Below are 56,458 nucleotides of genomic sequence, written 5' to 3'. Positions count from 1 at the left end.
ATCGTCACCACCTCGAATCCGGACGCGGCGCTCAACTTCGGCCGCGACGATCACATGGAGCACGCCGAACGCTACAAGCGCGCCCGCGAGTTCTACGACGTCGTCACCGGGCTCTGGGACTCCTTCGCCGACGATGCGTTCGTGCGCGACGTCGAGAGCGGCCTGTTCTTCGATCCCGCCAAGATGCACACGCTCGACCACCACGGCAAATATCTGAAAGTGCGCGGTCCCCTCAATATCGCCCGCCCCGTGCAGGGCTGGCCGGTGATCGTGCAGGCTGGCGCCTCCGAAGACGGCAGGCAGCTCGCGGCAGAGACGGCCGAGGCTGTGTTCACCGGCGGCGGCAGCCTCGCCGACGGGCAAAAGCTCTATGCCGACATCAAGAGCCGCATGGCGAAGGTCGGCCGCGATCCCGAGCACCTGAAGATCCTTCCCGGCGCCTTCGTCGTGGTCGGCGACAGCGTCGATGAGGCGAAGGAGAAGCGCGCTTTGCTCGACAGCCGCGTGCACTACGACAGCGCCATCGCCTCGCTCTCGGTCATCCTCGGCACCGACGCCTCCGGCTTCGATCCGGACGGCCCCCTCCCCGATATTCCCGAGACCAACGCCAGCAAGAGCGGTCGCCAGCGCATGGTCGATCTTGCCGCGCGCGAAAAGCTCACCGTGCGCCAGCTCGCCCAGCGCGTCGGCGGCTATGGCGGCCTGTCGTTCGTCGGCACCGCCAAGACCATCGCCGACCAGATGGAGGAATGGCTGGTCGGGCGCGGCTCCGACGGCTTCAACATCATGTTCCCGTTCCTGCCCGCCGGCCTCGACGATTTCGTCGACAAGGTGGTGCCGGAGCTGCAGCGCCGCGGGATTTTCCGCAAAGAGTATGAAGGGGTCACTTTGAGGGAGAATCTGGGCCTGCCGCGGCCGAAAAACCGTTTCTTCGAGGCCTGATCGGGCCGATTTGGGTGGTTTCTGCCCCCTAAAACCTTGACATCAGGCGGTTTCTGGCTAGGTTGCCGGCCAACGCGGGCCGTTTGGCCGGCTCCAGATTTCCTTCATTCTGAGGTTTGAATATGGCCAAAGCGGTCACCATCAAGGTCAAGCTCGTGTCCTCGGCCGACACGGGCTTCTACTACGTCGCCAAAAAGAATTCGCGCACCATGACCGACAAGCTGGTCAAGAAGAAGTATGACCCGGTCGCGCGCAAGCACGTCGAATTCCGCGAAGCCAAGATCAAGTAAGTCGCCGCAGCGTTGCAAAGCTTTGCGGGGCCCCTTCAGGGCCCCGTTTTTATTTTGGCTCTCGCTCTCGGCGCGCTGCAGCGCCTGAGCAAGCCACACAGCGATCCAGGGCCATGGCCCGGCTCTGCAGCACACCGTCGAGGTGCGCTGCGCTGCCTCCGGGGCTGAGCTAATCTGGGCGTGCGGACTTGCAAAACGCCAACACCGCCAGCTCCGGCGGTTTGCCGACCAGCCGCGAGAGCTGCCTCGCAGTTCAGGCCAGCCTTGCTTCAAATCTCCTCCTCAGTCCATTCGAACATTCTGCTGAAGTCACCAGTGTCACATCCCCTTACCCGCACGGAACTCCGAGGAACATAGGCCGTTTTCCCACCTGTTTCGAACCGGGAGACGTGAGCGTGAACCGCCGGCAAGTTCTTCGCGCATCGGCTGCGTTCTCAGTTGCCAATATGCTACTGCGTGCGGGGAAGGCTGAGACGGGCCCCGCCCAGCCGTTCAGCCCGTCCTACGTGCGCGAACTTGCCCGCGCGCTTGCCGCGAAATCATTCACGCCTGCCGACGAGAAGCTGCCGGATGCGCTGAAGAATCTCAACTATGACCAATACCGATCAATTCGCTTCGCGCCTGAGAAGGCGTTGTGGCGTGATGAGAAGCTACCGTTCGAAGTGCAATTTTTTCACCGCGGCTTTTTCTACAAGAACCGGGTCGACATTTTCCAGGTGGTGAACAGGAGCGTCATACCGATCCCGTATCGGCGTGACGACTTCTCGTTCGGAGAGGGTCTCGGACAATGGCCGGATGTCAACATCGGGTTTAGTGGATTCCGCATTCACGCTCCGATCAACAGGCCGGATTACTACGATGAAGTTTGTGTGTTCCTGGGCGCCAGTTACTTCCGAGCAGTCGCTAAAGGACTGACGTATGGCCTGTCCGCGCGCGGACTAGCGATCGATACCGGCGAGAGCAAGGGCGAAGAATTCCCGGTGTTCAAGGCTTTCTGGCTGGAGAAGCCGGTGCCAAATGCCTCGTCCATCGTGGTGCACGCGCTGCTGGACAGCAAGAGCGCGGCCGCAAGCTACCGATTCACGATCCGGCCCGGCCAAAGCACGGTTTTCGACGTCGAGATGGTTCTCTATCCCCGGGTGGACATCGAGCATGCCGGGCTCGCGCCTATGACCAGCATGTACTTCTTCGGGCCGAACGATCGCAAAGATTTTGACGATTTCCGCCCCGCGGTTCACGACTCGGATGGACTTGCGATCTTCAACGGCAGAGGTGAGCAACTCTGGCGTCCCCTCAACAATCCGCACGATCTGCAGGTCAGCAGCTTTGCCGATGTCAATCCGGGGGGCTTCGGGCTGATGCAGCGGGAGAGGAACTTCTTCGCCTATCAGGATCTCGAATCCAACTTCGAAAAGCGCCCAAGCCTATGGTTCGAACCGATCGGAGATTGGGGCGAAGGAGCGGTGAAATTATTCGAGATACCCACCAAGGAGGAGATTCACGACAACATCGCAGCGCTCTGGCAACCCAAGCAGCCGCTGACCGCCAAAAGCGAACACATCTTCACCTATCGGCTGCACTGGGGTCCGGACGCTCCCAAACCGGAGGCCCTCGCACGGTTCACGCGAACGGCGATCGGAAGCCGGGGAGATGATAGCAAACTGTTCGTGCTGGAACTGATGGGGGACCGACTCAAAGGCATCGATGCCAAGACTATCAAAGGTGTGGTGACCGCTGCACAAGCCGAAATCAGCAACATCGTCACGCAACCTAATCCCATGACAGGCGGATGGCGTCTGAGCTTCCAATGCTTGGTCAAGAAGCAAGCCGCCATCGAATTACGAGCTTTCTTGGCGCAAAACGAAGCGCCAGTCTCCGAAGTGTGGACCTATCGATGGACGCCCTGAGGCCGTCGCCGAAGCCCTCGCCGGACGCACCTGGCAGCACATTCCTGCCGCCAGAAAGCCCGCTGCCGATGCTGCCGTGCCGGCTGGATCGCGCGGCTGAAGCTAACCCGTCGCCGGTGCATTCGGGCACCGCCTTGACGCTCCGCCGCCTCTTTATTTTTGCCGGGACTGGGGTGCTGACGCTTGCAGGCGGCTACGGCATGTATGACGTGGTGAAGGTTGGCGGTGTAACCTTCCTCGAGGCGATGCTGCTCGGCTTCTTCCTTGTGCTGCTCGCATGGGTCGCCTTCTCCTTCATGTCCGCGTTCGCTGGATTCCTCGTGCTGCTCACGCGCACCCGGTCTTGTCTGCCGATCGATACGACGGGCCCACTGCCTCGTGTAACCTCCCGCACAGCCATGCTGCTACCCACGTACAATGAGGACCCGCATCATCTCATGGCGCGACTACGCGCCATGTATGAATCAGTTCAAGCTACCGGATGTGGGGACCAGTTCGACTGGTTCTTACTGAGCGATACGAGCGACCCCGACATCTGGATTCGTGAAGAGATGACGTTCATTGGGCTGCGCCGCGCCTGCTGCGCCGCGCGGCTGTACTACCGGCATCGCTCCAACAACATCGCGCGGAAATCCGGCAACATCGCCGATTGGGTCATGAGGTTTGGGTCGGTCTATGATCACATGATCGTTCTCGACGCGGACAGCCTCGTGGAGGGCGACACAATAGTTCGCCTTGTCCACGCGATGGAGTCCCATCCCGCTGCTGCGCTGATCCAGACGCAGCCGGTCATCGTCAACGCGCGCACAATTTTCAGCAGGCTGCAGCAATTCTCGGGGCGTGTTTACGGCCCCATCATTGCAGCCGGCAATGCCTGGTGGCACGGTGGCGACAGCAATTACTGGGGCCACAACGCTATTATCCGGGTGCGGGCGTTCGCTGCGGAGGCCAGCCTGCCGGAGCTGAGCGGTCGTAAGCCTTTCGGGGGTCACATCCTAAGCCATGATTTTGTCGAGGCCGCGTTGATGCGCCGCGCGGGCTGGGCAATCTATCTGGCGCCGGCGCTTGGCGGCAGCTTCGAAGAAGTCCCGCCGTCACTGCTGGACTTTGCGGCAAGAGATCGTCGCTGGTGCCAGGGTAACCTTCAGCATCTCGCAGTCTTGCCCGCGCGCGGGCTACACTGGGTCTCGCGTTTGCATTTGCTTACGGGGATCGGCTCCTATGTCACCGCGCCGCTGTGGTTTCTATTCCTGGTACTCGGCCTGCTGATTGCACTGCAGGCGCATTTCATCCGACCGGAGTATTTTCCCAAAGGCTTCAGTTTGTTTCCGACCTGGCCGCAACAGGACCCGGTGCTTGCCGCCCGGGTCTTTGCAGCGACAATGGGACTTCTGATCCTGCCGAAGCTGCTCGCCTATCTGGTGCTGATCGGCAATCGAAACGAGCGGATCGGATTCGCAGGGAGTCCTCGCGTACTGGCCGGAGTCGTTTGCGAGACGTTTCTTGCGGCTTTGATCGCTCCTTGCATGATGATCCTCCAGACCAAGGCCGTGTTTGAAATTCTAGCTGGCCGGGACGCCGGCTGGCAGGTGCAACGCCGAAGCGATGGCGAGCTGGCGCGCGGCGAAATCTATCGCAAGCTCGCCGGCCCCACGCTCTGCGGACTGGCCCTGTCGCTCAGTGCCTACGCGGTCTCTCTGCCGCTGCTGCTTTGGATGTCGCCTGTCGTGCTGGGTCTTCTGCTTTCAATCCCGTTGGGACTCATGACGTCTGCACGACTGAAGACGCCTGGACTTTTCGCCACGCCGGAAACCAACAACCCGCCCGCTGTGGTGCTCCGTGCAAACGAACTCGCCGCATCTGAGCCCACCGCGATGGCCGGGGCACTACACCAGCTCAGCCGGGATCCGGAACTGCTGGCCGAGCATTTGGGATCACTGTCGCTTGTCAAGCCGCGCAAATTTGGCGCCGTCGAGGTGCCATTGGCGACGGCAACCATCAAGCTCGAGGAATGCCAAAGCTTCGAGGATGCAGCAGCATGGCTCGACAAATCGGAATTGCGTGCCGTTCTTGGCCATCCCACGCTGCTCCAGAGAGTCCTCGAGATGCCTCGCGCAGGTAGGAATGAAGCTGCTTGAAGAGCTCAAACTGGGCCGCTGAGCGATTCTCCGTGGGCGCTGCGTCTTTCGATGACCTCGTCATGAACGCACCCATGACCGACAAGCCGGCCAAGAATTTCCAATCCGGTCGCGTGCAAGCACGTGGAATTCTGCGAAGATTAGGTAAGCTCGCGGCAAGCACGGCTGAGTCAGCCTTGGCCAAAAGAGAAAACGCGGGCATCCGCCGCAAGTGTCGCAAACGAACGCAGCTCAGGTCACATGCTGACCGGAAATCATCACGATCGCTCGCAAAAATTTAATTATTAAATCCGTAAGACCAACTCAGTTAGATATAGATCACCATTTAATAATGAGCCATAATTTTGCCAATTGTGCCGGACGCACGCACAAGGACCTCGGAAGAGACGGCTCCAGCATGCCTGCTGGATGCAGGAGCCGTTTCTTCGAGTGCTTTAGCAGGTTGCAGAGCAGGTGAAGGGATCGAGATCGACCTCTGTCGCTCAGCTGACGGCAGCTAATTACGCTTGATTCAAACCATTGCATTCAAACGATTGCAGGTCTGCTTCGGCAAGCCAGGATTTGGCGCGCTTTACGCCCGAGGTCTCGCGACGCGCGTTGGGCGGGGTGAGAGAGCTGCCAAGCATTCTATATATTGTCTGACCGCATTTGATTTTTGTTGCGACCAATTTAAAGTAGATGTATTTAATAATAATTAACTGCGATTAAGCGCGGATTCTGCATTCCGGAGGGAGCATTCAAGAGTGTGACGGACGGGGGCCGCAGAGTGACTGCGCGCCATGTTCACCAAGAGAGCGCGCTAGCGGCGAATCCGCAAAAGCTCCGACGTCGTCCAGCAAGGAGGCCAAAATGGGCTTAAAGGAATCCTTGGTTCTAGCAAGCGCACTGCTCGTCTGTTTACCGGCTACTCATGCGCCAGCAGCTGCTGTCGCTGCCCCCTCGTACACCTTCGCAGCGAACCCTGACACCCAGCGCGGAATTCAGTTGGCAGCTTTGATTGCGCCCCTCGGTCAAGCGAGGAAGCACGCAGACGCCACTGAGCTGGTGGGCGGCCATCGCGGCAGGTGGAATCAAGGAGGCGGCGGTTGGCATGCAGGGATGCACGGCGCTGGCGGCGGCGGAGGCGGCAAGCGTAGAATGATGGGCTACGGCTTCGACAATACGTTGGGGCGCGGCGGAGGCGGCGGCTGGCATGCCGGGATGCACGGAGCTGGCGGCGGAGCCGGGCGCCGCTAGACTGCAAATCCCTTACACCGAGTACGGCGCGCCCCCCAACGTCGGCGCGAGATGCGGGGTGGGCCGTTGTCGCCTGGAATGACGGGTGCCGGGGGCGCTGCCGGCCGCGGCACAATTGTCTCTTCGCGGGAATTCCATTCTGCGCAGGAGAATTTCAAATGCGATCTTACAGCGCAATCGAAGGTCTCTCAGTCGCTCTGCTTCTGCCGACCTCTCGCAAGCTGATCTTGAGCTGCGTCCTGCTAGGGTCGGCATCGTCTGCCACCGCCCTCACCATGGAAGCGGCTATCGGGAGCTGTCGGATAAAGGTCGGCCGCCCGATTGTTCAGGCTTGCATGCAAGCCGGCGGCGATTTCGGCGGCTGCCGAGCCAGGGCGACCCCACCGGTCCGCGCCTGTGTAGTGGCGGCTCTGAAAGCTGCCAACGGGCGTGCGAATGTCGCGGTTGAGATTCCAGCCGAGGTGACACCCAAACTCGCGCCGGGAGCCTCGCTTCCCTCCGGCTTCATTGCGCCTCCCCGCACGATTTCGGACATCACTGCGATCCTCGACAGTGAAAAGCCCGATCTGAAGGTCATTGAGAGGCTGAGGTCGGCGGCGGACGCATCTCCAACGGGCAAGGAATCGCCGGAGAAGCTGGCGCAATTCTATTTCGATCGTGGCAATGCACGGGCGCAATTAGGACGGCTGGACCAATCGATTGCGGATGCGAACAAGGCTGTTGAAGCAGGACGGGCGGCTTCCGACCCAAGCATGATGGGCCGCCTGATGCAGTTTGCGGGGCAGCAGTATCTCGCAGCCGGCGAACCCAGAAAAGCGCTTGATATCTACCAGCGCCAACTCCGTGACATCGCGAATGCGGCTGGAGGCAAGGGCTATCAATTCAACGCAAATCGGCAGGTTGCCGGCATCCTGATCCAGATGGGCGACATCGCACAGGCGGAAGCCTATCTGCGGCGAAGTTTGAGTGCGATCCAGGAGGCGAGGACGAGCGGTCATCCTGCATGGCGAGCTGCCTATGCCAGATTTGGTCAGTCCTGGGAAGCTGAGGTGGAATTTACTCGCGCCATGATTTTTGAGGCCCGAGGGCAATTCAGCGAGGCCGAAGCTTCTTATCGCACGACAGAGCAGCGCAAGCGCGCCAGCATCAAGGAGATTCTAGCCTCTCCCAACCCGCCATCGGCATCAACGCTGCTGTGGTCGATCGATACCACCGTGCTGAACCTGGCTCGAACGGAGGCGCGCCAGGGAAAGCTGGCGGAAGCGGAAATCGACGCCCGCCGCGCGCTACTTTCCCGCTTGAAGGATGTCGGCAAGTACAACCCGGCTACGCCGCGCTTCATTGTGGGTCTCGCCGGAATGCTCGTTGAGCAAGGCCGCTATCAAGAGGCTACGCAACTGGTGCGGGCCGCGTTGGAAGTCAATGAAGCCTTGGGACTTGCGGAGGACTCACAGCCAACGGTCCAGTTCCTCGCGCAACTCGCGGGAATCCTGACGCTCCAGCGCAAGGGCGTGGAGGCAAATGAGATCTATACACGGATCGACAAGGCCATCGTCAATTGGGAGCCGCAGCGCCGCCAGGTGTTCGAGCTCAATCCTTCGCGTATCCTTTCGCTTTATGCGTCCGGCCAGGTCGACGCGGGCATCAGCGCCGCCGAGCAGTTGCTGAAGAAGCAGATCAGCCGTGTCGGCGAAAGCCATTTTGACGTGGCGTCAGCGCGTGGCACGCTGGCGGTCGGACTGATGCGCGCCCATCGCGATGCGGAGGCGATCCGCGAATTCAGGGCCGCGATCCCCGTCATGATGGCGAACACACGCGAGAACGCCGATGAGGAAAACACGACTGTGACGGCTGCTCGCATCCAGAGGCTGCAAATGACCGTCGAGAGCTATTTTGCTCTGCTCGCTCGCGCGCCGCGAACGGCGGACGAAGTTGGCGAGGAGACATTCAGCCTTGCCGATGCGATCAGGGCTCGCTCGGTCCAGCAGGCCCTGGCGGCGTCCAGCGCCCGCGCGGCCGCAAAAGACTCGGTCCTCGCTGAGCTTGTGCGCAGGGAGCAGGACCTCACCAAGCAGGTCAATGCCCAGCTCGGGCTCCTGAACAATGTGCTCGCAATCCCGACGTCGGAGCGCGATGAAAAAGGCATGCAGCAGATCCAGGCGGCGATTGCGACGTTGCGCGTCGAGCGCGACAAGGCGCGGCTGGAGATCAAGCAGAAGTTCCCGGCCTATGCTGATCTCGTCTCACCCAGGCCACCGACCGTGGCGGAGATTCGGTCGACGCTTGCTGAAGGTGAAGCCGTACTGTCCTTCTACTTCGGTCAAAATGGCAGTTTTGTCTGGGCCGTTCCGAAATCGGGCCCCCTCGCCTTTGCCGCGGTGAAAGCCGGCATTGGCGATATTGAAAGGAAGATCCGCAAGCTGCGCGAGGCGCTTGAGCCGCAGGCAGCGATGATTTCCGACATCCCGCCGTTCGACCTGAAGCTTGCTTATGAACTCTACGAGCTTCTGCTCAAGCCTGTGGAGAGCGGCTGGAAGCCCGCCAAGAATCTGATTGTCATCACCAACGGTGCGCTCGGCCTGCTGCCGTTGTCACTGTTGCCGACCGCGCCAGCCGAAATTGCACCTGATGACGATCCTTTGTTTGTGGGATACCGACACGTGGCGTGGCTGGCCCGCACTCACGCCGTCTCGGCTGTTCCGTCTGCAGCAGCCTTGCGCACGCTGCGCCAATTGCCACCCGGCAAGGCAGGTCGGAGCGAGTTGGTGGCGTTCGGCGACCCATATTTCAACAGGGATCAGCTTGCGGAGGCAGCAGCCGGGCAGGACAAAGTTCAGGTGGCTGATGCTGCTACAGCGGGTCTCACCCGCGGCGTGCCGCTGAAGCGACGCAACAGCCCGGACCTCGATGGCGTCGACAGTGCGGAGTTGGCTCTGCTCCCTCGCCTGCCAGATACCGCTGAGGAGCTGAAGTCGATCGCGCTGGCGCTGCAGGCTGATCCATCGAAGGCGCTGTTTCTGGGCAAGGATGCGGCCGAAAGCGTGGTCAAGAAGTTGAATCTGTCCGGATTCAAGATCCTGGCCTTCGCGACACACGGACTTGTTCCGGGGGAGCTCAATGGTCTGACTCAGCCCGCACTCGCGCTCTCGTCCCCGGCGGTTACCGGCGAGGCCGGTGATGGGCTGCTGACTATGGAAGAGATCCTGGGTCTCAAGCTCGATGCAGATTGGGTTATCTTGTCCGCCTGCAATACCGGTGCCGGCGCAGGAGCCGGCGCAGAAGCCGCCTCGGGGCTCGGTCGCGCCTTCTTCTATGCTGGGACCCGTGCTCTGCTCGTCACGAACTGGTCGGTACATTCGCAATCCGCACGGCAGCTGATCACCGACCTGTTCAAGCGCCAGGCTGACGATCCAACGCTCGGGCGTAGCGAAGCTCTGCGCCAGGCCATGATGGCTCTGGTGGATGGGCCCGGTTATCTCGGCAGCGAAGGCAAAGCGGAATTCGCCTATGCGCATCCGCTGTTTTGGGCCCCGTACACGATCATTGGCGACGGTGGCGTGCGGCAATCGGGTACTGAAGGGAAGGACTGAGCGGCCAGGCAACACAAGGCAGGTCATGAGCAAGATGTGGGTAGGCGCTTTCGCGGTCGGCCTTCTGATCCCGGTGACCCACGCGATGCAACTCATCGTACCCCGAATGTCGATCTCACTCCGCGGGCCAAGCCCTTCATCCGACGTGACGGCATCAATATCCTAGATGCCGAACTGCCGGCGGGCGAATACATACTGAGAGTGGACGTGAAGGACACCGACGGTCGGTCGGCCAGCAAGATCTTCACCCTAAAGGTGGAGCCGTAGTATGCCAATGAGCTGTTTCTATTGCCGATCTGAAAATGCTGAGGGAGCGCTTCTTTGCGCAGCCTGTGCGCGCGACATCGGCGCACAGTCTCGTCACGATCGTCTTCAACATCTCGCCACTCCCACTGCGGCTCGCTTCCGTTGCGATCCCGCTGCTGTTTGGCTTTGCCGCCTATCGCGTCCACAAGGTGTCAGCGAATGGCGCCTTTGTATTGGCGTTCTGCACGACCGCTTTGAGCGTGCAAGCGATGCTCACCGTGACAGGTATTCACGACAAAGTTCCGATCCTTCGAGGGCCTTGGATCGAGTGGCGCGAGGTGATCGAGTATGGCGCAAGTATCCTGCTCGCCTTCGTGTCGGGCAACATTCTCGCGGTCCTGATCTTCCAGGTATTGCCGCGGGTGCTGGCGCAAGGAGGCAAGCCCAACGCGTTTGCGTTTCATGTTGCACGGCTTCTCGGTCAACACGTCGGCGAGGAGCAGCTACGGCTTCGGGCGCGCCTCATCCAGGACCTGATGCACACGGCAGGCCCGCTGGCCGGTGTCGCGATTACTGCCATTGGATCCATCTATGCGGGGCTGAAGGGGATCTTACATAAGGACTTGTTGCTCTGGACTACGCCGCCCTCAACACCGGCGGCTGCGACGGCCGGATCAGCGCGAACGCGACCTGCACCATGCCGCCGGCGAGGCCGAGCGCGACGCCGATGCGTCAAGCCATGGTGTAGGAGCCGAGCGCGTCGCAAGCGACCGGGGTTCTGTGGCGGTGCAATACGATGCGAAGGGCCAGGTGTGGACGGCTCCGGGTCGGCAAGAAGAAGCTGCACTTTGCAGCGGTGGTCGGAGCAGCCATGTGTTCGGCCGCCCTGTGAGGAACGTTGGTGGCGCGTCAGCATTGAGAGGCGTCGGCATTCCAGCCGACTCTCAAGGAGGAGATTCGTCCATGAGGAAGATTCTTATGTCAACGGCGATCAGCGCCGCATTGTTAGCTGTCGGTACATTCGCAAACGCACAAGGAACTTCGACGGCTGGGTCGAGCGGTCATGATACCAAGCAATGCTGGGACGTAGCCAATAAGGTCGTTCGCGACATGAGTGGCACCACTGCAACTGGACCATCTGGAAACACCACGGTCGGTTCAACAACCTCGCCCGGCGCAAGCACTGGCTCTCCTTCCACACCTTCTTCCGCGACCAGCGCCAACGCCAATGCCTCAGCGCGCCCACCTGGAATACCGGACTGCTAGCCTTCCGCTCACGGCGAGTAGACCGTCGCTCGGGTTGTGGCGAGCCCGCCGCCCGCTGTACGGGGGTCTTGCCCATATCGAAAATTGACGCCACCGAGCCGCGCCGCTCATGAACATGTGGCGGCCGGCTTGGATCCGGAATCTTGGCTCCTGCAGAGCGGCGGATCGCTCTTCGCGGGATGCCGCTTTCTGCGTAGCTCTAGGCGACATCCAGACGACGCAGCTATTCGAACGAAAACGTTTATCAAAAGGTAAGCCGGTCTGTCATTTTGCGGCAGGCGCATTTCCGACATTGCACTCCGCGTGATCCGGCGTACTCTATGATCGCAAGCAGAAGTGCAACGACAACCCAACGACGTAGACTTGTAGCTTCTTTGGCGATTTCCGCCGGAGAGACCGAAGCTTGCTGGGAACGCGCGATTAGGGACGAAATCGATAAGGCACTGAGCTGCAAATGCAACCTCACGGTCAGCTCTTGAAAAATGCAGGTCAATAAACAAAAGCGGGAGGACGTATACATGAAGAGGCGGTGGCGCAAATCTGGTTTACCTCTTGTTGCCATTGGCGCGACACTGATTGTGTCGTCAGCATTGGCTCAATCCGTGGATACAGCTCGGATCGAGGCCGCTGGTCAGAATGATTGGCTGACCTATCACGGCTCGTACAAATCCTATCACTACAGCCCGCTGGCGCAGATCAACGCAAGCAACGTCGGCAATCTGGGTGTTGCCTGGATCCATATTCCCGGACGCTCGACGCGCGGCCTGCAATCAATGCCGCTCGCGGCCGACGGCGTGCTTTATTACACGGGCTCCTACAGCCGGGTTTTTGCGCTTAACGGCGCGACCGGCGAGGTGATCTGGTCCTATTTCCCTGAGCTCGACGAGGCGCTGATCGCGCGCCAGACCCATTCCCCCTACAATCGCGGCTTGGCGCTCGGCGAAGGCAAGGCCTTTGTCGGCACGATGGACGGCCGTCTGATCGCACTCGATATGAAGTCAGGGAAGGTTCTCTGGGATACCAAGCTGATCGATTCGCAAAAACTTACAGTCGGTTTCACCGGTGCGCCGCTTTACGCCAAGGGTACCGTGATCATCGGCTCGCAAGGCGGAGAGTGGCCGGGCCGCGGTCCGATATTTGCTGTCGATGCCGCCACCGGCAAAAAGAAGTGGGAGTTCCTGACGGTCGCCGGCACCGATGAAGCGATGAAGTCCTGGGGAAACGATTCCTGGCGCACGGGTGGAGGTGGCGGCTGGATGCCGGGCACCTACGATTCCGAGACCAACACGATTCTGTGGGGCACCGCCAACCCGGCGCCGCTCTACGATTGGTCGGGCGCCGACTACAAGACGCAAGGCGCGCGGCCCGGCGACAATCTCTACACGACGTCGGTGATCGGTCTCGATCTCGATACCGGCAAGCTGAAGTTCTACCATCAGGAGCTGCCGCATGATGCCTGGGATTTCGACAGCGCCGTCGGCGAGTTCTTGATGCTCGATCGTGACGGTCAGAAGCTCGTCGTCCATCCGAACAAGAGCGGTTTCATCTTCGTCTATGACCGCAATCTCGCCGTGAAGAACGTTTGGCGGCTCGTAGAGAACATCAATTTCGTCAAGGATATCGACCCCAAGACCGGCGCGCTGATCGGCCGGCGCGACTTCTCCGCCGGGAAAGTGACCGAACCGCCGCTGTGTCCATTTATCGGAGGTGGCATCAGCTGGAATTCCGGCTCGTACAGTCCCAAGACCGGGCTCTATTATAAAATCGGCCAGGAATGGTGCATGACGCTCGATATCCAGAAGACGACGCCTGTCACCACGCCACAGGTCCAGCTCAACATCGGCGCCGATTTCAAGATGGCGCCTCCTCCGGGGGGTGAGATCTATGGTCACCTCGATGCGCGCGATCCCGTCACCGGGGCGAAGAAATGGGAGGTTCGCTATCCCGAGCCGCCGCTTGGGAGTGTGCTCTCGACCGCGGGCAATCTCGTGTTCGTGCCTGACTCCCGCGGCACACTTCATGCTTACGATGCCGAAACCGGGGGTGAACTGTGGACTCACTCCGACGGCACCGGCCATCAAGGCGGCATCATCAGCTACTCCGCCGGAGGCAAGCAATATATCGCCGTGGTCGCCGGCTTTGGCGGCATGTTGTCCGACGAATATGCGCCAAATTTCGGCGGCGTTTACAAGAGCATGCCGCGCGACGACGGTGCGCTCATCGTCTACAGCCTGAAATAGGCTATCGCAAATTGATCTGCCGGGGAGCGGGCGCAAGCTTGCTCCCCGGACGTTGAACTCGCCGGACGTGTTTCAGGACATGGAGCTGGATGCCTTGAAATCGCAATCGAACAAGATCACCGCGCTGCGATCGGCGGCGTTGGGCGCTTCGTTGTTGTGTGTCGCCGGGTTGGTTCAAGCGCAGCCCGCTACCCCCGCGCCAGAGAACGGAACGTTCGATGTCGAGCAATTGTTCGCGGGGACCTGCGGCTTTTGCCACTCCGATGGCGGACGGGCTGCTGGCAAGGGCCCGCAACTGATGAATTCGCCGCGCGACGACGAATTTCTGCACAACCGCATCAAGCACGGCAAGCCGGGCGCGATGCCAGCATTTGACGGCGCCCTCACCGACGCGCAGATCGACCAGATCGTCAAATATATCCGCGCCCTGAAGCCGCGCGAGGGCTGAGCCGCTGGGGCCCCATCTACGCGGGGACGCGAATGAAGACGATTCTTCTGCTCATCATCGGCGCCGTCATCGGAATATCGGGGCCGGCACAAGCGCGGACCCTGGATGCGATCCGTTCGTCCGGCGTGCTCGGGCTCTGCGCCCATCCCAACTCGCTTCCCTTCGCGAGCAAAACCGGTGATCCTCCCGGTTTTCAGATCGAATTGGGTCAGGCGCTCGCGCGCGAACTCGGCGTCTCGCTGAGGCTAGATTGGATCATCACCCAGTACCAGATGCGTAGCGCCGGCTGCGACATTCTCCTGGATGTCATCGCTGACCGCGACGCGCAAGGCGAAACCCGCTTGAGGATTTCAAAGCCTTACTATCGCACTGGCGTCGCGCTGGTCGTGCCGTCATCCAGCCCACTCACCTCGTTCAAGAGCCTCAACGAGCATACCAAGGTGGGGGTGCAGGTCGGATCCGTCGCAGCCATGATCATCGGTCAACGGCACGTACCCACGTCGACCTTTGGCTTCGAGAGCGACAGCCTCGACGCCCTGTCAAACCATGAGATTGACGCCGCTGCGGTCACGCCCACCTCGGCGAGCTATTTCAATCTGACGCACCCGGACAAAGCATTTCGCATCCTGGATCGCGACGAGACCGTGGCCGATCTCAACTGGAATGTCGCCGTTGGCATGGTTCGGCCGGATGATGCACTGCGCGAAGCCATCAACGGAGCGCTTGAACGGCTGCGAAACGACGGCACGATTGGTCGGATATACGGTCGTTACGGGGTCGTACTGCAAATGCCGAAGTAGCTGCGCGACAGTCTCGGCAACCTGGCAATCAATGGTGGGGCATCGAGAGGCAGTGGGATTGTGGTCCGCCCGTCGACAACTTTCTCCGTGGGTTCCTCGCGCGCGGTCCTCAGCAGACGCGATATTCTCGCCGGTATCGCGGGAGGTGCCGCGATAGGGATCGCGCCGGTATCCGGTCGAGAGTTGTCGAAAATTGGTCTCCAGCTCTATACGGTCCGCGACCTGCTGAAAGCCGACTTTGAGGGCACCCTGCGGAAGGTTGCCCGTCTCGGCTATCGCGAGGTGGAGTTTGCCGGCATTCTCGGCCCCAATGTGCGGCGCACCCGGAAACTTTTGCTGGGCCTGGGTCTCACTGCGCCGTCGCTGCATATCGACTACGGCAGCCTGCGAGACAATACCGGATCATCGTTCGACATCGCTCATTTGCTTGGCAGCCGGTTTGTCGTGTGTCCATGGCTGGACCAGTTGGAACGGCAGACAATCGATGATTGGAAGCGGATTTGTGACAGATTGAATAGGATCGGTGAATTGGCGGCGCGTTCCGGGCTGACACTTGCCTATCATAATCACGATTTTGAGTTCGCGAACCTCGCAGGTGACATCCAGCCTTACGACCTTCTGCTCAGCCGTACGGATGAGCGCTTTGTCAAGTTCGAGCTCGATGTTTACTGGGCAACAAAAGGAAACCTCGATTCCGTGAGAGTCTTGAAGACACATCCATCTCGATTTCGCTTGGTGCATCTCAAGGATATAGCGAGGGACGGATCGACCACCGAATTAGGCAACGGCACGATCGAATTCGCAAAAATACTCGACGTGTCGTTTCGGTGCGGCGTGCAGCATTTTTTCGTCGAGCAAGACGTTTCGGCCGATCCGTTGCAAAGTATAAAGACGAGCATCGCCTTCCTTCGGCACACGCGTATTTCGCCGCGAACGCCCCGATCGTTTCGTGACGCCAATTGAGGAACCGCAATGAGCGAACGCACTTCCCAGTTGCCACATGCGCCAACAGCTCCGGCACAGCGCCTGGCCCGGCAGGCAACAGGTAAAGGCGGGCGATACCAGTCGCAGACAATGCACCCTGAGATTGACTCGAATTACCCTGCTGATATGTCCAATCAAATTAGAAGCCTCACTGCCGTGGGGCTATAAGCCATAAGGGAGACTGCAATGCTCCGCCTCGTCGCTAAGTTCGCCGCAGCGTCGTGTCTTTTGCTCGAGGTTTCCAGCGCCCACGCAGAAGACGTAAAGCGCGTCACTGCCAATGGGACTGAACTTGCCTACGTGGAAGTTGGTCAAGGCGAACCGGTTATATTTGTTCACGGCGGCCTTCAAGATTACCGAATGTGGCTGCAGCATCTTCCAAAGTTCGCCGATCGCTATCGCGCCATTGCCTACAGCCGCCGTAACCACTTCCCAAATGAGGCAAGTCCTGAGGGCATGCCGGATGACGCTGCGGATGCGCACGGCGAGGATCTTGCCGCGTTTGTGCGGGCTCTAGGCTTGTCGAAGGTCAGGGTCGTTGCGCATTCGTCTGGCGCGCATGCGGCGCTTTTCTTTGCCGCCGTGCATCCGGAAAAGGTGGTCAGCCTGACGCTCAACGAACCGCCCGCGACGGGCATCCTGGCCGGCGTTCCCGGGGTCGGCGACATGTTGAAAGAGTGGGGCAATGCCCAGGCACCGGCGAGGGAGGCAGTCAAGGCAGGCGACGTGAAAACCGGCATACCGCTGTTCGTGAATGCCGTCGGCGGACCGGGCGCCTATGAACGTCGATCCATTGCCGACCAGAAGATGAACTTCGATAACGTGGCGTCCTTTCAAGCCGACGCCACAACAAAACACCCGAGGCCGGCGTTCACGTGCGAAATGGCCAAGTCGATCAGTGCGCCAACGCTTCTGTCCAATGGCGAGCGAAGTCCCAAATTCTTCTATCGAATTGTCGACCAGCTAGAGACCTGCCTACCAAACCGCGAGAGGATCATCATTGCCGGAAGTTCGCACACCGTGCCTGCAGAAGCGCCTGACGCATACGACCAGGCTGTCCTTACGTTTATCGGCAAACATTAACGCCGTAAGTCCGGTTCGGGTCAAAAGCGGTGGTGGACGCGCGCGAGCACCAGCGCGCCGCTCTGCTCCTGATTGCGGGACTTTCGGTTTCCCCGACTGCGGACTTGAAGCGCTCCTAATCCAGTGATGTCGCCAGTGACCGTCAATGACAGCCAGTCCTCGCGCCGCAGGGTCACCCGATCGTTCGGACGTCCCGGCCGTCGTCACTAAGCCGGCTGTGGCCGTCATCGAATTGATGGCGGCCTTTGGGCGTGAGATCGAGCCACATGAAGGCACCCATCAAATTTTCAATGCCACGGGAATATGCCGAGTACGTGTGGAAGATCTCGCCAGCCTCGTTTTTGGCAAATATGCTGGCGCCCATCATGTCTTCGCTGCTCTTGAGCGGGATCGTGTCGTAATTGAACTTGGCTGTGCCAGCGGCCAGGTCCTCCTTTTTGAATGACACCCCGAAATCAAAGTTGAAGTCGCTGCCATAGGATGACACCCACGGAAAGGTCCAGCCCAAAGCGCGTTTCACTTGCTCGATTCGCTCGATTGGCGCGCGTGAAATCACAGCAAATGACAGGTCGGCATCATGGAAGTGCTTGCGCGCGGCGTCGAAATGATCGGCGACGAACGAGCATCCTTTGCAAACGTGATCGGAGCCCGGGGTCAGCATGAAGTGATAGACGGCGAGTTGGCCGCGACCATTGAACAGATCGGCAAGCGTGTACTTGCCATCCGGTCCCTGGAAGACGTAGGGCTTCTCGATTTTTACCCACGGCAAATGGCGTCGCTTTTCTCTAAGTTCGTCGAGCTTGTGCGTCATCTCCTTCTCTTCGACGAACAATGCCCTACGTGCGGAAAGCCATTCCTCACGCGAGACGACCTTGGGTGGAGAGAGGGTGCCTGCTGCCATAGTCAAGACTCCTCTGATTGTGGGTTCTAAAACGTAGGTCCTCGCCGATCGGTTCCTTGCTTGCCTCGCCATTGCGCCGCGGGAATTATAAAGAGGCCACCAACTGAGGCGAGCTCAATTCAAGTGACGGCGATACTTCTTGATGATCTCGCGAAGGTCAGGACGGAAGAAGCGCGATGCGCGGTCGGTCCAATACCTTTTCCACCCACCCGCCACGCTATATGGCCCGGTCGGAGCAAAGAGATTTCCCGTCGTCGGTGACTCATGATCACCCTCGAATTGGAGCGCGGGTGCGGCGCGCGCAACGATGCGTTCGACCAGCATGGGTGCGAGCTTAAGCGCGACGCTCACCATATAAGCTGACGCTCCAACGATGACCTCGCGGCGTGGCCGCTCAGAGAGGCTCACGATAGTTCGCGCGACGCGCTCGGCCGCTATCACCGGCAAGATCGAACGCGCTCGCCGTCCGAAAACGTTCCCGAGTTTGTTGTAGATGGGCGTGTCCACCGCCCACGGCATGACCAAGCAGATGTGGATGCCGGGCACGCGCTCGAACTCCTGCCGTAGGCAGGCGGTGAAGCCCCGAACGGCGAACTTGGTGGCGACGTAAGGACTGGCTAGAGGTTCGCCCATCATGCCCAAGAGCGAACTGGTGTTGATGAGAATACCGCGATCACCTTGCGTCCGGAACTGTAACAGTGCCACGCGGGAGCCGTTGACACATCCCAGGAAATTCGTCTCAACGACGCGTTTAAAGGCGTCGGGCGGCATATCTTCGAATCGGCCGACCAGAAGAACGGCCGCGCAGCTCACCCAGATATCGATCCTGCCGTAAGCCGCAATCGCCGTGTCGCGGATGCGCTCAACGGCGGCGTGATCTGTCAGATCCGCTGGGCATGCAACCGCTTCCGCACCGCGCTCCTGGCACGCGCGAACCACCACCTCTAATGCCGTGGCCTCTCGACCCACAAGCACGACGCGCGCCTTTCGTGCGGCGAAGGCAAGCGCTGTCGCGCGGCCGATGCCGCTGGATGCCCCTGTGATAACCACCGCGGGTGCATTGGGCCAACCGATCATGGCCCGCTACGCGCGGATAATTGGCCGTGAAGCTGCCGATGCTTGTGCTGGCGCTTCGGGATGCATCCCGATCCGGTGGTGGTAGACCAGATCACCGCCCTTCCAGCCCGTAAACAGCAGCATTCCGACCACGACAGCGGATAGCAAAATGCCCCACGGCAGCACTGCGTCCGCGGTGCCGTAACGATACCGCATCCACAGACTAACAACTGCCAGTAGCACAGCGATGAGGTTGCCGATCATATGCTGCCATGCGTCACTGAGCGCTCGAATCTGCGCGTTTCCAAGAAAGTCGGCCAGGCCGGCGATGGCCGCTAAGAGTGCGGTGACGATTGCGGCTGTAAGCGTCCAGAACCCTGCCTCCGCCCAAAAGGCGTTGCTGGTTGCCCAGAAGACGAGGTCGCATGCAAAGGTAGCCACCAGCAAAGCGATTGGAAATGGAATCAGCATTGGATGGATCGGATGACTACCGAGCTTGGCGGTCGTCGCGATTCCAGTGAAATCGGTTTGAGCCATGGTCAGTCTCGCGCTTGTTGAACGTATCGAGGTAACGCGACACGCAATATGCTCGTTCCTGTAGGTATGGAACCGCAAGGAAGCGCGCCCATGTGTGCGCGGTCCAACGCCAGTCCGGCGCTTGAGGCCCCAAGAACGGACAACACCCTTACCCGCCGAGGTCTGCGAGAGGATGAGACGACGATGGAAATCAGTCTTTCCGGGCGCATGCGAACCCCTGGTGACCAAGGCCATGATGGCCCGGAGCACTGGAGTCCAAGCAGAGGCCGGATACATTGATGCAAGACCGCATCTACCGGATGGTCGAAATCGTCTTGCACCGCACGGCCGGACCGTACAGGGGTCACAACCGGTCGATCACGACCAAGCAACGTGACATCCGGTTCATCCTGCGAAGCTGACGCTCACGGCTACACACCCCCTACGCCGCCTTCAACACCGGCGGCTGCGACGGCCGGATTAGCGCGAACGCGACCTGCACGATGCCGCCGGCGAGGCCGAGCGCGACGCCGATGCGCCAGGCCATGGTGTATGAGCCGAGCGCGTCGTAGAGCACCCCTCCTCCGTAGGCGCCGAGGAAGCTGCCGATCTGGTGGCTCATGAAGGCGAGGCCCTGGATCATGGCCTGCCAGCGCAGGCCGAACATCTCGGCGACGGCACCCGCAACCAGCGGACCGACGCCCATCCAGAGAAAGCCCATGATCGCGCCGAACAGCAGCGTCGAGAACGGCGTTGCCGGCAGCATGAAATACCAGGCGAGCGCCAGCGAGCGCAGAATGTAGATCGCGCCCAGCAGCGCCAGCTTGTTCCAGCGTTGGCCGGCCCAGCCGAAGAACAGCGAGCCCAGCACGTTGAAGCCGCCGATCATACCGAGCGTCTGTGCGCTCAGCATCGGATCGAGACCGCAGATCGCCAGATACGACGGCAGATGCGTGGTGAGGAACACCAGCTGCATGCCGCAGACGAGATAGGCGCAGGTCATCACCACGAAAGACGCGTTACCGAACGCGGTCCTCGCCGCAGCCATGGCATTGGCATCACTGATGTCATCGGCCGCGGGCTTCGGCAGCGGGATCTGGTCGACGCGTCCGGCATACCAAGCTGCCGGTATCATCAGTACCGACATGATGACGAAGCCGGCAAGGCCAATGCGCCAGCCAAAGCTCTCGTTGAGCATCTGCCCGATCGGCGCCGACAACAGCGCGCCGAGCGAGCCCGCACCGGAGACGATGCCGAGCACCGTCGAGCGCACGGTTTCGGGCACAGCACGCGCCGCTACAGACATCGCGATCGCCGCCGCGGTGCAGGCCAGCGAAGTCCCGATCAGGACGCCGCCGCCAATCATCACGCTGACGAGCCCATTGGCCGTCGCCATCAGAGCGAGGCCCACGATGTACATCAGCGCGCCCACGATCATGATGGGACGGAAGCCGTACCGCACCGTCATCGCGCCGGCCAGCGGCTGGAGAAAGCCCCAGGCGAGGTTTTGCACAGCCAGCGCCAACGTGAAATCCGACACCGAGATGTGGATGTCATGCGTCAGCGGTTGCAGGAAGATGCCGAGCGACTGCCGCAGCCCCATGCTCAGGGTCAGCATGATCGAGGCGCCGATCAGGATGGGCAAGGCCGGACGCAGGATCTGCAACAGGGGCATTTTCTTCTCCCTTTTGGGCTCGGCACAAACGCCCTCGCCTGCCTTTGCCGTTGATTTGATACACAGACCTGTGTACTTAGGCTATGAAAGGCTGGTGCTGTCAAGCGAACAGGACGCGCGCTACCGCATGGCTCCCCCGCCCACCCCACAGACGATGAAAGAGCGGATCCTCGAGACCGCCGACAAGCTGTTCTACCTGCAAGGCATTCGCGCCATCGGCGTCGATACCATCGCGGCCGAGATCGGCATCTCCAAGCGCACGCTCTACAACCACTTCCCCTCCAAGGACGCGCTGATCGCGGCTTACCTCGAGCGCCGCTTCGTGCAGGCGCGCCCGTCCGAGAAGCCGCCGGCCGAGCAGATCCTTGCCACCTTCGATTCGCTGGAGCGGCGGTTTGCCGCCAAAGATTTTCGCGGCTGCCCGTTCGTGAATGCGGTGGCCGAGCTCGGGCCACAGGATCGCGCCGTGAAGAAGATCGCGATCGCCTTCAAGGAGAGCCGCCGCGTCTGGTTTCGCGATCGCCTGAACGAGCTCGGCGTTGCGGACGCGGAGGCGCTGGCAACCCAGCTCGTGCTGCTGGTCGACGGCTCCATCGCACAGGACCTCGTGCGCGACGATCCCGCGATGGCGAGGGCGGCGAAGGAAGCGGCAAAAGTGCTGCTGCGGAATGCAGGGGTGCATGTCGGTGGCGATGCGGAGAAACCATTGAAGGGGAGCAAGCGCGCGCCAGACTAGCTGCTGTCGCCTATCGCTCGCTGTCATCACCCGCGAAAGCGGGTGATCCGTATTCCAGAGACAGTGAGGCTAGGACCGAAAAGCCGCGGGCGTACTGGATTGCCCGCTGGAGCCTGTCATCGGGCTCGCCGAAGGCAAGACCCGTTGGCGGGGAATGACAGCGGACTTTGTAGGATGTTCGGGATGATAGCAGAATGCGCCTGTTTTGCCCGACGTGTCAAACGGACTTGCTGTCGGCGTCAGCCGCTTTGCTACCCGCGTAAGCCATTGATCCGACTAGCGCCGGCTACTGTGCATGGGGTTGTTTTCGCAATTATTGTGTCGCAGTAGCCTTTACGCCGCCTGCGACACCACGCGGTTGCGGCCGTCGTGCTTGGCGCGGTAGAGCGCGGTATCGGCGCGCTTGAGGACGTCGCCGACCGCCTCGCCCTTCTGCTCCAGCGTGGTCAGGCCAATCGAGATCGTGACCTCGATGCGCTTGCTGCCCTTGTGGATCGCGAAGGGCTCGCCCGCGATCGAGCGGCGCAGGCGCTCGGCGACCATGCCGGCGACGTGGAGATCGGTCTCCGGCATTACGATGACGAATTCCTCCCCACCATAGCGGCAGGCAAGGTCGATGCCGCGGATCGACTTGCGCACCCGCACTGCGAATTCGCGCAGCACGTCGTCGCCGGCGTCGTGGCCGTAATTGTCGTTGATCGACTTGAAATAGTCGATGTCGAGGATCATCAGCGCCAGCGGCTTGCCACGGGTCGCGGCCTGCTCGGCGAGCGTGGCGAGATGGCTCTCCATGTAGCGGCGGTTGTGCAGGCCGGTGAGCGCGTCGGTGATCGCCATCTCGATCGAGTTCTGCACGTTGTCGCGCAAGTGATCGGTGTAGCGGCGGCGGCGGATCTGGGTGCGGGCCCGCGCCAAAAGTTCGGTCTTGTCGATCGGACGCAGCAGATAGTCGTTGACGCCGATCTCGAGGCCGCGGAGCAGCCGCGTCGAGTTCTCGGGGTCGGCGATCGCCAGGATCGGAACGTGGCGCGTGCGCTCCAGCGAGCGCGCCTGGCTGCAGAGCCGCAGGCCATCGAAATTGTTGAGATCGAGCGAGACGATCAAGAGGTCGTAATTGCCCTCCGCTGCGTGGAACAGCGCCTCCGTCGGGTTCGACTCGACGTCGATGGTGTGCTCGGCGGCGAGGATCGTCGCCAGCCGCTCGTAGGAGGATTCGCGGTCGTCGACCAGGAGGATGCGGCCGCCCCTGCCGGTGTCGGCCACGGCGCTGCGCTCCGGCGCCTGCATGCCGATCTCGAGCGAGGTGATGGCGCGCATGCGCAGCTCGTCCGTCATCATCTTCAGCCGCGTCAGCGAGCGCACGCGCGCGATCAGCACGACGTCGGAGACGGGCTTGGTGAGGAAATCATCGGCGCCGGCTTCGAGCCCCCGGTTACGGTCGGAGGGGCTGTCGAGCGCGGTGACCATCACGACAGGAATGTGGTGGGTGGCCGGATCGGTCTTCAGACGGCGGCAAACCTCGAAACCGTCCATATCGGGCATCATCACGTCGAGCAGGATGATATCGCATTCGGCGCGCCGGCTGATCGCCAATGCCTCGGCGCCATTCGCCGCGGTCATCACGTCGAAATATTCGGCGGACAGACGCGCTTCGAGGAGCTTCACGTTGGCAGGAACGTCATCGACAACCAGGATACGCGCGGACACTTTGAACTCACTTCCTATCCGATAAAACGCCGGACCGTCTCAATGAACTTGCCGACCGAGATCGGCTTGGACAAATAGGCCTCGCAGCCGCCCTCGCGGATACGCTCTTCGTCGCCCTTCATCGCGAACGCGGTGACCGCAACGACGGGAATCGCGCGCAACTCCGGATCGTCCTTGATCCACCGGGTCACCTCGAGTCCCGAGACCTGCGGCAATTGGATATCCATCAGCACGAGGTCCGGCCGCATCTTGCGAACGAGGTCAAGCGCCTCGTAGCCATTGCTGGTGCCAGTGGTCTGGTAGCCGTGTGCCTCCAACAGGTCGCGGAAGAGCTTCATGTTAAGCTCGTTGTCTTCCACGATCAGGACGGTCTTAGCCATCCCGCCCTCCTGTTTGGTCCGCAGACCCATACATGTGACGCCTCAGGCGCCGCTCCCCGGCGCTTCGAAAACTGGATTCAAACTAGCCTCAGATTCGCTCTAGTTTCGTTAAACCCGAGGGCCGACTTTCTGCGATTTGGTTTCCAGTTGCTTGTCGGGGGTCGCAAGACTCGAGGCGAAGACTCGGGCATGATGATTCCAAAGTAGAGACTGAAAGTTAACGGAAAGGCAAACCGGCCGCGTGAAAAAGCCTGTTCACAACCCCAGCGAAGTCGCTGAAATCGTTGCGATTCAGGCGCTGTCCTTCGTCGCCGGCGAGCCCGAGCGGCTGGGCCTGTTCCTGGCTGAGACAGGGGTCGGTCCGGAGACCCTGCGCAATGCTGCCTCGGACCCCAATTTTCTCCTCAGCGTGCTCGATTTCGTGCTGCGCGATGACGAGACCGTGAAGGCCTTCGCGAAGGCCGCGGAACTAGATCCAACCAACGTTGCCGCAGCGCGGCAGGTGCTGGGCGACGCGCTCGGCGACCCCTCCTGGGAGCGCGACGTGCCGTGACCGAACCCGATCCGGCAGGGCCGCGCTGCTTCTGCCGGGATTGTCTGGCCGATCTGGACACGGGCGTGCGGCGCTGTTCCGCTTGCGGGTCCCCTCGCCTGGTCCGCCATCGCGCGCTGTCGAGCCTGACCATCGCCCATATCGACTGCGATGCCTTCTATGCGACGGTCGAGAAGCGCGACAATCCTGATATCGCCGATAAGCCCGTCATCATCGGCGGGGGCAAGCGCGGCGTGGTGTCGGCCGCCTGCTACATCGCCCGCACCTATGGCGTCCGCTCGGCCATGCCGATGTTCAAGGCCCTGGAGGCCTGCCCGCATGCGACCGTCATTCGGCCGGACATGGCGAAATATGTCCGGGTCGGCCGCGAGGTGCGCCAGGCCATGCAGGCGCTGACCCCGCTGGTCGAGCCGCTGTCGATCGACGAGGCCTTCCTTGATCTGTCCGGCACCGAGCGGGTTCACGGCACGATCCCGGCAAAGGTGCTGGCGCGCTTTGCCCGTGACGTCGAGCGCGACATCGGCATCACCGTCTCCGTCGGCCTGTCCTGCAACAAGTTTTTGGCCAAGATCGCCTCTGACCTCGACAAGCCGCGCGGCTTTGCCGCGCTCGATCAGGACGAAGCGCGCTTGATGCTGTCGGAGAAGCCCGTCGGCTTCATCTTTGGCGTCGGACCGGCCACGCAGGAGCGCCTCGCGCAGCGCGGCTTCCGCATCATCGCCGACCTGCAGAAGGCCGACGAGATCGAGATGATGCGGCAGTTTCCGAGCGACGGCCGCCGGCTATGGCGGCTCGCGCGCGGCATCGACGAACGGCGCGTGGAGCCCGATCGCGGCGCCAAGACGATTTCCAGCGAAACCACGTTCGAGACCGACATCCGCGATTTCGTGACGCTGGAGAAGATCTTGTGGCGGCTGTGCGAGAAGACGTCGTCGCGTCTCAAGAGCGGCGAGCTCGCCGGCTCGACCGTCACGTTGAAACTGAAGACCGCCGATTTCCGCCAGCGCACGCGCTCGCAGTCGATCGCCGCCCCGACGCAGCTCGCGGCAAAGATCTTCTCGATCTGCCGCGAGATGCTGGCAAATGAGATCGACGGCACCGCCTTCCGCCTGATGGGCGCCGGCGTCAGCGCGCTGCGTGACGGCTCGGTCTTGGACGACACCGACATGCTCGACCGCCGTGCCGCGCACGCCGAGCGCGCGGTGGACAGTCTGCGCAAGAAGTTCGGCAGCGCTGCGGTGATCCGCGGCATTGCGTATGAGGGGCCGGAGAAGGCGCAGGAGTGATCAAGTCCTGCTCAACTCAGTCGCGTTCAAATATCCGTGCACCCGGATAGGCGCGCCGGGCATACTGAACGACCAATTGCCGATCCTGAGTTTCCACGAACGGCGTTCGGATCTGGCAAGACCCGACGATGAGGTGCCACAGGCCGTTGAGCTTTCGAATGACAACGTTCATTTGAGCCTCTCCTCGCAGTGACCCGAGTGGACTCAAATTGTAAGAATCTCCCGCCGTCGCTCAATTCTACCAGCGTAAGGTCAGCGCATGAGAAGGAATAGAGGAGATATACAAAGGTATGTTGACCATTGCTCCAACAGCCTCTGTCACCGACTCTGGCGGCAATCACGGCGCGTCTGGCCGAAGCCGGCATCAGCGTGAATGCGGTTTCGGCCTTCCATCACGATCACCTCTTCGTGCCGGCGGACCGAGCCAACGAGGCGATCGCTGTTTTGCAAGGGATGGCCGAAGGCAAGTCGGATAGGTAGAGCTAAGCGATACCCATCAAGCTCTATCCGCACAACCAGGGCGATGGCTCTCGCTCCGCTCTACTCATCCTACCGGTCACCTCAATCCGCGACCGCCACCGCTTCGATCTCGATCAGCCACTCCGGCGCGGCCAGCGCGGAGACGCCGACGAGCGTAGAGGCTGGCGGCTCCATGCCTTCGAAGAAGACGGAGCGGGCCTTGCCGATGATGGGGCGCAGCTCCGGCTTGTAGTTCACGACGAAGGTCGTGATCTTGACGATGTTGGCGTAGCTCGCCCCCGCCGCTTTCAGCGCGTGTCCGAGATTCTGCATCACCTGCGTCGTCTGCGCGGCAATATCGCCTTCGCCGACGATCCGCCCCTCCTCGTCCACCGACACCTGGCCGGAAATGTAGATGGTGCGTGCACCGGAAGCGGTAACGACGTGGGAATAGGCGGGATTGTGATGCAGGCCGCTGGGGCGGAGATGATCGAGCTTGGGCATGGTGCTGGCCTCCCGAAGTTTATGGTTGGGAGGAGCCTAGCCGGAGAGGACGCCGAGGACCAGCCCAGTCATTCCTAGGAGCTCTTGCGACGAAGCAACCCAGACCGCCAACGTGGAAATAGTCTGGTTGCTTCGCTGCGCTCGCGATGACATGGGGGAGACCACGCCCTCAATTGCAGGGCTTGCTGTCCTTCACGTCGAACTTGCCCATCGCGCCCGAAATCACGAAATCGTTGTAGTCGAGCACGAGCTGGCGCGAGACGCCGTTTTCGTAGAGCTCGAACGCCATCGCGTAGACCGGCGTCTGCTCGCCTTCCTTCTGCTGGGCGTCGCGGTCGAAATAACTGACGGTGACGGGCCAGCGCTTCAGTGATTTCATATGCTCGTCGGTGGTCGACGGATCGGACGAGGTGGCACGGTCGGCGGGGATCGGCTGGCCAATCACGGTCAGCGTGTTGTAGACCTTCTGGCCGTCGTCGGAGCCGTCATAGACGGAGAGCTCGAGCAGCGACTTGCCCTCTTTGGCGGCGGCGATGATGCGCTGGATCTGCTCGGTCGGGAATACGATCTTGCCGTCGAGGGTGAATGTCTTCGGCGCCGGCAGCTTCAGCTTGACGTTGATGTGGTCGCCGTCGCGCTCGGCCGAGCCGTCGACGCGGCCGGCATCCGCCTCGTTCATGCGCGTCTCGATCTTGAAGTGGTAGCTTTTTCCGGCGGCGTCCTCCCAGGAATTGGAGCGGAGGTCGCTCAGCGTGACCTTGCCCTCGCCGCTGTCGAGCTCGGAGACCTGGCGGAATTCGGAGGTGTAGCCCTCGCAAGCGTTGCCCGTGAAATTGTAGAGGATGCGGCCGCGCGCGCTGTTGACCGAATTGGAGCGCGATTTCACGAGGCTGAGGTCATAAAGCGCCTGGTGCGCGAGGAACGGACCGTTGGCGGCCTGGGCGCCACCGCCAAAACCGACAATGGCCGCCGCGAGCGCCATTACACCGAGCGAAGTCCGGAAAAGGTGCACCATCTCTGTTCCTTGAGGACGCGTCCTTGGGGAAGCGCAGATTCGACATTTTAATGACCGTTCCATTGCGTCGCAACTGAGGCCGTTTCACGTAAAGTTGCCCCGCCCGCGTTGAACCTCCTCCCCCTGCCTCAACAAATACATCCCCTCCGGTTGCTTGCATGTGGCGGCACGATGGGCGAAACAGGGCGCGCCCGGCCTCCCACAGACGTGCCGGGGACGAATGGAATCCTGGACATCGAGGTCGAGACATGGCGGGCACGGTCGAGCAGAAACTGGCGGAACAGGGCATCAAGCTGCACGAGGCCCCCACCCCCGTTGCCAATTACGTGCCGTTCGTGCGCACCGGCAATTTGCTGTTCGTCTCCGGCCAGGTCTGCTTCGACCCGGCCGGCAAGCTGATCGCCAAGGGCAAGCTAGGTGCCGGCGTCTCGATCGAAGACGGCGCTGCGGCCGCTCGCGGCTGCGCGGTGAACCTGCTGGCCCAGGTTAAGGCGGCCCTCGGCGATCTCGACAAGGTCGTGCGCGTGGTCCGCCTCGGCGGCTTCATCAACTCGGCCCCTGACTTCCTGGACGGGCCCAAGGTGCTGAACGGCGCCTCCGACCTGATGGTCGCGGCCTTCGGTGACAAGGGCCGCCATGCCCGCACCACCGTCGGGGTCGCCTCGCTGCCCGCGGACGCCGCGGTCGAGGTCGATGGCGTGTTCGAGGTCGCCTGACGCGAATGCGCGCTCCGGATTGGCTGACAGCCCGGCCGGTCGCCCATCGCGGCCTGCATGACATTTCACGTGGCATCGTGGAAAACATGCCGGGCGCGGTGCAGGCCGCGGTCGCAGGCAATTTTTCGATCGAGGTCGATATTCAGCTCTCCGCCGACGGCGAGGCCATGGTGCATCACGACCATGCGCTCGGCCGCCTCACCGAAGCGACCGGAGAGGTGATCGGCAAGACCGCGGCCGAGCTGAAAGCCGTCAAGTTCAAGGACACGCCGGAGCGGATGATGTCGCTCGGCGACCTCTGCGCCCTGGTCGCCGGCCGGGTACCGCTGGTGATCGAGGTGAAGAGCCATTTTGGTGGCGACCGCAAGCTGGTGAAGCGGATGGCCGAGGTACTGGCGTCCTATGACGGTCCCGCCGTCGGCATGTCGTTCGATCCTGACCAGGTGCTGGCGCTGCGCGAGCTGCTGCCTTCCCGTCCGCGCGGCATCGTCGCGCAGCGGACCTATGAGGACGAGTACTGGGCCAAGCTCAGGCAGGAGCAGCGCGACAGCATGCTGTACCTGCGCCACGGCTTCCAGACCCAGCCGCACTTCGTCGCGTTCAGAGTCGACGATCTCCCCGCCCCCGCCCCCTGGCTTGCTCGCAACCTGTTCGGCTGCGCACTGCTCGGCTGGACCGTGCGCACGCCGGAGCAGCGGACGCGGGTCGGGCGGTATGCGGACCAGATGATCTTTGAAGGCTTTGTGCCGTAAGGGCACGGCGCCTCTCGTGTCCCGGACAAGCCGCGACGCCATTAGCGCTGCGGCGCAGAGCCGGACCTTCTTGCCGCGACGCGCCTACCCGCGGGCCTGCTCTGCAAGCACACCGCTGGAAGAGCGCTGCGCTGCGTCGGGCACGTGAGCGCGTTCCCGACCTCTTGAAGTCGCTGCTGCAATGCACGATCTTGGGCATGATGGCATCATCGGAAATCACGCTCGAAGCCGTACCTTCGATTGGCGAAGTGACACCGGAGGATTGGGACGCCTGCGCCAATCCCGGCAAAGCTTGTAATGGGCATGGCAAGGGAACCTCATCCGGTTTTCCAGGCGATTCCGCCGGCCTCTTAAGCTCGGCCTATAACCCGTTCGTCTCACACGCATTTCTCTCCGCCGTTGAGAAATCGGGTTCGGCGACGATCCGCACCGGCTGGGGACCGCGGCATCTCGTGGCCAAGCTCGACGGCCGCGTCGCGGGAATCGTGCCCTGTTATTTGAAATCGCACTCGCAGGGCGAATACGTCTTCGACCGCGGCTGGGCGGATGCCTATGAGCGTGCCGGCGGGCGATACTATCCGAAGCTCCAGGTTTCGGTTCCCTTCACCCCGGCAACGGGGCCGCGCCTGCTGGTCCGCGACGGTGTCGACCGCGAGCGGATCACCGATGCCCTGGCGAGCGGGCTGGTGGCGCTGTGCGGGGTCAGCAAGGCCTCTTCGGTGCACGTCACCTTCGCGCGCGAGACCGAGTGGAAGCTGCTCGCCAGGCACGGCTTCCTTCAGCGCACCGATCAGCAGTTCCACTGGCACAATGAGGGGTTTGCGAGTTTCGACGACTTCCTGGCGACGCTGAACTCGCGCCACCGCAAGTCGATCAAGCGCGAGCGACGCGATGCGCTCGCCGGCATCACCATCCACTGGCTGACGGGCAAGGACATCACCGAGGATGCCTGGGACGCATTTTTCGAATTCTACATGGAGACCGGGTCGCGCAAATGGGGCCGGCCATATCTGACGCGCGAGTTCTTCTCACTGATCGGCGAGACCATGAGCGAGGACGTGCTGCTGGTGATGGCCCGCCGCAACAATCGCTGGATCGCGGGCGCGATCAACTTCATCGGCTCGGACACGCTGTTCGGCCGCAACTGGGGCGCGATCGAGCATCACCCGTTCCTGCATTTCGAGGTCTGCTACTATCAGGCGATTGATTTCGCCATCAAGCGCGGCCTCCGGCACGTCGAGGCCGGCGCGCAGGGCGAGCACAAGATCGCACGCGGCTACCTGCCCACGACGACCTATTCCGCGCACTTCATTGCCGACCCGGGCCTGCGGCGCGCCATCGACGACTACCTTAAGCGCGAGCGCGCTTATGTTGCGGAAGCCGGACGTGAGCTCGCCGAACTCGGCCCGTTCCGCAAAGGGGCCGACGAGGCGTCTTGACGGTTTGCCGTGGCTGGTGACAGTAAGCGCAAAATCTCGAGGACCCGCCAATGACCGCCTACGACACCAACAACATCTTCGCAAAGATCCTGCGCGGCGAGCTGCCCTGCTACAAGGTGTACGAGGACGAGCACGTTTTCGCCTTCCTCGACATCATGCCGCGCGTGCCAGGCCACACGCTGGTGATCCCGAAGGCCCCTGCCCGCAACATCCTCGACATCAAGCCTGACGACTTCGCCCATGTCGCCCGCGGCGCGCACAAGATCGCGGCGGCTGCGATGAAGGCATTCAAGGCCGACGGCATCACCGTGCAGCAGTTCAACGAGCCCGCCGGCGGACAGGTGGTGTTTCACTTGCACATGCACGTGATGCCGCGCCACGACGGCGTCGCGATGCTGCCGCCCGCGAGCCGCAAGGAAGATGCCAAGGTGCTGGAAGAGCACGCAGCCAAGCTGATCGCGGCGCTGCAGGCGGTGTAGGTCTTTCTGTCATTCCGGGGCGCGCAGCGCGAGCCCGGAATCCATTTCACCACCGTCACTGCCGCCTGATGGATTCCGGGTTCGCGCCAAGAGGCGCGCCCGGAATGACGGAGGAGAGACTTCACTCCGTTTCGAAATCCCCCGCTTGCGGCGCGGCCAACGGCGTGAACTCGCAGCGGTCCGGCTTGATGTCGATTAGTGGCGTGTTGTCGAGGCAGTCGAGCCCGCGCACCAGGATCGCATTGCCTTCGATGCCGACCAGCTTGACGACCGAGGTGCCGATCGGATTGGGCCTCACCGGCGAGCGCAGCGAAAACGTGCCGCGGGTCTTCTCGTTGTTCTTCGGGCTTTGCAGGATGATGTCGCGGCGCGACTTGTCGAGCCAGTACAGCACTTCGAGATTGCTGTAGAAGTCGACGCCCTTGATCGCCGGCACGAATGGCTCGAAGATCTCAAGCCGGCAGACCGGGCCATCATGCCGCCCTTGCCGCGGCGTCTCCAGCCGCGACGTCCAGGGGGTGCGGATGCGCCCGATGAAGACGAGACCGGCATCTTGCGTCGGTGGCAGCTCGATGGCGACCTCGCCCTCGCGGAGCTCCTGTTCGCGAACCATATGTCCTGTTCCTTGCTGTTCGCCCGCGGTTTTAGCCCAAGCCCCGCTTGCCGGCCAGCAGGAAGACTTCGCCCCTGAGGGGGCGACCTGCATAACGTGCGATGCGACGATTGGGAGCAAGGAATCACGCTCGCGGGGCTGCTCGCGGCTTTGTCGCGCGCCGGCATCACGAGTCCTACCCGCTCACACCGCGGTTCTTCAGCACGAAGCACGCACCGCCCGCCTTGCGGATGCGGTTGCACAGATCATCCGCCTCGCTGCGCGTGTCGGCGCCGATGCGCACTTGATAGAAGGCGCGCGTGCCGCGGCTGCGCATCACGGAAGACAGCAAGCTCGGATCGCGATCACCGATCACGGTGCTCAGTCGCGTGACCGCGCGGGAATACATCGCCAGCGCCCTATTGCGGTCGAAGCCAGCGGCGAGCTGTACGCCCCAGATCTTTGCGGCGGCAAGCTCGACATGCTGCTCGAGTTCGGCCACGAACGGATTAGGAGCGCGCTTGAGCAACGCCATGAGATCGCGGCAGCTCGTCGGCGGCGCGCTCGGCGGGCCGTTTCCGGTCGCGCCGGCCTTGGCCCACGTCTCCACCGTCGCACCCGTAATGGCGAGAACGTAATTGCGGGTCTGCTCCGGCATTGAACCGGTGCCGGCGAGCCATTCCTGCACCCGCCGCGGGCCGGCGTTGTAGGCGGCAACCGCGAGGCCGAGATTGCCGAACTGGTTGCGCAGCTCGTTCAAGAACTCCGCCGACTTCGGCAGCGCCTGCACCGGATTGAAAGGATCAAGCAGCCCGCGCTCGCCGGCGGTGCCCGGCATGAACTGTGCGATGCCCTGCGCGCGTTCGCCGTTGCGGGTCACCGGTCCCACGGCGTCGGACTGGAAGCGGCTCTCCTGCCAGATCACGCGGGCGAAGAACTCCAGCGGCAGATTGGCATCGCGGGCGGCCGCCTCGATGATCAGGCAGAGCGACTCCCGCGTGTCGCTCTCGCGGCCATCTTTCGGTTTCTCCGGCGGTTTCGCGGGTTCCTGCGCATTCGGTGACACGACGGGCGCAGGCGCCTCCTCCGCCAGCGCCGGCGACAGCACGAGGGTCTGGCACAAGACAGCGATGATCCTAGCTATTCGCATGGCATTGACGCTATGGGACAATTCAGACCTTGACTTGGAACTCCAGCCCTCTAGCACGAGCAGCAATATCAATGCAGGTCGCGCCCTGATGGTGACAATCTTTTTCGATCTCGACGGCACGCTGACCAACCCGAAGCCCGGGATCACCCGCTCGATCCAATACGCATTGGAGCGGCTCGGCGTTCCGGCACCGAGCGAGGACGAACTGACCTGGTGCATCGGCCCACCGCTGCATACCAGCCTCAAGAAGCTCACCGGGACCGATGAACTCGCTGACCGCGCGCTCCTGCTCTATCGCGAGCGCTTCAGCGACATCGGCCTGTTCGAGAATGAGGCTTACAGCGGAATTACGGACACATTGTCGAGGCTCGCAGCGACACGTCAGCGCATGTTCGTGGCAACAAGCAAGCCTGCCGTCTACGCCACGCGCATCGTCGATCATTTCGGCCTGAACCCCTATTTCGAGCGCGTGTTCGGCTCCGAGCTCGACGGCACCCGTGTCGACAAGCGCGACCTGCTCCGCTACGCGCTCGACGAAGTCAGGGTTGATCCGCAGCACGCGGTCATGATCGGCGATCGCAGCCATGACGTGGTCGGCGCCCGCGGCAACGGCATGACCGCCATCGGCGTGCTCTACGGCTACGGCAGCGAGGCCGAGCTGCGCGGCGCCGGCGCGCATCACATCTGCGCCGCGCATCCCGAGCTGCTCCGCCACTGCATGACCTAGCCGATCAGGCGCGGACGGTCTCCACCGCCGCCAGCATGCCCGTCTTCGGATGACAGTTCAGATATTCGAAGAACTGCTCGTCGGCGGCGGCCACCGTGACCTCGTGATGGAGCCGCAGCTCGGCCGACGGCCCGAGCGTCGACAGATATTTCATCGCCGCACCGAAAATCTTGACGTGGGTCGGATGCGACTCCGCCCAGCGTTCGAGCGCAGCGAGACTCTTCCACCAGCTCTGGCCATAGGACTTTTCGCTGACGCTGCCATCAGCCGCGAGCATCCGCATGTAGCGATTGGCGTAACAGCCGATGCCAAGGCCGTCGTCGCGCAGGAAATCCATGCCCTGGCGCAGCACCGGCTCGACGTCATCGAGATAGAGCTTGCGCTCGGACGTCTCGGTATCGCTCCAGTCCTGCCCAGAGCGGATCAGGCAGAGATTGTCGTGCGCCACGACGCGCAGCCGCGCGCCAGTGCGGATCAGCTCCGGTGCGCCGCCTGGCGTCATCGCATCCGTTTGGGACAGCGGAATGCGATCACGCATGCCGCCCCAACAGGCGTGCTCCTGCACCTCGCCGCTCATGCCACCGGCGATTGCGGCGACACCTTCGGGCCGGTCAGGCGAGGAGAACAGCGTCTCGTGCCGCGCCACAATGGGTCGCAGCACCTCGATGAAGGTGCCGATACCGTCTCGCTGACTTCCGGTCCACGCCTCTCGCGCAGGTGCGAACCAGGCATCGAAGCGTGCGACGTCGTCCCAATAAGCGACGGAGACAACGTTCTCGTGGCCGAATTGGTCGACATAATGTGCGCGGTCCCAATGGGATGGACCGTTCTCCGCAGCGAAGAGCCCCGCAATTTCTATCAAAGCGTCCGTCGCCGCCGGTGCCGCACCGCGATACTGGACACCGAAATAAGCCATCACGATGCGGCTGACTGCAGGCTTGTAGCGCGCCACAAACGACGGATATGGCGGCTGGTAGTCGCCGGGCACGCGCTTGTGACGCGTGCGCGGGGTCTGAAGGTGCGGAGGAATTGCGGATTCCATGAGCGTGCCCTCCCGTGGTCCCGGCGATCAGCTCGCCGCGGCGGCGATGTCCGTGGGCTCGACCATATCGACCGGCAGCGCAAACTGCTCGACCCGCTTGTACGGCTTGTTGTTGAGCAGGAGCCGCGTCACGTCGGGCCGTGAATAATGCCCGGCGGGATCGGCGGCGTTCTTCGCAACAGCGATGGCGCCGAGGTCGATCTCGGCAATCAGGAGACCCTCCTGGTCCGGCGCCAGCTTCTCGCCGATCTGGCTGCCGTCGGGGCCATAGATCGCGGCAAAGCCGCCGCCGGCGTGCAGTAGAGCATGCTTGTCGGGCCGGTCGCAAAGCTCGTCGATCATTCCTTGCGACACCGTCGCGCAAGGCGCGAGCACGAAGCAGGAGCCTTCCACCGCGTAAACGCGCGAAGCCGCATTGTTGACCTCGGCGCCGAGCGCCGGCGCGAAGGGATCGTAGAGCGAGAAGCTCGGCCAGGCCGCGACATGCACCTGCTCGTTCTGGGCATACATCGCGTATTTCGACAGCGGCTGGAGATGCTCCCAGCAGCACAGTGCGCCGAGGCGGCCGATGTCGGCTCTCGCATGCACGGCAAGGTCGCTGCCGTCGCCCTCGCCATAGACGGTTCGCTCGGCATGGGTCGGCCGCAGCTTGCGGCGCTTTGCGATGGTCTCGCCGTCGGGCCCGATCAGCCATTGCGCCAGATAGAGGCTGCCGCCGTCGCGCTCGGACAGGCCGATCACGGCGGTGAGCTTTGCCTTGCGCACGGCCTCGCGCAACTTTTCAGCCTGCGGGCTGTCATAGGACAGTGAATTGTCGAAATAGCGCTGCACGAAGCCGCGGCCGATCGCCCAGGCCGGCGAGTCCATCCAGATATGCCAGGGGTAACCGGGGATGAACGCCTCAGGAAAGGCGATCAGCTTGGCCCCCTTTTCCGCAGCCTCCCTGATCAGCGCGATCGACTTGTCGATCGAAGCATCGAGATCGAGCCAGGCCGGCGCCGCCTGCACCACTGCTACCTTGTATTTCGGATGTTCGATGCCCATTCCCGCCTCCATCGCCGGTTGATCGGAAGCCACGTCCGATGCAGTCTATTTGGCCAAGCCGGACGGCCGGGCGCTCGACCAGGGCGGAACAAAAACTCGACTGGACGCGCCCGCCAACCGGTACGGGATTTGCCTCCGGGCAGGCTGGATCCGCCAACAGGCGATTTTTGCAGGGTGTGAAAGGGAGGCTCCTCAGATGCCAATCCAGTTCACGACGGACGGCAGCCCCGGCTACCGGCGGCTGGCCCTCTGGCAGGACATTGTCTGCGACGTCTTCGTCGGGCTCGACTGCAAGTCGGACCTCGGTAGTGCCTTTCACGGCTCGGTCACGCAGGCTTCGCTCGGCAGGGCCGTGTGCTCCGAGGTCTGCTCCGACCGCCAGCATGTCTTCCGCACGCCCTCGCGCATCGCGCGCTCCGATCAGGATTTCGTCCTGGTCGCGCTCGGCAATCGCGGGGCCGGCGGCGTGGTGCAGGATGGCCGCGAGACCGTGATCCATCCCGGCGAGTTCGCGCTGTATGACACCACGCGGCCCTATGAGCTGAAGTTCAACGACAGCTTCACGCAGACCATCTTCAAGGTGCCGCGTGAGATGCTGCAGCGCCGGCTCGGCGGCACCGAGGCACTGACCGCGATTGCGTTCGGCGCCGATGTGCCGCTCGAACGGCTCGCCTATGATTTCATTGTCAGGCTCTGCCAGAGCGCGGACCAACTTGCTCCGAACAACGCGGCCGCACTGTCGGAGCAGGCAGTCGATCTCCTTGCGATGGCGCTCGGCGAGCGGCTCGGCAAGACGTCGCTGCCGTCCTCGACCCATCGCTCCGCCCTGCTCTACCGGCTAAAGGCGCACATCCGCGCGCATCTTACTGATCCCGACCTCTCGCTCGCGGAGGCCGCGGCCGCGCTCGGCATCTCGCGGCGCTATGTCAACGATCTCCTCGCCGACGAGGACACCTCGTTCCAGCGCCATGTCCTCGCCGAACGCCTCGCCCAATGCAGGCGCGACCTTGCCTCGCCCGTGCTCGCCCATCGCCACATTAGCGAGATCGCCTTCGCCTGGGGCTTCAACGACCTCTCGCATTTCGGCCGCGTCTTCCGCGACCATTTCGGCATGTCGCCGCGCGACTTCCGGCAAAGCCAGTCGCGGCACTGACAGGCCAGTCATCGATCACCTCGAGCCTTCGCTTCGAGCGAAGGCAGCGCTCGCCAATTCCAAATTGTCTTGCCTGCTGACCTGCCTCAAGCTGGCACGCATGAGGACTGACGCCACCATAAGCGCAACGGAGCTGTTGCTTCGTGTGATCGCCATCCGGCTCGCGCTACTCGTCCTGGTAGGCTGGGGCTTGACGCTCCTGCCGCGGCAGACGGGTGACTACCAGCTCGCCTGCTTCTCCTCGTCCGCAACGACGATCGAAATCCAGCCCGAGGCGAAAGCGATCGACCCGCGCGTTGCCGACGCGGCATTCGCTGACATGCTGCGGCACGACTAGGCATGGCCAAGCAATGCCGGGCTCTCGTGAAAGCGCTCCCGACTCCTTTCTTTTCATGGCGGAAGCCCGGCTCCCGGCAGGGGAACTGACCGTGTCCTGACGGGTTGCTGTCGATCCGGCAATTTCCTATTCGGAGATGAATCACGGCTCGAATCAACCGCGCCTCCATCATGTCGTCCGCCCCGATTGAGCATGCCGACGGCCTGCCGCAGCCGCAGCGCAACCAGGCGGTGCTGACCATTGCGCTTGGCATCATCATGGCGGTGGTCGACAGCGCCATCGCCAATGTGGCGCTGCCGACGATCGCAGCCGACCTCGATGCGAGCCCGGCCTTCTCGATCTGGATCGTCAACGGTTACCAGCTCGCGATCACGATCTCGCTGCTGCCGCTGGCTTCGCTTGGCGAGATCGTCGGCTATCGCCGCGTCTATCTGGTCGGGCTCGCACTGTTCACGCTCGCATCCGCGTTGTGCGCGCTGGCACACACGCTGCCGCTCCTGACAATCGCGCGCATCATCCAGGGCTTTGGCGCGGCCGGCATCATGAGCGTCAACGCGGCGCTTGTGCGCTTCACCTATCCGCGCAGCCAGCTCGGCCGCGGCATCGGGCTCAACGCGCTCGTGGTCGCCTTCTCGGCCGCGGTTGGCCCGACGCTCGCCGCCGGGATTCTCGCGATCGGAAGCTGGCCCTGGCTGTTCGCCATCAACGTCCCGCTTGGTGCGGTGACATTGCTGATCGGCTTGCGCAGCCTGCCGCACACCAAGCCCGCAAGTCGTTCCTTCGATTGGCAGAGCGCGGGGCTCTCCGCGATCACGTTCGGCGTCGGCATCGCCGCCGTCGACAGCGTCGGTCATGGCGAGGCGGCGGTCACCTGCCTCGTGCAGTTCGCCATCGCCATCGTCGCCGGCGCGCTGCTGATCTATCGCGAAACCCACATGGCCTCGCCGCTCTTGCCGATCGATCTGTTGCGCATCCCGGTGTTCGCGCTGTCGATTGCGACCTCGATTGCATCGTTCTGCGGACAGATGCTGGCCTTCGTCGCGATCCCCTTTTATCTGCAGAGCCGCTTCGGCTATTCCGCCGTGCACATGGGCCTCTTGATCACGCCCTGGCCGATCGCGGTGGCTTTCGCCGCGCCCCTCGCTGGCCGCCTTGTCGAGCATTATCCGGCCGGCCTGCTCGGTGGTATCGGGCTCACGCTGTTCGCCTGCGGCCTCGGCGCGCTCGCCTTGCTGCCTGCAACGCCCGCGCCGTTCGACGTGATCTGGCGCATGGCGCTGGCCGGCGCCGGCTTCGGCCTGTTCCAGACCCCCAACAACCGCACCATGATCGCGGCCGCCCCGCGCGAGCGCGCCGGCGGCGCCAGCGGCATGCTGGGAACGGCCCGCCTGCTCGGCCAGACCACCGGCGCGGCACTGGTGGCGCTGTTGCTCGGCCGCTATCCGGTCGAAGGAACCCGGCTGGCGCTGCTCGCCGGTGTCGGCTTTGCACTCTGCGGCGCGGTGCTGAGCATGCTGCGGCTGTCGCCCGCCGGCGCGCGCGGCGCCGAGCACGTTCGCGTGCAGGACGACCAGCGCCTGCGGGGTGAATGACGCCGCTACGGTGATGCGAGCAACAAAAAGGCCGGCTTTTCAGCCGGCCTTTTCAATTCATCGCGTGCAAATCAGACTTTGACCAGTGGCCCTTTCGAGGTCGGCCCCTTGGAGCCGCCGGGACCGCCCGGCTTGGACTTGCCTGGCGGACGCTTGCGGGCGCCGGGCAGCTTCTCCTGCTTCGGCGTGACCGGGCCCTCGACGAACTCGAAGCCGATCTTCTCCTTGGTCTCGTCGGCCTCGTCCTTGACGAGAACGACACGAACATGGCCGCCGCCCTTGAGCTTGCCGAACAGCACCTCGTCCGCCAGCGGCTTCTTGATGTGCTCCTGGATCACGCGGGCCATGGGACGTGCACCCATCTGCTCGTCGTAACCGTGCTGGACCAGCCAGGTCTTGGCCGGCTCGGACAGCTCGATGGTGACGTCGCGATCGCCAAGCTGCGCCTCGAGCTGAAGCACGAACTTCTCGACGACGGTGCCGATCACCTCGACGCTGAGATGGCTGAACGAGACGATGGCATCGAGGCGGTTGCGGAATTCCGGCGCGAACTGCCGGTTGATCGCCTCGTGGTCGTCGCCTTCCCGCTTCGAACGGGTGAAGCCGAACGCCTGCTTGGCGAGATCCGCCGCGCCCGCATTCGTGGTCATGATCAGGATCACGTTGCGGAAGTTGACCTGCTTGCCGTTGTGGTCGGTGAGCCGGCCGTGATCCATGATCTGGAGTAGCACGTTGTAGAGATCCGGATGCGCCTTCTCGATCTCGTCCAGCAGCACCACGCAATGCGGATGCTGGTCGACGCCGTCGGTGAGCAGGCCGCCCTGGTCAAAGCCGACATAGCCGGGAGGCGCGCCGATCAGGCGCGACACGGTGTGCCGCTCCATGTACTCCGACATGTCGAAGCGCAGCAGCTCGACGCCGAGCGTCGCCGCGAGCTGCTTTGCGACCTCGGTCTTGCCGACGCCGGTCGGACCCGAGAACAGGTAGCAGCCGATCGGCTTCTCCGGCTCGCGCAGGCCGGCGCGCGCCAGCTTGATCGAAGCGGCGAGCGACTCGATTGCCCTGTCCTGGCCGAACACGGTGCGCTTCAAGGTCTGCTCGAGATGCTTGAGCACCTCGGCATCGTCCTTCGACACGCTCTTCGGAGGAATCCGCGCCATCGAGGCGATCGTGGTCTCGATCTCCTTGATGCCGATGGTCTTCTTGCGCTTGTTCTCGGAGACCAGCATCTGTGCCGCACCGGATTCGTCGATCACGTCGATCGCCTTGTCCGGCAGCTTGCGGTCGTGGATGTAGCGCGAGGAGAGCTGGACGGCGGCCTCGATCGCCTCGTTGGTGTATTTCAGCCGGTGGTAGTCCTCGAAATACGGCTTGAGGCCCTTGAGGATCGCGATCGCATCCTCGACCGTCGGCTCGTTGATGTCGATCTTCTGGAAGCGCCGCACCAGCGCACGGTCCTTCTCGAAGTGCTGACGGTATTCCTTGTAGGTGGTCGAGCCCATGCAGCGGATGGTGCCCGAGGCCAGCGCCGGCTTGAGCAGGTTCGATGCGTCCATCGCCCCGCCCGACGTCGCACCCGCACCGATCACGGTGTGGATCTCGTCGATGAACAGGATCGCGTTGGGGTGCGCCTCGAGCTCCTTCAGCACCTGCTTCAGGCGCTCTTCGAAGTCGCCGCGATAGCGGGTGCCGGCGAGCAGCGTGCCCATATCGAGCGAGAACACCGTCGCGGCCGCCAGCACCTCCGGCACCTCGCTGTCGACGATGCGCTTGGCGAGGCCCTCCGCGATCGCGGTCTTGCCGACGCCGGCTTCGCCGACGAACAGCGGGTTGTTCTTCTGCCGGCGGCACAGCACCTGGATCGCGCGGTTGATCTCGGAATTGCGTCCGATCACCGGGTCGATCTTGCCGTCGCGGGCCTTCTTGTTGAGGTTGACGCAATAGGTCTCGAGCGCCTCGCCCTTCTTCTTGGCGTCCTCGTTGCCCTTGGCCTCGGTCTCCTCGTCGACGCCGCGCACGGGCCGCGCTTCGGAGACGCCTGGTCGCTTGGCGATGCCGTGGCTGATGTAGTTGACCGCGTCATAGCGCGTCATGTCCTGCTCCTGCAGGAAATACGCCGCATGGCTCTCGCGCTCGGCGAAGATTGCGATCAGCACGTTGGCGCCGGTCACCTCTTCGCGACCGGACGACTGCACGTGGATCACCGCGCGCTGGATCACGCGCTGGAAGCCGGCGGTCGGCTTGGCGTCGTCGGCGCCATCCGTCACCAGGTTCTCGAATTCGGTCTCAAGATAGTTGACGAGACTCGTGCGGAGCTTGTCGAGATCGACGCTACAGGCGCGCATGACCGCGGCTGCATCGGAGTCGTCGATCAAAGAGAGCAAGAGATGCTCGAGCGTCGCGTATTGGTGATGACGCTCATTGGCGATCGCCAGCGCACGATGCAGGGATTGTTCAAGGCTTTGGGAAAAAGTCGGCATTCGCGTCCTCTATGGCCCCCACCATCATGATCGTCATCGCCCGGTCAGGCAACAACAACCTTTCTCACATATAGTTATACAAGACCGCCGCGAAAGACCGGTTCCGCGACTCAGGCGGCTGCACACAAGACCGGCTTTTTCGATGCAAGACCCGTTCCGATTTGGGCTGGATCGGCGCCGGCACAGAATTCCGTAGTTTTGCCGGCTGCAACGGAAGTCGCGCGCGGACCTCGCGCGACGATCACACCGCTACTACGCAAGAGCCGGCTTTCAAACTCGCCGTGAGGCGTCTTACTTCTTTTCCATCACGCATTGCAGCGGATGCTGGTGCTTGCGGGCGAAATCCATCACCTGCGTCACCTTGGTCTCGGCAATCTCGTAGGTGAACACGCCGCACTCGCCGATGCCGTGATGATGGACGTGCAGCATGATCTTGGTCGCAGCCTCGACGTCCTTCTGGAAGAATTTCTCCAGTACATGGACGACGAATTCCATCGGCGTGTAGTCGTCGTTGAGGATCAACACACGATACAGGTTCGGCCGTTTGGTTTTCGGCTTGACCTTGGTAATGACCGATGTGTTCGGCCCGGAAGGGCCGCCCGAACGGTTTTCGTCGTTGCTCATCCGGGGAGCGGAGGCGGCGGTGACCGCTGGCAGGTCGAGTCTGGAAGTCAATTGCGGCATGGCACAGGCGTTCAAATTCCCCAGGGAAGCGAATGACGGTCTGCGGCGCAGCTCAGTACCTCGGAGCCTCGCACAAGCGCGCCGCCTTTCCGGATCGCCGCTTCCGAGCGGTCCGGTCCGAACCGGATCGTTCGCTAGCAATATGGCCCTGCCCCCGGCTCGCCGCAAGCGTGCAAAGGTTCGGCCGATGCGGCCGCGGCGGTCCCGATTCCCGGCCCGGCGATCCAAACCAAGGTTAATCAATCCGGATCGATTTGACAAAAATTTCCACTGTGACTGTTTGGACCTGTTGACCAGGAACCCGGCTGTTAGCGCGACTGCGACGGTTTCGACCGGATATCTCCGGCTTTCTACGGTCCTATTTACCTACCCTTCAAGGGCGTGGCGCGAGATCGGGCAAACCACAGATTTCGGGGGTCGTCATGCTTCACCTGCCCGTTGTCCGCCGCATTGGTCGACAGCTCGCCAGCTTCAAGAAGGCCGAGCAAGGCAATATCGCGGTGATCTTCGCCATCGCGCTCGTCCCAGTGCTGACCTTCGTCGGTGCCGCGATCGATTATAGCCGGGCCACCCGCGCGCGATCGTCAATGCAGGCCGCCCTGGATTCGACCGCGCTGATGCTGTCGAGGGACCTAACAGCCGGTACCATCTCCCAGTCCCAGATCAGCCAGAAGGCGGCAGACTATTTCAAGGGCCTGTTCGCCGGCAGCGAAGCCGCGGACACGGCAGCAAAGACAAGGGTTCAGCTAACGGCAACCTACACTGCGGCGACCACAAGCGCGGCAGCGAAGATCCTTCTGGAAGGCTCCAGCTACATCGATTCCATGTTCATGCAGATCGCCGGCTATCCGACGCTCGGCTTTAATACCACGTCGACCGCAACCTGGGGCAACGTGAAGATGCGCGTGGCGCTGGCGCTCGACAACACGGGATCGATGTCGGACAACAACAAGATGACGGCGCTGAAGAATGCGGTCGCGGGAACCGGCGGCCTGATTGACCAGCTCCGCGCACTCAGCAAGACCAACGGCGATGTCTATATTTCGGTCATTCCCTTTGCCAAGGACGTCAACGTCGGCACGAGCAATTATGGCCAGAGCTGGATTGACTGGACCGATTGGCTGAACCCGCCGACCGCGCAGCCCGCCAACGTACCTGGCGGCTACCAGGCAAGCCTGCCTATCAACTGGCATGCGGTGGGACCTGGCGCGAAGTGCCCATTCACCAACTCCCTCGGCAACACCAATGGCCGCGCCAATGGCGCGTTCACATGCAAGACCGCACCGACAAGCAGCGCTTTGGGCACGTCAACGATCCAATCGACCACGATCACGGTCAACGGCGCGAGCATCCAGAATCCGATTTGCCCGACCTTCGATGGCAACTCGCAGACGATCTACAACGGGTGCTGGAGCAGTGAGCCGACCGGCCTTCAGGAAACCTTCTGCAGCGGAAGCTCGAACTGCAGTTGCCCGAAGAATTCCTCCGGTAATGACGTATCCGGCTGCACTTGCACTGGCAGCGGCACCAGCAAATATTGCACCGGCTGGACCTATGTTCACAATTGGACACAGCCCGGCCCCAACGACACGACAGACAATTTGGACCAACCGAGAGTTTCCGCCGCCGTCGGTTTCCGGGATGCGACCCATACGCCCAACAAGGAGCACATCTGGACTCCCAACGCTACCAGCGTCGCGAATGACTGGCGCCAGGCTTCCAGCAATCCCATCAGCACCTGGACAGGCTGCGTCGCAGACCGCACCCAGCCGAATGACACGACCGGCGTATCGCCGACGTCCTCCGATGCCACGACATTGTTTCCCGCCAACGAATATTACGAGAACAGCACCTCCTATTGCAGCAGCAGCGCTTCGACCAAGCTCGGGCGGGTCATCCCCCTGACCTACGACTGGAGCGCTCTGAAGACCGCGGTCAACGCGATGGAGCCAACGGGCGGCACCAACCAGGCTGTCGGATTGGCTTGGGCCTGGCAGTCGTTGCGACAGGGCAATCCTCTGAACGCGCCAGCGGAGAGCACCAGCAGCGGCTCCACCTACAACAGGGTCATCATCCTGCTGTCCGATGGTCTGAACACCGAGGACCGCTGGCCGGCCTACGGCAACGGCAGGAACCAGACCACGACATACGGCAACAGCACGTTCCCTGGCTCGATCGATGCCCGGCAGCAATTGTTATGCGATAATCTCAAGAATGCGAAGGATTCCAACGGCGCGGCGATGTACACGATCTACACGATCCAGGTAAACACGGGCGGGGATCCGACCTCGGCGATCCTGAAATATTGCGCGAGCAGCCCGGACAAGTTCTACGAGATCAAGAGCTCGACCGAGATCGCGACTATTTTCAATACGATCGGAACCGCGCTGAGCAAGCTGCGCCTCGCGAGATGATCAACGTTTCCCACCGGCAAAAAAAGCCCGGCTGATCAGCCGGGCTTTTCGATTCCAAGACGTCCTGGAAAGCTCAGTTCGCAGCCGGGGTGAACTTCGACACGATGGTCTCGACCGGCTTGAGCGCCTGCTTGGCGAGGTCGCTGTAGAGGCCGGCGATCTTCTGCGATTCCGCAACGAAGGTCTCGTAGGCGGAACGGGCGAAATCGGTCTGCGCTTCCATCGCCTTGTCCAGCGACTTCACGCCGGAGAGCTTTTCGACGAAGGACTTGGTGTCTTCGAACGACTTCTTGGTGTAGTCGCCATAAGCGCTCGCGATCGCCTGAAGGCCGTGCTGCACCGAGGTCGCGGAGGCGACGCACTGCTCGAACTGCTCTTTCCCGTAGTTCTGAAAGTCTTCAACCTTGAACATGTCGGAATCCTTTTCCCTGGCTCTCGTCGGGAAGCCCCGGCTCCCTGACTTTGCCTACAATTAGTGCAGCGCACAAAAAAGTCAAGAATATTGTGCGCCGCACAAAAGCAGATTCAAATCGCGGAGATTCCCGGGGTTTTCCGCAAGGGTTCCTTAAGCTTTTGGAAACCGCGGCCCCCTACCCTGATTCCCTGGACGTGTTCACTTCCGCAGGCGGCCAAAGCCGTTTGAGAACATCACCTTAGCCAGAACAGCGGCTCAGGTCCAAACGTCCCCCGCGGTGAACATCAGCGGAGGGACAGCCTGAGCAGGTAATGATCCCGGGTCGATTGGGCACAATTTCGCCTCACGAGCCGGTGATCAAGTCAGAAACGGGGACGGGGTTCCATGCTTCGTAACAACTTGTCTGCCTCGCGCTTGGCGCGGGTTGGCGTTTTCGGGCTTCTTACGGTCACCACCGTAATCATCGTCACCACCGATGCTGCCGAGGCGCGGCGCCACCGGCGCCACTACGCGCACCCTCGGGTGCAGCGCGATGTGTCCGAGAGCTCCAGCTCAAAATTTGCCTCCATCATTGTCGACGGCAATTCTGGCACGGTGCTTCAGTCGACCAGCCCCGACGCACTGCGTCACCCCGCCTCGCTCACCAAGATCATGACGCTCTACTTGCTGTTCGAGCGCCTCGAATCCGGCAAGCTGAAGCTCGACAGCGAGATGCCGGTGTCGCAGCATGCCGCCGACCAGGATCCGACCAAGCTCAACCTCCGCCCCGGCCAGACCATCCGCGTCGAGGACGCGATCAAGGGCCTCGTGACGCGTTCCGCCAATGACGCCGCCGTGGTGATCGCAGAAACGATCGGCGGCGACGAGAGCGATTTCGCCCAGATGATGACGCGCAAGGCGCGCGCGCTCGGCATGTCCAAGACCGTCTATCGCAACGCTTCGGGCCTGCCGAACGACGAGCAGGTGACGACGGCACGCGACCAGGCCACGCTCGGCCGCGCCATCCAGGAGCGCTTCCCGCGCTACTATCGCTACTTCGCGACCGCCTCGTTCAACTGGCGCGGACAGTCGATCCGCAACCACAATCACCTGCTCGGCAATGTCGAGGGCGTGGACGGCATCAAGACCGGCTACACCCGCGCGTCCGGTTTCAACCTCGTCACCTCGGTGCGCCGCGGCAATCGCCATCTGATCGGAGTTGTGCTCGGCGGCCGCAGCGGCGGCTCGCGCGACGCGATCATGCGCAATCTGCTCGCGGAGAATCTCGAGAAGGGCGCGACCACCCACACCGTCGCCGCCGTCACCGAGCGCAACGGCGCCGACGCCAGTGCCGAGGTCGCCGACGCCTCGGATGCTCTCCGCTCTGCCCCGCAGGTCCAGGCCGCGGCGGCCCCGGCTCCCGAGGCCGCCTCATCCCGCCTTGCCGCGCGTCTGTCGACGCTGGCGGCTGCGACTGCTGCGATGCCGCCGCCCCAGGCCAAGCCTGAAGTTCGCCCGGCTGAAGCCAAGATTGAGCCGGCGCCGCTCACCAATGGCGTGATCTCAAGCCAGCCGCTGTCCATCATCCCCGGCTCGTCCGAACCGATGAAGCCGGTCCGGGTCAAGACCGTTCAGGTCAAGGCCGGCGCCGTGAAAGTCGCCTCCGCTGCCCCGGCGCAGGTGTCGCCACCGGTCACGAACACCATTCCGTCCCGGTCCGATGTCGCGGAAACGTCCGGCGCCGTCGTCGCCCGGGCCGATCTCATCAACAGGCCCGAAATCCCGAGCCAGCCGGAAGCGCCGAAGTCCGAGATCGCCCGCACCGAGCTGCCACGGCAGCCGGCGGGCTTCGGCACCGGCAACGGCATCCTCGGCGTGCTGCCAGCCGCACCCGCCGCCGCTCCCGCCCCGGCCGCTCCGAAGCTTGCTTCCGCCGACCCGGCGCCGCGGCCGATTCAGATGAGCGCCACGACCAAGCCGGTCGTCACCCACAGCGGCTGGATCGTCCAGGTCGGCGCGCTCGAGAGCGAGAGCGAAGCCCAGCAGCGCATCGACGCCGCCCGCAGCTCGGCCCGCGGCCTGCTCAGCAAGGCCGACCCGTTCACCGAGCCGGTCGTCGCCAAGGACAATCGCAAACTCTACCGTGCCCGCTTCGCCGGGCTCGAGCGCGATCAGGCCGAAGCCGTCTGCCGCACCCTGAAGCGCGCCGAAATCTCCTGCATCACCGTGCGCAACTGATCTCTCGAGCCTCCCAAAACAAATGCCCGCCTTGCGCGGGCATTTTCGTTTTGGGGTGATGCCGAGGCTGTTCCGCGACAACCTCTCGTCAACAATTTACGGTTAAAACTTTCCTCAAGGGGATCGACCACGCCGACAATGGCGGGCATCGGGGCGACGGCAGACAGAGCAAACAGAGCTCACGCGGTACGGGCGTTTGTAGCGTGGTGCCGGAGTTAGCCGTTATGCGTACGAAGCAGAGTATCCTTGGCCTCGTTTACACGGGCAGCGAGATACGTCGAGCCCCCCTGGTCGGGATGGAGTTTCTTCATCAGGGACTTGTGAGCCCTGCTGATGTCGTCGCGCCCCGCGCCCGGCTGCAAGCCAAGGATCTGATAGGCCTCCTCCGCCGTCATTTTGCCGCTCGCCGCCGTGCGACGCTGCCGCCCTGCCGCATCGCCCTGCGCGTTCTGACGCCAAGCGGGAAACCGGCGGTCCAGATAGCTTTCAAGTAAGGCCACACTCTCGGCATCGAATGCCGGCACCATCGCCAGCAGGCCGGCAAGGTCGAACTCGCCGAGATCGCGCCCGGCATGAGGTCCGGCAACGATCCGGCCTGTCAGCTGGCCGGTGTCGTGGTCGAGCCGCATGTCGAGGAATTGCGAACGCACGCGAGAGGCCTGTCCGGACGCGCGTGTCGCGCCGCCGCCGCCGAACAGCCCTCCGACATTGCCGAAGCCGGCGTTGGCCAGGGGTGTCCAGCCGAGCAGCCCGGCGCCGAAGATGCCGAGCGGAATCGCGACCGCCAGTTCGCCCCGCAGACCCGTGAACGCTGCGACCGCCAGCGCCACCACGCCGCCACCGAGCTTGATGGTGCGCGCCAGCACCGCCGGATTGGCGGAGCGGAACATCTGGAGCAGCAGATAAAGCGTGATAACGGCGACAGCGCCGGCGAGCAGGGTCATGGCCGGAATATAGTCGCGCTCTCGGCAAAATGCATCGCGTCCAGCTTCCGCAGCCGGTCGCCAGCCTGATCGCTACCTCATCTGGCCGATCAGCTTCGCCGCAGCGCTCGCGCTCTTCGCCAGTTCCAGCAGCGCTTCGGGGCCGCCGGCGGCGTAAGCCGCGGCCGCCCGCAACAGCTCGCGCAACTGCGCCGCCGCGCCAGGATCGAACCGGCACCAGGCACCGCCGGTCAGGCGCGCGATCTCGCGAAAGGTCCGCTCGGCCACGGCGTCATGGCCTTCCTGAAACACAAACACCGGCACCTTGAGCATGCCAAGCTCGCCGGCGCTGGCGCAGAGTTCGTCGGCGTTCTCCTCCATGGCATCGCCAACAAAGACGACGGCCCGCACGCCGGACGCGACGGCCTCGCGCCGGGCCTCGCTCAGCACCTTGCCGATCTGGGTGTCGCCGCCGCGGCAATCGATCTTGCTCATCAATGTCGCAAGCCTGGCACTGTCGGAGATCCACGCCGTCGCCCGGCACTCGTTGAAACCGCGATAGTAGACGAGCCGGACGTCGAGACTGCCGAGCGCCGCAGTCTCGCGAAACATGTCGGCCTGGAGCGCGCAGGCCATGTCCCAGGTCGGCTGCCGGCTCATTGTCGCATCCAGCGCGAAGATCAGCCGCCCCCTCGCGCCGGGCGCATGCGGTGACAACGCACGCGCCTTGGCGACAAAGGCGGCAATGTCATCCGAGGTGGACGTTCCGGCCTGTGGCACTGCGCCGCCGGCTTTCGTCGAGACGGCATCGCCGCGCGGTTTGATGGGGTCGCCCGACATCGCTGCTCAACCATGCGTGGGCAATTAATGTGGTGGGCGCGTAGAGCCCGGTCAATGTGCAAAGCCTCCGCGGAGGTAAGCCGGCGGAGGCTTCGAGATCGGTGTCGATGAGGGAGGCGTCAGCTCTTGGCAGGCGCCATCAATGCAACTGGACCCGGCTCGAGAATCTTGGGCGGAGACGATTGCGTGTCGACCGGTCTGATCTCGCTGTCGGTGGCGCTCAGGAACCTGTCGAGCATGCTCTGGATCGAGTTCTTGGCCGCATCCGGACCGGTGTCGCGCATGTCATTATGCTGGAACTCGGTCTTCACGACCTGAATGCCCGCCTTCTCGCACTCCTCGTCCGTGGGGATCACGCCCGCATCGGCCTTGAACTGGGGATCGGTGGAACGGAACGACAGGATCTTGAATTTGCCGGCCGTGACGAAGGGAACGCGCAGATTGTCGAGCGTGACGACCTTCTTGACCTCATCCGGATACTGCTTGGCGAAATACATCGTGATGTCGCCGCCCATGGAGTGACCGACCATGGTCACCTTGTCGTAGTCGGCATTCGGCTGGACCTTCTTCATCTCCTGCATGGCGAGATGAATGTTGGCGACGCCGCGCAGGATCTGCGGCAGCCGGCCGACATAGAGCTCGCCCGGCTTGGTCACCATCGGAGGATCGGTCGGCAAATCATGCTGCGGGCTCAGGACCATGTAGCCGCGCGCAGCGAAGATGTTGGCGAGGAAGCCGTACTCGGTGTTCTTGACAGTGTTGCCATGATTGATCACGGCGACAGGCAACTTGATCAGGCCAGCGTTGGCTTGCATTTCCTTGTCGCGGCGCACCGCGATGTGGACGGGCACCGGGCGGTTGTCGCGCGAAGCGTCGTAGAAGGTGATGGTCTCGTGCTTGATGGCCCACTTGCTCGCCGTGAAATAGGCGATGCCGCAGAGAGCACTGACCGAAACCAGAACGGCAATTCCACGCTTCATCTTCGTCCTCAGCCGCAGGCTCTTGCGGCCTGATCCCTGTTGAAAATCGTGTTCTTCGGGGCTCTTTGTCCCCTTGTCGCCTATTCCCTAATATATGTCACAGCAGCGTGACAGGAAGGCTAAATATTGTGAACCGGCAGCCCTTTCATTGTGCGTCGCACACGTTTGTTGGGCACCCTTTGTCATAAGGCTACGTCAGGGTGCAGGTCACCATCCGACGCAACCGGGCTCGATCGGGTTCAATTCGTAGTCAACGTAAGATGAAAACGCGCCGAGCGCGGACCGAGTTCCCGCGGCAACCGGCCGTTCGGATCGACAGGAAGTAGCAGTATACCGCGGCCTCAGGCACCGAAGATGTCGTGGACTTCGAGCGGCTTGTCGACCTGACTGAACCATTCGGCACGGTTGGCGGCGCGGCGGCGGCCGCGCTCATCGAGCGGCAGCTTGAGCTGGCGGAGCAGGCTGGTCACCTCCTCCCGCGCGGTGAGATGGCCGAGATTGGGCCGCATGCCGAGCGTGGCCTCGTCGATCTCGTCGAGGGCGGTCAGGCCACGCGGGAAGAATTCGCGATAGACGACACGTTCGGCGAAGCCGTCGACGTAGCGGAAGCCGAGCCGCAGCGACAAATCCTTCAACCCCTCGGCGACGAGCTGCTTGTTGCGGGAGCCGAGCATCGACAGGCGGTTGCGCACCACGATCCAGTCGGTGGTGGCGCCGTCGAGCTGGCGACGCTTACGCCTGACGTCGCGCACCATCTCGGCGTAATGGCTCTCCCCGGTGACCGCGTAGTTAGCGGGATCGACGGTACCGAGCACGTCGAAGTCGAGAAAGCTGTCGTTGATCGGCGTCACCAGCGTGTCGGCCATCGAATGCGCCAACCGCATCAGGTAGCTGTCCGTGCCGGGCGTATCGATGACGATGAAGTCGAAGCTGCTTTCGACTGCCGAGACCGCGTCCATGAATTGCAGGAACTCGGCATTCTCGTTCTCGGCGATTTGCATGGTCTCGCCGAGCTTGATGCAGCGATGCACCGGCAGCTCGAGGTCGAGCTTGGTGCGGCGCGCCCAGGCCGAACGGTTGCTGATGTAGCGGGTAAAGCTCTGCTGGCGGCAGTCGAGGTCGATGGTGGCGACGCGCTGGCCGGCCTTCAGGAGCGCAACCGCGATGTGCAGGGCGGTCGTCGATTTGCCGGAGCCGCCCTTCTCATTGCCGAGCACGACCACATGCGCCGAGCCGGATTGGCCTTGGCTAGCCTGCACAAGCATAGCGATCCTCAATACCCCTAACGAATATCTTCGAGTTGACCGCATCGGCGGTCAAGTGAAATGCGTGACAGGTAATGCAAATTGCAATGCGTCGTTCTTCGTCATGAATTGCGGCGTCATCTTTTCGTCTGTGATCCAGCCCACAATGTCGCGACATTCTGCGCGGCCTTAGCCGGGATGCTGTGCCGCATCCGGATGTATGGCGTCCACGATCGCCGCTTGTTAAGGTTAGCCGGTCGCGCGCCGGCCGCCCCCGCACTGATTCCAACCCTATCGAGTCCTGATGTCATCGAGTCCCTTGATCGCCCGCACGGTCCCTGCCCTGCGGCGCGCCGTCGACACTCTCCGCAAGCGAAAGGCCACGATCGCACTGGTCCCGACCATGGGGGCACTCCATGATGGGCATGTGTCGCTGGTTCGCCTCGCCAAGCGACGCGCGAGCCGCGTCGTGGTGTCGATCTTCGTCAACCCCACTCAGTTCGCCCCGACCGAGGACTTTGGCGCCTATCCGCGCACCTGGAAGGCCGACATCGCCAAGCTCGCGGCCGAGGACGTCGATGTGGTCTGGCACCCCGACGTCGAGGCCATGTATCCGGAGGGCTTTGCCACCCGCATTGTGCCGGAGGGGCCAGCGCTGGCCGGGCTCGAGGACCGCTTCCGGCCGCATTTCTTCGGCGGCGTCGCCACCGTCGTCGGCAAGCTGTTCACGCAATGCCGGCCCGACTTTGCGATCTTCGGCGAGAAGGATTTTCAGCAGCTGCGGGTGGTGGCGCAGATGGCGCGGGATCTCGACCTCGGCGTCAAGGTCATCGGCTCCCGCACCGTGCGCGAGCGCGACGGGCTCGCGATGTCCTCGCGCAACGTCTATTTGTCACCGCAGGAGCGGCAGACCGCAATCACGCTTTACCGCGCCATGAGGGAGAGCGCCGGGCGCATCCGTGCAGGCGACGCGATCGCACCCGCCATGGCCGGCGGCGCCGAGATGATCAAGGCGGCCGGTTTCGCCCTCGACTATTTCGAAGCCCGCCATGCCGCGACGCTGGCACCGGTCACCTCGCACAAGGACGGACCCTTGCGGATCCTGGTCGCGGCCAAGCTCGGCACCACCCGGCTGATCGACAATATCGCGGTCTAGAGCAATCCGAGATCACGCAGCTCGCGCCGCATCGGCTCCGGCATCGCCGCGATCGAGCCGGCGGCGGACTTGCCGAGATCCGCGGGCACTGAATCATCGGTCAGATAGCGCCAGCCCTGGAACGGGCGCATCGGCCGCGGCGACACCGAGATCACCTTCGGCTGCATCACGATCCGGCAGCGTCCGATGCCGTCCTTGTCACGGAACGGCTCGATCCCGATGATCTTCTCCCGCGCGGCGATCTCGCCCTTGATGACCCAATAGAGCGAGCCGCCCGAGAGGATCTCGGCGTCGCGCTTGGGCACCATGCGGGTGATGTGGATGTGACGTTGCGGCAGGCCCTTCTTTTTGGCGGTCTGCATCCGTTCGGCGATCCACTCCTTCAATTCCTTGACGGAGTCGCAGCCGACGGCGAGCTTGATCAGGTGTAGCGGCATGCCCCAGCATTAGCCGGACAGCCGCGCATTTGGAATGCCGATCTACTCGTTATCCGCAGCCGCTGGAGCAGCCGCCGAGGCTGGCGGCGGCGCGAGCGGAACCGGCGCTGCGGGAGAACGCGCTGCCTTTGGAGCAGGCGGCTTCTTCGCGGCCGACGCAGTTGGTGCCGCAGGCGCTGCGGCCTGTGCCGAGGCCGCTGCCGGCGCGCGCGCTGCCGGCGCTGCGTTTGCGGCCGGTGCCGCCTGGCGCGTGGCCGCAGTCGGCGGCTCGGGATTCATGATGCTGACCGGCGGCGTCGACGAGGCGCTCGGGAACTCGGCATTGGTCGGCTTGCCGGTCGGCATCGACGGCGGCAATCCGGCAAGCGCAGCGGCGGCCGGCATCGCCAGCGCCGTTGCGGGCGCGTTCCAGGTCGGCGCATAGCGCGCAACCAGCGTGTCGTAGCGATGGGAATCCATGTTGGCGGCAACCTGCTGCTGGTCGGTCAGCGAGCGGAACGCAGCGCAATCGAACTGCGTGCAGCCCTCGCGCGCGACCAGCACATGGGCGACGAGGCCGTAGCGATCGCGCTCCAGCGATTTGCGCAGCACCTTCAGGTCCAGTGTCAGGCTCTTCTCGGCCGTGGCGACGTCGCCGAGCGCGGTCAGCCGGTCGATCCTGGCGGCGGTATAGGAGACGGCGGCAGCCGCTGCCTCAGGCGCGCCGAACAGCGCCTTCTCGCAGCCAACGGCCACGGCATCGCCGGCGAGATCGTCGAGGCAGGACAGCGCCGGCAGGCTCGCCGTCATCGCCTGCGCGCGCGCTTCGGCCGGGGTCGGCTGCCCCTCCGAACCATAGACGCGCACCGTGGCCGCCCCGGCGATCGCAATGGACAGCAGCGTGATCACGGTCAGCGCGCCGTTCGCGACCGACCTGTCGGCGCGCAGCAGCGTGATCAGGAGGATCAGCCCGAAGAATCCGGCAGCCAGCAGCGTCATCCACATCGGGAAGGCCGGCCAGCGCCAAATTTGGTCGAGCGACCAGGTCATGCGCGACGTCCTCTCACACGAGCAAAGAGCGAATGGTCAAGCGAGCACCGCGAGTCGGCAAACTGCCCCCGCCCCACCTTGCGAAGCCGAAGCGGGCCTTTTGACGGCGAGAGGATACAATTTCCGGAAGGCGCCAATGCGCAGGGTAGCGTCCGTCTTCAGGAGAGCGCGAGCTGGCTTTCCTTGGCGACGCGCTCGAACGCTTCGGTCGAGCTCTTGATCCGGTACTGGCAGTCGTCGCCATCGGTCGGCAGCAGACGGATGATCTCATACGCGCCGCTGGCAGCCGGACGCGCGACATTGCTAGCCGTGAACAAGACGCGCGTTCCCACGGGGAATTTGTGCTTCAACACCCTCTCCATCACTCAAACAGCGCCTGCCTCGCCCAGTGTCCCACTGCGATGGCCGGCCGGAAACCCGGGCCGTCGTATAGCACGAGCCCCGCCCGTTTGGCCAGCGCCATGCCGGCATGACAACCGCCCCAATTTGGCAGTCTTTTCAGAATGATAGAGATGGACCGGCGGGCCGATGATACCGCCGGAGCAGCCCCGTCCGGCGGCATGTCGCAGCTGGATGTCGCAGCGTAGGGAATCATGGCGGCGGCAGGAGCGCCGCCAGCCGGCGCGCGGGCCGCCTTCCCGGCCGGACCAGCGGTCAGGCGTCCTCGAACTTCTCGATGCGAAGCGTTTCGGCGAGCCCGTCCCGGGTCCATTCTTGGAACGCCGGCAGCGCCTGCATCGTGTCCATGTAGGCCTTGGTCTCGGGCGTGACCTCGATCGCATAGGTGCGGAAGCGGTGCACGACCGGCGCGTACATCGCATCCGCCGCGCCGAAGCGGCCGAACAGGAACGGTCCCTTGGCGCCATAACGGGTCCGGCACTCGCGCCAGATCTCCTGCACGCGCGCGATATTGGCCTTGGCGTCCGCCGATAGCGTCACCGGGCGCACGGGGCGGTGCAGGTTCATGCCGCATTCGTTACGTAAGGCCATGAAGCCGGAATGCATCTCGGCGCACACCGACCGGGCATAAGCGCGCGCGGCGACATCGTCGGGCCACAGCTTTTTCTCCGGGTAGCGCTCGGCGATGTATTCGATGATGCTGAGCGAATCCCACACCGTGATGTCGCCATCGACCAACACCGGCACCTTGCCGGCGCGGCTGAAGGACAGGATCTGCTCCTTGTCGGCGGGATTGTCGGTGTAGAGCGGGATGACGGTCTCCACGAACGGGATGTCGTTGGCGCGCAGTGCGAGCCAAGGCCGCATCGACCATGACGAGTAGTTCTTGTTGCCGATCGCGAGTTTCAGCGCAGCCATGTCGTCAATCCTTCCCGAGACGTCCTGAAGCGAGCTGCTTTTAACGCCATAGCCTGCCCCCAATCAATCGTTGCCGCGCCTTGCCATGCGTGGCAATCGTTGCCGCCCGCGAGGAGACGGACATGAGCAGGCACTGGGTCGACATCACCGCCGTCGGCTTCTTCATCATCGAATGGCTGGTCTACGCGCTGACGCTGGAGCATTCGGCCTATGGCCGCGACAGCCTGTCGGCGCGCATGAATCGCTACCGCGAGGTCTGGGTGCGCCAGCTGCTCGAGCGCGACACGCGCATGGTCGACATGCAGATCATGGCCTCGCTCCAGAACGGCACCGCCTTCTTCGCCTCCACCAGCCTGTTCGCGCTCGGCGGCGCGCTGGCGCTGCTGCACGCCACCAACGACGCCATCACGATCCTGAGCAAGCTGCCGATCGACCTCAGCCCCTCGCCCGCACTGTGGGAGCTGAAATGCGTCGGCCTCGTGCTGATCTGCGTCTACGCCTTCTTCAAGTTCGCCTGGGCCTATCGCCTGTTCAACTATGTCGCGATCCTGTTCGGCGGCATGCCGCCGGCGTCCCAGCGCGACACGGTGGAGGCGGAAGCCCATGTCATCCGCACCACGCGCCTGTTCGAATCCGCCGGCCGCCATTTCAATCGCGGCCAGCGCGCCTTCTTCTTCGCGCTCGGCTATCTCGGCTGGTTCGTCAGCCCATGGCTGCTGTTCGTGACCACGGCGGCCGTGGTGGTCGTGACCTGGCGACGGCAATTCGCGTCCAGTGTCTGGGCAGCGATGGCGCCGGAGGTGGTGACGGCTGACGAGGAGAAGAAGCGCGGTCATTGATGCACTGCCGTGCCGGACACGGCGCGGCACGAAGTGACGCGACGCAGAGCCGGGACCCGGCCCACACGGGAAGGCGCTGCGATATAGGCCCCGGCTCTGCAGCGCATCGAAGGGCGCTGCAGAGCCGGGGCACGAGAGGAGAGTGAGGCATGCTCTCTCAACGTCACTGCGAGCCAACGGGTCCGCGCGAAGCGCGGCCCCGTTGGCTCGCAATGACGGAGCAAGGTGAACCAACGTCATTCTCCAACACACATTCAACGCACAGACACGCCTTCGCATTCTCGCGGCGCGTTTCGCCCGAGCTTTGCTTCGTCGCTCCACCCTCAAAGCCGGGAGGGCGCAGGGAAGGCCGGGTGCTGACCTGGCACCCACGGTTCGCTGTGCGAAAGGCACACGCAGGAAAAACTGCACAGCGGCATACAGGTGAAGCCCAACACACGGCCTTCCCTGCGCAGTGGTTTGACGGCTTATGCCGCGCTCTCCCGGGAGCCGAGTTCGTTCT

Annotated in this window: 50 protein-coding genes and 2 pseudogenes (1 of these 52 cut by a window edge); 26 read left to right on the top strand and 26 right to left on the bottom strand. The window is 62.9% G+C overall.

Going from position 1 to position 56,458, the window contains the following annotated elements; translation table 11 throughout:
• From IVA98_RS17785 to IVA98_RS17765, 5 genes are all read left to right on the top strand, one after another.
• On the top strand, positions 1-942 hold the 3' portion of the coding sequence (locus tag IVA98_RS17785; protein WP_247300771.1) for an LLM class flavin-dependent oxidoreductase. Its footprint begins 384 nt before the window's first position; the window shows 942 of its 1,326 coding nt (coding positions 385-1,326); the start codon falls outside the window, past its left edge; its stop codon occupies positions 940-942.
• A gap of 122 nt (positions 943-1,064) precedes the next feature.
• Positions 1,065-1,232, top strand: a complete 168-nt coding sequence (gene rpmG, locus IVA98_RS17780; RefSeq protein ID WP_007603295.1) for a 50S ribosomal protein L33 — start codon at positions 1,065-1,067, stop codon at positions 1,230-1,232.
• A 446-nt stretch (positions 1,233-1,678) separates the two neighbouring features.
• Positions 1,679-3,139, top strand: coding sequence for a glucan biosynthesis protein G (locus IVA98_RS17775; RefSeq protein ID WP_247334264.1), 1,461 nt, complete (start codon positions 1,679-1,681; stop codon positions 3,137-3,139).
• Complete coding sequence (mdoH, locus tag IVA98_RS17770; RefSeq protein ID WP_247355285.1) at positions 3,127-5,277, top strand: glucans biosynthesis glucosyltransferase MdoH; 2,151 nt, start codon at positions 3,127-3,129, stop codon at positions 5,275-5,277. Before IVA98_RS17775 ends, mdoH begins: the two co-directional genes overlap by 13 nt.
• A gap of 1,571 nt (positions 5,278-6,848) precedes the next feature.
• Positions 6,849-10,103: a CHAT domain-containing tetratricopeptide repeat protein gene (locus IVA98_RS17765; RefSeq protein ID WP_247355284.1), complete on the top strand. Its 3,255-nt coding sequence runs from the start codon at positions 6,849-6,851 to the stop codon at positions 10,101-10,103.
• A 458-nt stretch (positions 10,104-10,561) separates the two neighbouring features.
• Here IVA98_RS17765 and IVA98_RS17760 read toward each other — a convergent pair whose 3' ends face one another.
• Positions 10,562-10,813, bottom strand: a complete 252-nt coding sequence (locus IVA98_RS17760) for a hypothetical protein (RefSeq protein ID WP_247300767.1) — start codon at positions 10,811-10,813, stop codon at positions 10,562-10,564.
• Positions 10,814-10,985: 172 nt separating this feature from the next.
• Positions 10,986-11,120, bottom strand: a pseudogene (locus IVA98_RS37685) (MFS transporter); the annotation flags it as partial.
• Between the two features lie 1,013 nt (positions 11,121-12,133).
• Here IVA98_RS37685 and IVA98_RS17755 point away from each other — a divergent pair.
• The 5 genes from IVA98_RS17755 to IVA98_RS17735 all read left to right on the top strand — a co-directional run bounded on the left by IVA98_RS17755 (position 12,134) and on the right by IVA98_RS17735 (position 17,170).
• On the top strand, positions 12,134-13,855 hold the full coding sequence (locus IVA98_RS17755; protein ID WP_247300766.1) for a pyrroloquinoline quinone-dependent dehydrogenase: 1,722 nt from the start codon (positions 12,134-12,136) through the stop codon (positions 13,853-13,855).
• Positions 13,856-13,922: 67 nt separating this feature from the next.
• Positions 13,923-14,303 carry a c-type cytochrome gene (locus IVA98_RS17750; protein ID WP_247355283.1) on the top strand — a complete coding sequence of 127 codons (381 nt, stop codon included), beginning with the start codon at positions 13,923-13,925 and terminating at the stop codon, positions 14,301-14,303.
• A 32-nt stretch (positions 14,304-14,335) separates the two neighbouring features.
• Entirely contained in the window at positions 14,336-15,103 is a 768-nt protein-coding gene (locus IVA98_RS17745) for a substrate-binding periplasmic protein (RefSeq protein ID WP_247300764.1), read from the top strand.
• 87 nt (positions 15,104-15,190) lie between these two features.
• Entirely contained in the window at positions 15,191-16,066 is an 876-nt protein-coding gene (locus tag IVA98_RS17740; protein ID WP_247334250.1) for a sugar phosphate isomerase/epimerase family protein, read from the top strand.
• A 207-nt stretch (positions 16,067-16,273) separates the two neighbouring features.
• On the top strand, positions 16,274-17,170 hold the full coding sequence (locus IVA98_RS17735) for an alpha/beta fold hydrolase (RefSeq protein WP_247355282.1): 897 nt from the start codon (positions 16,274-16,276) through the stop codon (positions 17,168-17,170).
• Positions 17,171-17,342: 172 nt separating this feature from the next.
• Here the strand turns inward: IVA98_RS17735 and IVA98_RS17730 are convergent, their stop codons facing one another.
• From IVA98_RS17730 to IVA98_RS17715, 4 genes are all read right to left on the bottom strand, one after another.
• Positions 17,343-18,071: a DUF899 domain-containing protein gene (locus IVA98_RS17730; protein ID WP_247334248.1), complete on the bottom strand. Its 729-nt coding sequence runs from the start codon at positions 18,069-18,071 to the stop codon at positions 17,343-17,345.
• A 114-nt stretch (positions 18,072-18,185) separates the two neighbouring features.
• Entirely contained in the window at positions 18,186-19,148 is a 963-nt protein-coding gene (locus IVA98_RS17725) for an SDR family NAD(P)-dependent oxidoreductase (RefSeq protein WP_247355281.1), read from the bottom strand.
• A gap of 6 nt (positions 19,149-19,154) precedes the next feature.
• Positions 19,155-19,664, bottom strand: coding sequence for a DUF2231 domain-containing protein (locus tag IVA98_RS17720; protein ID WP_247334246.1), 510 nt, complete (start codon positions 19,662-19,664; stop codon positions 19,155-19,157).
• 421 nt (positions 19,665-20,085) lie between these two features.
• Positions 20,086-21,318, bottom strand: a complete 1,233-nt coding sequence (locus tag IVA98_RS17715; RefSeq protein ID WP_247334245.1) for an MFS transporter — start codon at positions 21,316-21,318, stop codon at positions 20,086-20,088.
• Between the two features lie 127 nt (positions 21,319-21,445).
• Between IVA98_RS17715 and IVA98_RS17710 the strand changes: the two genes are divergently transcribed.
• Positions 21,446-22,054, top strand: a complete 609-nt coding sequence (locus IVA98_RS17710; protein WP_249816959.1) for a TetR/AcrR family transcriptional regulator — start codon at positions 21,446-21,448, stop codon at positions 22,052-22,054.
• 333 nt (positions 22,055-22,387) lie between these two features.
• Here the strand turns inward: IVA98_RS17710 and IVA98_RS17705 are convergent, their stop codons facing one another.
• Together IVA98_RS17705 and IVA98_RS17700 are read right to left on the bottom strand one after the other, a co-directional pair.
• Positions 22,388-23,761, bottom strand: coding sequence for a PleD family two-component system response regulator (locus tag IVA98_RS17705; protein WP_247334243.1), 1,374 nt, complete (start codon positions 23,759-23,761; stop codon positions 22,388-22,390).
• 14 nt (positions 23,762-23,775) lie between these two features.
• Positions 23,776-24,141 carry a response regulator gene (locus IVA98_RS17700; RefSeq protein WP_027547216.1) on the bottom strand — a complete coding sequence of 122 codons (366 nt, stop codon included), beginning with the start codon at positions 24,139-24,141 and terminating at the stop codon, positions 23,776-23,778.
• Positions 24,142-24,382: 241 nt separating this feature from the next.
• Here IVA98_RS17700 and IVA98_RS17695 point away from each other — a divergent pair, with 241 nt between their 5' ends.
• Positions 24,383-24,694, top strand: coding sequence for a DUF3572 domain-containing protein (locus tag IVA98_RS17695; RefSeq protein ID WP_247334242.1), 312 nt, complete (start codon positions 24,383-24,385; stop codon positions 24,692-24,694).
• Positions 24,691-25,980 carry a DNA polymerase IV gene (locus IVA98_RS17690; RefSeq protein ID WP_247355280.1) on the top strand — a complete coding sequence of 430 codons (1,290 nt, stop codon included), beginning with the start codon at positions 24,691-24,693 and terminating at the stop codon, positions 25,978-25,980. The genes IVA98_RS17695 and IVA98_RS17690 overlap by 4 nt, the downstream gene beginning before the upstream one ends.
• Positions 25,981-25,996: 16 nt before the next feature.
• Here the strand turns inward: IVA98_RS17690 and IVA98_RS17685 are convergent, their stop codons facing one another.
• Positions 25,997-26,152: a hypothetical protein gene (locus IVA98_RS17685; protein WP_247275775.1), complete on the bottom strand. Its 156-nt coding sequence runs from the start codon at positions 26,150-26,152 to the stop codon at positions 25,997-25,999.
• Between the two features lie 155 nt (positions 26,153-26,307).
• Between IVA98_RS17685 and IVA98_RS17680 the strand changes: the two are divergent.
• Positions 26,308-26,460 (top strand): annotated as a pseudogene (locus IVA98_RS17680) (ACT domain-containing protein); the annotation flags it as partial.
• Between the two features lie 81 nt (positions 26,461-26,541).
• Here IVA98_RS17680 and IVA98_RS17675 read toward each other — a convergent pair.
• Positions 26,542-26,943: a RidA family protein gene (locus IVA98_RS17675; RefSeq protein ID WP_128947089.1), complete on the bottom strand. Its 402-nt coding sequence runs from the start codon at positions 26,941-26,943 to the stop codon at positions 26,542-26,544.
• Between the two features lie 169 nt (positions 26,944-27,112).
• Positions 27,113-27,958 (bottom strand): cell envelope integrity EipB family protein, encoded by an 846-nt coding sequence (locus tag IVA98_RS17670; RefSeq protein ID WP_247355279.1) that lies wholly within the window; start codon positions 27,956-27,958, stop codon positions 27,113-27,115.
• Positions 27,959-28,206: 248 nt separating this feature from the next.
• Between IVA98_RS17670 and IVA98_RS17665 the strand changes: the two genes are divergently transcribed.
• The 4 genes from IVA98_RS17665 (at position 28,207) to IVA98_RS17650 (ending at position 31,344) form a co-directional block, all read left to right on the top strand.
• Entirely contained in the window at positions 28,207-28,674 is a 468-nt protein-coding gene (locus IVA98_RS17665; RefSeq protein ID WP_018321130.1) for a RidA family protein, read from the top strand.
• Between the two features lie 5 nt (positions 28,675-28,679).
• Positions 28,680-29,426: a glycerophosphodiester phosphodiesterase gene (locus IVA98_RS17660; protein ID WP_247355278.1), complete on the top strand. Its 747-nt coding sequence runs from the start codon at positions 28,680-28,682 to the stop codon at positions 29,424-29,426.
• 200 nt (positions 29,427-29,626) lie between these two features.
• Positions 29,627-30,865 (top strand): GNAT family N-acetyltransferase, encoded by a 1,239-nt coding sequence (locus tag IVA98_RS17655; protein ID WP_247355288.1) that lies wholly within the window; start codon positions 29,627-29,629, stop codon positions 30,863-30,865.
• Between the two features lie 50 nt (positions 30,866-30,915).
• A complete protein-coding gene (locus IVA98_RS17650; RefSeq protein WP_247355277.1) occupies positions 30,916-31,344 on the top strand; it encodes an HIT domain-containing protein in 429 nt (142 codons plus the stop codon).
• Positions 31,345-31,465: 121 nt separating this feature from the next.
• Here IVA98_RS17650 and tsaA read toward each other — a convergent pair whose 3' ends face one another.
• Positions 31,466-31,957, bottom strand: a complete 492-nt coding sequence (gene tsaA, locus IVA98_RS17645) for a tRNA (N6-threonylcarbamoyladenosine(37)-N6)-methyltransferase TrmO (protein ID WP_247275771.1) — start codon at positions 31,955-31,957, stop codon at positions 31,466-31,468.
• A 175-nt stretch (positions 31,958-32,132) separates the two neighbouring features.
• Entirely contained in the window at positions 32,133-33,086 is a 954-nt protein-coding gene (locus IVA98_RS17640) for a lytic transglycosylase domain-containing protein (protein WP_247355276.1), read from the bottom strand.
• Between the two features lie 88 nt (positions 33,087-33,174).
• On the opposite strand from IVA98_RS17640, the gene IVA98_RS17635 reads away from it, so the two are divergent.
• Entirely contained in the window at positions 33,175-33,813 is a 639-nt protein-coding gene (locus IVA98_RS17635; protein WP_247355275.1) for an HAD family hydrolase, read from the top strand.
• Between the two features lie 4 nt (positions 33,814-33,817).
• On the opposite strand, the gene IVA98_RS17630 is transcribed toward IVA98_RS17635, so the two are convergent.
• Both IVA98_RS17630 and IVA98_RS17625 read right to left on the bottom strand, forming a co-directional pair.
• Positions 33,818-34,855 (bottom strand): phenylacetaldoxime dehydratase family protein, encoded by a 1,038-nt coding sequence (locus IVA98_RS17630; protein ID WP_247355274.1) that lies wholly within the window; start codon positions 34,853-34,855, stop codon positions 33,818-33,820.
• Between the two features lie 27 nt (positions 34,856-34,882).
• Positions 34,883-35,899, bottom strand: a complete 1,017-nt coding sequence (locus IVA98_RS17625; RefSeq protein WP_247355273.1) for a carbon-nitrogen hydrolase family protein — start codon at positions 35,897-35,899, stop codon at positions 34,883-34,885.
• 196 nt (positions 35,900-36,095) lie between these two features.
• Between IVA98_RS17625 and IVA98_RS17620 the strand changes: the two genes are divergently transcribed.
• The 3 genes from IVA98_RS17620 to IVA98_RS17610 all read left to right on the top strand — a co-directional run bounded on the left by IVA98_RS17620 (position 36,096) and on the right by IVA98_RS17610 (position 38,981).
• The gene (locus tag IVA98_RS17620; protein ID WP_247355272.1) at positions 36,096-37,052 is read left to right on the top strand and encodes an AraC-like ligand-binding domain-containing protein; all 957 of its coding nucleotides are present in this window, start codon (positions 36,096-36,098) and stop codon (positions 37,050-37,052) included.
• Positions 37,053-37,152: 100 nt separating this feature from the next.
• Entirely contained in the window at positions 37,153-37,389 is a 237-nt protein-coding gene (locus IVA98_RS17615) for a hypothetical protein (protein ID WP_247355271.1), read from the top strand.
• 170 nt (positions 37,390-37,559) lie between these two features.
• Positions 37,560-38,981, top strand: a complete 1,422-nt coding sequence (locus IVA98_RS17610) for an MFS transporter (protein ID WP_247300741.1) — start codon at positions 37,560-37,562, stop codon at positions 38,979-38,981.
• A gap of 71 nt (positions 38,982-39,052) precedes the next feature.
• Here the strand turns inward: IVA98_RS17610 and clpA are convergent, their stop codons facing one another.
• Both clpA and clpS read right to left on the bottom strand, forming a co-directional pair.
• Positions 39,053-41,461: an ATP-dependent Clp protease ATP-binding subunit ClpA gene (gene clpA, locus IVA98_RS17605; protein ID WP_247275761.1), complete on the bottom strand. Its 2,409-nt coding sequence runs from the start codon at positions 41,459-41,461 to the stop codon at positions 39,053-39,055.
• A 291-nt stretch (positions 41,462-41,752) separates the two neighbouring features.
• Positions 41,753-42,085, bottom strand: a complete 333-nt coding sequence (clpS, locus tag IVA98_RS17600; RefSeq protein ID WP_164934959.1) for an ATP-dependent Clp protease adapter ClpS — start codon at positions 42,083-42,085, stop codon at positions 41,753-41,755.
• 482 nt (positions 42,086-42,567) lie between these two features.
• Between clpS and IVA98_RS17595 the strand changes: the two genes are divergently transcribed.
• Positions 42,568-44,559, top strand: coding sequence for a TadE/TadG family type IV pilus assembly protein (locus IVA98_RS17595; protein ID WP_247355270.1), 1,992 nt, complete (start codon positions 42,568-42,570; stop codon positions 44,557-44,559).
• 73 nt (positions 44,560-44,632) lie between these two features.
• Here the strand turns inward: IVA98_RS17595 and phaP are convergent, their stop codons facing one another.
• Complete coding sequence (gene phaP, locus IVA98_RS17590; protein WP_247275759.1) at positions 44,633-44,971, bottom strand: phasin family protein; 339 nt, start codon at positions 44,969-44,971, stop codon at positions 44,633-44,635.
• Between the two features lie 387 nt (positions 44,972-45,358).
• On the opposite strand from phaP, the gene IVA98_RS17585 reads away from it, so the two are divergent.
• Positions 45,359-47,191, top strand: a complete 1,833-nt coding sequence (locus IVA98_RS17585) for a D-alanyl-D-alanine carboxypeptidase (protein ID WP_247355269.1) — start codon at positions 45,359-45,361, stop codon at positions 47,189-47,191.
• A 215-nt stretch (positions 47,192-47,406) separates the two neighbouring features.
• Here the strand turns inward: IVA98_RS17585 and IVA98_RS17580 are convergent, their stop codons facing one another.
• From IVA98_RS17580 to IVA98_RS17565, 4 genes are all read right to left on the bottom strand, one after another.
• On the bottom strand, positions 47,407-48,135 hold the full coding sequence (locus tag IVA98_RS17580) for a DnaJ domain-containing protein (RefSeq protein WP_247355268.1): 729 nt from the start codon (positions 48,133-48,135) through the stop codon (positions 47,407-47,409).
• 72 nt (positions 48,136-48,207) lie between these two features.
• On the bottom strand, positions 48,208-48,954 hold the full coding sequence (locus IVA98_RS17575; protein ID WP_247355267.1) for a vWA domain-containing protein: 747 nt from the start codon (positions 48,952-48,954) through the stop codon (positions 48,208-48,210).
• Positions 48,955-49,073: 119 nt separating this feature from the next.
• Positions 49,074-49,934, bottom strand: coding sequence for an alpha/beta fold hydrolase (locus IVA98_RS17570; RefSeq protein WP_247355266.1), 861 nt, complete (start codon positions 49,932-49,934; stop codon positions 49,074-49,076).
• A gap of 341 nt (positions 49,935-50,275) precedes the next feature.
• Positions 50,276-51,199, bottom strand: coding sequence for a division plane positioning ATPase MipZ (locus IVA98_RS17565; protein ID WP_247355265.1), 924 nt, complete (start codon positions 51,197-51,199; stop codon positions 50,276-50,278).
• Positions 51,200-51,482: 283 nt separating this feature from the next.
• Between IVA98_RS17565 and panC the strand changes: the two genes are divergently transcribed.
• Positions 51,483-52,334, top strand: coding sequence for a pantoate--beta-alanine ligase (gene panC, locus IVA98_RS17560; RefSeq protein WP_247334231.1), 852 nt, complete (start codon positions 51,483-51,485; stop codon positions 52,332-52,334).
• Here panC and IVA98_RS17555 read toward each other — a convergent pair.
• The 4 genes from IVA98_RS17555 to IVA98_RS17540 all read right to left on the bottom strand — a co-directional run bounded on the left by IVA98_RS17555 (position 52,331) and on the right by IVA98_RS17540 (position 55,117).
• Complete coding sequence (locus IVA98_RS17555; RefSeq protein WP_247275751.1) at positions 52,331-52,771, bottom strand: DUF1489 family protein; 441 nt, start codon at positions 52,769-52,771, stop codon at positions 52,331-52,333. The genes panC and IVA98_RS17555 overlap by 4 nt on opposite strands.
• 42 nt (positions 52,772-52,813) lie before the next feature.
• A complete protein-coding gene (locus tag IVA98_RS17550) occupies positions 52,814-53,800 on the bottom strand; it encodes a hypothetical protein (protein WP_247355264.1) in 987 nt (328 codons plus the stop codon).
• Between the two features lie 158 nt (positions 53,801-53,958).
• Entirely contained in the window at positions 53,959-54,162 is a 204-nt protein-coding gene (locus IVA98_RS17545) for a hypothetical protein (protein ID WP_247275749.1), read from the bottom strand.
• A 292-nt stretch (positions 54,163-54,454) separates the two neighbouring features.
• Positions 54,455-55,117: a glutathione S-transferase family protein gene (locus IVA98_RS17540; RefSeq protein WP_247300732.1), complete on the bottom strand. Its 663-nt coding sequence runs from the start codon at positions 55,115-55,117 to the stop codon at positions 54,455-54,457.
• Positions 55,118-55,239: 122 nt separating this feature from the next.
• Between IVA98_RS17540 and IVA98_RS17535 the strand changes: the two genes are divergently transcribed.
• Entirely contained in the window at positions 55,240-55,956 is a 717-nt protein-coding gene (locus IVA98_RS17535; protein WP_247355263.1) for a DUF599 domain-containing protein, read from the top strand.
• The last annotated feature ends 502 nt before the right edge of the window (positions 55,957-56,458 follow it).

Origin of the sequence: Bradyrhizobium sp. 160, from assembly GCF_023073735.1 — a bacterium.
Taxonomy (GTDB): domain Bacteria; phylum Pseudomonadota; class Alphaproteobacteria; order Rhizobiales; family Xanthobacteraceae; genus Bradyrhizobium.
Note: the sequence above shows the minus strand (reverse complement) of the source record. Positions and strands in the feature narration are given on the sequence as shown.

Excerpts from the sequence above, each read along its gene's own strand:
- IVA98_RS17630 (WP_247355274.1), bottom strand. The coding sequence starts at position 34,855 with ATGGAATCCGCAATTCCTCCGCACCTTCAGACCCCGCGCACGCGTCAC.
- IVA98_RS17615 (WP_247355271.1), top strand. The coding sequence starts at position 37,153 with ATGAGGACTGACGCCACCATAAGCGCAACGGAGCTGTTGCTTCGTGTG.
- IVA98_RS17720 (WP_247334246.1), bottom strand. The coding sequence starts at position 19,664 with ATGGCTCAAACCGATTTCACTGGAATCGCGACGACCGCCAAGCTCGGT.
- IVA98_RS17675 (WP_128947089.1), bottom strand. The coding sequence starts at position 26,943 with ATGCCCAAGCTCGATCATCTCCGCCCCAGCGGCCTGCATCACAATCCC.
- clpA (WP_247275761.1), bottom strand. The coding sequence starts at position 41,461 with ATGCCGACTTTTTCCCAAAGCCTTGAACAATCCCTGCATCGTGCGCTG.
- IVA98_RS17725 (WP_247355281.1), bottom strand. The coding sequence starts at position 19,148 with ATGATCGGTTGGCCCAATGCACCCGCGGTGGTTATCACAGGGGCATCC.
- IVA98_RS17760 (WP_247300767.1), bottom strand. The coding sequence starts at position 10,813 with ATGAAACGCAAACGCGTTGGGCTTGCCTCCTTGCGCCAGCACCCGCGG.
- IVA98_RS17755 (WP_247300766.1), top strand. The coding sequence starts at position 12,134 with ATGAAGAGGCGGTGGCGCAAATCTGGTTTACCTCTTGTTGCCATTGGC.
- IVA98_RS17565 (WP_247355265.1), bottom strand. The coding sequence starts at position 51,199 with ATGCTTGTGCAGGCTAGCCAAGGCCAATCCGGCTCGGCGCATGTGGTC.
- IVA98_RS17540 (WP_247300732.1), bottom strand. The coding sequence starts at position 55,117 with ATGGCTGCGCTGAAACTCGCGATCGGCAACAAGAACTACTCGTCATGG.
- IVA98_RS17550 (WP_247355264.1), bottom strand. The coding sequence starts at position 53,800 with ATGACCTGGTCGCTCGACCAAATTTGGCGCTGGCCGGCCTTCCCGATG.
- IVA98_RS17730 (WP_247334248.1), bottom strand. The coding sequence starts at position 18,071 with ATGGCAGCAGGCACCCTCTCTCCACCCAAGGTCGTCTCGCGTGAGGAA.
- IVA98_RS17735 (WP_247355282.1), top strand. The coding sequence starts at position 16,274 with ATGCTCCGCCTCGTCGCTAAGTTCGCCGCAGCGTCGTGTCTTTTGCTC.
- tsaA (WP_247275771.1), bottom strand. The coding sequence starts at position 31,957 with ATGGTTCGCGAACAGGAGCTCCGCGAGGGCGAGGTCGCCATCGAGCTG.
- IVA98_RS17580 (WP_247355268.1), bottom strand. The coding sequence starts at position 48,135 with ATGACCCTGCTCGCCGGCGCTGTCGCCGTTATCACGCTTTATCTGCTG.
- IVA98_RS17670 (WP_247355279.1), bottom strand. The coding sequence starts at position 27,958 with ATGGTGCACCTTTTCCGGACTTCGCTCGGTGTAATGGCGCTCGCGGCG.
- IVA98_RS17745 (WP_247300764.1), top strand. The coding sequence starts at position 14,336 with ATGAAGACGATTCTTCTGCTCATCATCGGCGCCGTCATCGGAATATCG.
- IVA98_RS17775 (WP_247334264.1), top strand. The coding sequence starts at position 1,679 with ATGCTACTGCGTGCGGGGAAGGCTGAGACGGGCCCCGCCCAGCCGTTC.
- panC (WP_247334231.1), top strand. The coding sequence starts at position 51,483 with ATGTCATCGAGTCCCTTGATCGCCCGCACGGTCCCTGCCCTGCGGCGC.
- IVA98_RS17685 (WP_247275775.1), bottom strand. The coding sequence starts at position 26,152 with ATGAACGTTGTCATTCGAAAGCTCAACGGCCTGTGGCACCTCATCGTC.
- IVA98_RS17700 (WP_027547216.1), bottom strand. The coding sequence starts at position 24,141 with ATGGCTAAGACCGTCCTGATCGTGGAAGACAACGAGCTTAACATGAAG.
- mdoH (WP_247355285.1), top strand. The coding sequence starts at position 3,127 with ATGGACGCCCTGAGGCCGTCGCCGAAGCCCTCGCCGGACGCACCTGGC.
- IVA98_RS17575 (WP_247355267.1), bottom strand. The coding sequence starts at position 48,954 with ATGTCGGGCGACCCCATCAAACCGCGCGGCGATGCCGTCTCGACGAAA.
- IVA98_RS17595 (WP_247355270.1), top strand. The coding sequence starts at position 42,568 with ATGCTTCACCTGCCCGTTGTCCGCCGCATTGGTCGACAGCTCGCCAGC.
- clpS (WP_164934959.1), bottom strand. The coding sequence starts at position 42,085 with ATGAGCAACGACGAAAACCGTTCGGGCGGCCCTTCCGGGCCGAACACA.
- IVA98_RS17555 (WP_247275751.1), bottom strand. The coding sequence starts at position 52,771 with ATGCCGCTACACCTGATCAAGCTCGCCGTCGGCTGCGACTCCGTCAAG.
- phaP (WP_247275759.1), bottom strand. The coding sequence starts at position 44,971 with ATGTTCAAGGTTGAAGACTTTCAGAACTACGGGAAAGAGCAGTTCGAG.
- IVA98_RS17585 (WP_247355269.1), top strand. The coding sequence starts at position 45,359 with ATGCTTCGTAACAACTTGTCTGCCTCGCGCTTGGCGCGGGTTGGCGTT.
- IVA98_RS17610 (WP_247300741.1), top strand. The coding sequence starts at position 37,560 with ATGTCGTCCGCCCCGATTGAGCATGCCGACGGCCTGCCGCAGCCGCAG.
- IVA98_RS17625 (WP_247355273.1), bottom strand. The coding sequence starts at position 35,899 with ATGGGCATCGAACATCCGAAATACAAGGTAGCAGTGGTGCAGGCGGCG.
- IVA98_RS17620 (WP_247355272.1), top strand. The coding sequence starts at position 36,096 with ATGCCAATCCAGTTCACGACGGACGGCAGCCCCGGCTACCGGCGGCTG.
- IVA98_RS17570 (WP_247355266.1), bottom strand. The coding sequence starts at position 49,934 with ATGAAGCGTGGAATTGCCGTTCTGGTTTCGGTCAGTGCTCTCTGCGGC.
- IVA98_RS17635 (WP_247355275.1), top strand. The coding sequence starts at position 33,175 with ATGGTGACAATCTTTTTCGATCTCGACGGCACGCTGACCAACCCGAAG.
- IVA98_RS17665 (WP_018321130.1), top strand. The coding sequence starts at position 28,207 with ATGGCGGGCACGGTCGAGCAGAAACTGGCGGAACAGGGCATCAAGCTG.
- IVA98_RS17655 (WP_247355288.1), top strand. The coding sequence starts at position 29,627 with ATGGCATCATCGGAAATCACGCTCGAAGCCGTACCTTCGATTGGCGAA.
- IVA98_RS17545 (WP_247275749.1), bottom strand. The coding sequence starts at position 54,162 with ATGGAGAGGGTGTTGAAGCACAAATTCCCCGTGGGAACGCGCGTCTTG.
- IVA98_RS17660 (WP_247355278.1), top strand. The coding sequence starts at position 28,680 with ATGCGCGCTCCGGATTGGCTGACAGCCCGGCCGGTCGCCCATCGCGGC.
- rpmG (WP_007603295.1), top strand. The coding sequence starts at position 1,065 with ATGGCCAAAGCGGTCACCATCAAGGTCAAGCTCGTGTCCTCGGCCGAC.
- IVA98_RS17650 (WP_247355277.1), top strand. The coding sequence starts at position 30,916 with ATGACCGCCTACGACACCAACAACATCTTCGCAAAGATCCTGCGCGGC.
- IVA98_RS17535 (WP_247355263.1), top strand. The coding sequence starts at position 55,240 with ATGAGCAGGCACTGGGTCGACATCACCGCCGTCGGCTTCTTCATCATC.
- IVA98_RS17710 (WP_249816959.1), top strand. The coding sequence starts at position 21,446 with ATGGCTCCCCCGCCCACCCCACAGACGATGAAAGAGCGGATCCTCGAG.
- IVA98_RS17715 (WP_247334245.1), bottom strand. The coding sequence starts at position 21,318 with ATGCCCCTGTTGCAGATCCTGCGTCCGGCCTTGCCCATCCTGATCGGC.
- IVA98_RS17640 (WP_247355276.1), bottom strand. The coding sequence starts at position 33,086 with ATGCGAATAGCTAGGATCATCGCTGTCTTGTGCCAGACCCTCGTGCTG.
- IVA98_RS17765 (WP_247355284.1), top strand. The coding sequence starts at position 6,849 with ATGCAAGCCGGCGGCGATTTCGGCGGCTGCCGAGCCAGGGCGACCCCA.